Below are 57,171 nucleotides of genomic sequence, written 5' to 3'. Positions count from 1 at the left end.
GTTCGGGGCCTGGCTGAAGATCAGCGCGATCAGGCGATGGCGCAGTGTTTCATCCGCATCGAAGTGCACGCACAGGCGATGCTTGCTGTGCCGCGCCACCCACGCCGGCACCCAGCCGACCTCGGGCACCAGCACACGAATGCGTTCGCCCGGCGCCGGCATCACCGGCCCGCGTCGCAGGGCCGCGCCGCTGAGCGAAATATCGACGAACTGGCCGTCTTCTTCGTGGGCGCCGGCACGCCAGCGCGTCGCGACGCGGAACGGAAAACGCTCCTCGCGCCGCAGTCGTGGCAGGTCCACGCAGGCCATGATCGCGGCAAGGTTCAACAGCAGGGCGATCAGCGTCCACACCAGGTTGAATACGGTGCTCGCATTGACGTCGGCATGCAGCACGCTGTTCACCGCGCCGGCCTGCAGGAAGAGCATCAGCGCGATGAAGAAGCCGGCCAGCCTCCAGTGCACCACCACCTTGCTGCGGTCCAGTCCTTTGGCGGTGACCTTGAACGGACGTCCGAACGGGCGGAAGCAGGCCGAAATGATGGTGGCCGTCACGGCGTAGGCCGCTACCAGCTGGGTCACTTCGGTGAAGATCGGCAGCGTCTTGCGCTCGGTGATCCACGGGCCGTAGAACCAGAAGGCGATCAGCGCCGGCAGGCCGTAGAACAGGAACTGGTCCGGGGTGGTGTAGAAGGCCGCGATGCCGAAGTACCAGTACAGCACCGGCGCCACCAGCATCATCAGCAGGAACGGCTTGCCGAACCAGTGCAGCATGCCGTGCAGATAGTGCAGGCGATCGAGCAGGCTGTAGCCCTCGCCACGCAGTGGACCATCCTTCAGCAACGCCACCTGCAAGGTGCCCAGGCACCAGCGGCCGCGCTGGTTGATGTATTCGACCAGGCCCTCGGCGGACAGGCCCACCGACAGCCGCTCGTTGAGCCAGCGCGTGATGTGGCCGCCGCGGCGCAGCAGGTACGTGGTGTGGATGTCTTCACACACGCTGTCGGTGGGGAAGCCGCCAGCCTCGGTGATCGCCTTGCGCGACACCACGAACGAGGTGCCCACGCAGAAGGCCGAATTCCATGCGTCGCGCGAGGGCTGGAACACATCGAAGAACACGCGCTGTTCGTCGACCCAGCTGTCGCTGGCGCCCAGGTTGTGCTGGATCGGATCGGCGTTGTAGTAGAACTGCGGCGTCTGCACCAGCGCGACCTTGGGCTCCGCGAACAGGCCCAGCACGCGGTACAGGATGTTCTTCTGCGGCGCGAAGTCCGCATCCAGCACCAGGATGTAGGGTGCGTTGGTCTGGCCCGCGGAGAGCTTCAACCCGTTGTTGAGGTTGCCGGCCTTGGCATGGGTATTGTCGGGGCGGCGCGCATACAGCACGCCGAGGTCGGCGCAGCGGTCGCGCAGCCAGTCGCGGCGCGTGTCGTCCAGCACCCAGACGTTGACATGCGGGTAGTCGATCGCCCTGGCGGCGACGATGGTCTTCTCGAGGATCTGCCAGTCTTCGTTATAGGTGGCGATGAAGACGTCCACCGCCGGCACGCGGACGCCGGCGGCGCGCAGTCGCGCCTCGCCGGCGTCCGCCTGTGCGCGATTGTTTCGACGGCGCACCATCACCGCGATCGCGGCCAGGGTGTAGATGATCGAGATCATCTCGAACGTGTAGAACAGATAGGCCCACACGCTGGCCACGCCGTGACTTGGATCGGGCAGCGTGTCGCCTGTACGCCACAGGGCATAGCGCAGCAGCAGTGCGCCGGCGAACAGGCCAAACACCAGGCGGTCGAAAGCGCGGTGAGGATTGGCGAAGCAGGCCATGCCCACGCTCATCAACAAGGTCAGGCCAACCACCTGAAGCATCGTCAGCGAATCAATCGACCAACTCATCGTGCCTCCTTCGCGGCAGTGATGGCGCGGCCGGTAAACGGGTTCCATCCCTTGGCGGCCAGCGCGGCCCACGCAGTCGCACCAAGATGCGGCTGGTGGTAGTAGTAGAAATCGGCGTAGGTCGAGGTCGGTCCGATGGCGAAATCGGTGGTGATGCGCGGTTGCGGCGTCGCATAGAGCATGCCGTCGCTGCTGCGTTGGCTGGCCAGCAATTGCCACAGCGTGTCGGGCACCGGCTTGCCGCTGGCCTGCAAGGCGGCGGCGACCTGCGCGCTGCCTTCCGTCCACACACCGTCAGGCTGTCGACGGTAGCCGTAGCCATCGCCACTGCGATGCTGCGAGTCCACCCATGACCACACCTGGCTCCAATCGTCGGGTCGCGACGGGAAGGCCAGCAGCGGCCAGACCTGCGCATCGAGGCCGGACTTGTCGCGCGAGAGCGTGCGGCCGTCGTCGAGTGTGCCGACCAGGAAGCGGTGTTCGCTGGCGTCCCACATAGCCTTGACGAAGTCGCCCGCTTGCTGCGCCTGTTGCGCGAGGGCGGGGTCGCTGGTGAGGCGGCCGGCCCAGCTGGCGGCGGCGTAGACGTCCAGATTGTGCTCGGTCGCTTTCCAGTGTTGGGCGCGTTGGGCGTTGTCGTAGCCGAACAGGCCGCCTTCGAACGCGGTGGGTGACTGGCCCGCGGAATGCGCCTGGATCCAGTGCAGCTGCGCCACTGCGGCATCCAGGTAACGCTGGTCGTGCGTGTTGTCGTAGACGGTGAGCCACAGCAGGGCGGCCCAGGCCACATTGCCGGTGGCAGTGCCCACCTGGTAAGGATCCTGGCTCCAGTAGTTGCCGTGCGCTTCCCAGTAGCCGGGGAGAGCCACCTTGCCGTCAGTGACGGCGCCGCTGCGATAGGCGTTGCGCAATCGACCGTCGTGGAAGCTGGGGTCGTGCGCCGCCGCCAACAGCAGTGCATCGGCGATGCGGCGGGCCTGCGCGGGTTCGCCGCATGCCGTCAGTGCGATGCCGGCGAGCGCGTTGTCGTAGATAAAGGCGACCTGTTCGAGCGCACGCACCGTGCCCGGTTGCAGCGCCGGATAGCTGGCCAGCAGCATCGGTCCATCGCCGGGGATCGCCGTGGCGGCCGCACGCAGCGCCGTACAGCTGTCGTCGGCCAGTTGCTGGCGCACCGATGCGGTGGCGCGCGCTGCAGCGGGCATCGCCGTGGACAGCAAGAGGAGCAAGCCAATGAAGTAACGCCATCGATGCGACATGCCAGTCTCCATCGTCGATCTCTTAGCGCAGGCTCGCGATCACGCTGCGGCCCGGGGTGCAGGGTGGGATGCCGGCATTGGCCGCGTCCCGGTCGTCCCACTGCGCCAGCGCGTAGACCGAGCCGTCTTCGGCATAGGGAAACGGGGCGCTGTAGCTATTCTGCAGCGACTCCTTGGCGGTGGGCAGCAACTGCGTGATGTGCGCGCTGTGCGCCCGGCCCGCCGACGCGATGCTCACCTTCAGTTCGGTGCCGACGTTGAGGCGCCCCGCCATGCGTGCGGGAAAAACCGCCACCACGCCGGTCTTGCTGCAATCGGTCGCACGCACCAGCGTGGCGCCGGCGCTGACCTGGGTGCCCACCGGAGCGACGATGTCCTGGGTGGTGCCCTGGCCATAGGCTTTGACGACGTAGTCCGACAGCGCGTGCACGCGATCCTGCTCATGCGCGACCAGCGTATTGAGGTTGCCCAGCTGCGTGTTCAGCGCATCGATTTGCGCCTGCTCGCTGGTGATGTTGCTCTGCAGGTCCGTGCGGCGTTGGGCCAGCTGGGTGAGCTGGTCGTTGCTGCTCTGGCCCGAGGCGACGTAGACGCCTCGCTTGGCCGCGGCGAGACTCTGGCCGACGCCCTCGACGTTCTTGTCCAGTGCATCGGCCTCGCTGCGCGCGGTATCGGCCTGCGCCTGCGCTGCCGACACGGTGGCTGCGCTCACCGCGCCGTCGCGCTGGAGCGTCATCGCGCGCGCGACCTTGTTGTCCAGTTCGGTGACCTTCGCCGAGGCGGCGTCCTGCTGCGCCTGCATCGACGCATAGGCGTTCTGCAACTGCGCCACGTTGGCGCTCTGGTACTGCTGGTATTGATCGCTGGCGTACTCGAGCAGGCGTTGATCCGCGGTAATGCGGTGATTGAGATCGTCCAGTCGCCCCTGCAAATCCAGTCGCTGGGTCAACAGCGTGGTCAGCGCGTCGCGGGCCACCGTGTCGTTCTTCACCACGGCAATGGTCTGGCCGGGCTCGAGTGGCTGGCCGTTCTGGGCATGCAGCTCACTGACGGTTCCGCTGATGGGCGTGGTGATCAGCATCGCTGGCGCGTTGAGCACGGCGCGTGTGGCCTTGGTGGAAACCCAGGGTTCGAGCAGGGTCGACAGCAGCAGCCAGGCGATGAAGGCCATCACGCCGTATCCCGCCAGTCGCGGCACGATCGCGAGAGGTGATGGGCGGACCGGAGCAAGCTTGCCGGGCAGTTCCGTCGAGTGCACCAGGCGTTCGGTGGGGAGCAGGTCAGTCTTCAAATCATACGCCTCAGTCAAATGACGTCATGCCGACGCCTTCGCCCATGCGCCGAAGCGGGGCGGGAGGAAGCACATCCCAAGGGAGATGGCGGCCGATGGTTTGGAGTCCGGATTTTTGTGGCTTACGCGCCGCGAAGTCGGGGGACGTTCCTGCCAAGTGCGATGTATTGGTTACCGGACGGGAAAGGAATAGTTCCCCCGCAATGAACCTCGCCTGTCTTTCTTCAGAAAGTATTGCGGGATCAGTCAGACGTCAGTTCGATTGGTGAATATGCGTGCCGATGCAGTACACGCCACTGACATACGCGCGACACACGGCCGCGCGCGATGAGACGACCGCATGACAGCGATCAACGATTTGCGCGGCATTTGTGTGGAGAAGACGACGTCTGATCGACGGTGTCGCACGCGAGTGTGCGAGGCGGCGTCGTGCTCCGGCGCTTCAGGCTCAGGCGATATAAGGATCGTCGATGCCCAGTCCGGCGAGGATGCGCGTTTCCAGCGCCTCCATCTGTTCGGCCTCGGCATCGTCGATATGGTCGTAGCCGAGCAGGTGAAGTACGCCATGCACGGTCAAATGCGCCCAGTGATCGCGCGCCGTCTTGCCTTGCTCGGCGGCTTCGCGCGTCACCACCGGTGCGCAGATGGCGAGATCGCCGATCAGCGGCAGCTTCACGCCGGGCGGCAGCTCGACCGGAAACGACAGCACGTTGGTCGCGTAGTCCTTCCCGCGGTAATCGCGATTGAGCTCGCGCCCCTCTTGCGTGTCCACGATGCGGATGGCCAGTTCGGTGGCCTTGCGATGCTTCGCTCCCCGCAACGCGGCCTCTACCCAGGTACGAAAGCTGGTCGAGGCCGGCACGCCCTTGCGCGGCACGCCGTAGACCACCGACAGCGTCACCGTGGCGCTCACCTGGGTTGCTCCTCGTTGGCCTGCTCGAACGCCTCGTAGGCACGCACGATCTTGGCCACCAGCGGATGGCGCACCACGTCGCGCGAGGTGAAGAAGGTGAAGCTGATGCCGTCCACGCCGCGCAGCACCTCGACGGCGTGACGCAGGCCCGAGCGCACGTTGCGCGGCAGGTCGACCTGGCTGACGTCGCCGGTGATCACCGCGACCGAACCGAAGCCGATGCGCGTGAGGAACATCTTCATCTGCTCGACCGTGGTGTTCTGCGCCTCGTCGAGGATCACGTAGGAATCGTTGAGGGTGCGGCCACGCATGTAGGCGAGCGGCGCGATCTCGATGACGTTGCGCTCGATCAGCTTGGCGACCTTCTCGAAGCCCAGCATCTCGTACAGCGCGTCGTACAGCGGTCGCAGGTAAGGGTCGACTTTCTGGGTGAGGTCGCCGGGGAGGAAGCCGAGCTTCTCGCCTGCTTCCACCGCCGGGCGCACCAGCAGCAGGCGCTGTACGCGGTTGGCTTCCAGCGCCTCGACCGCGCTCGCCACGGCGAGATAGGTCTTGCCGGTGCCAGCCGGGCCCACGCCGAAGCTGATGTCATGCGTGGTGATGGCATGCAGGTAGCGCGCCTGGTTCGGGCCGCGACCCTTGATGACGCCGCGCTTCACCTTGATGACGACTTCCTGCGCGCCTTCGGCGGCATCGTTGACGATGGCGTCGATACCCGAGTCGGCCAGGTGCAGGTTGATCTTGGCGCCGTTGAGCGACTCGTTGACGGTCACGTCGTACAGCGCGCGCAGCACCTTCTCGGCAACGTGCGTGGCGTCTTCCTCGCCGATCACCTGGAACAGGCTGCCGCGATGGTTGATCTCCACGCCCAGGCGCAGTTCGATCTGACGCAGGTGCTCATCGAACGGGCCGCACAAGCTGGAAAGGCGGGCGTTGTCTTCGGGGTCGAGTGCGAAGTCGCGCTGGTAGAGGCCGTTGCCGTTGGTCATGGGCTCGTTTGAGGCGTTCGGGTGGAGAGCCTTCTCCCGTTGGCGACCGAAGGAAGTCCCCGTGGGAGAGAAGGTGCCGGCAGGTGGAAGAGGGTGCGGGCGGAGCGGGAGGCGGAGGGTCTCGCCAGCATGGCAGCCGGGGCAAGCCCCGTACCCTCACCACCGTGAAGGTGGCAATGCCCCCAAGCCCTCTCCCATCGGGAGAAGAGCTTCGTGTCAGGCGGCAACTTCATCGGCAAGCTGCACCCGGCCACGCAGCGAGTTGCTCATCGCCTCGGTGATCACCACGTCGACGAACTGGCCGATCATGCGGGCATGGCCCGGGAAGTTCACGTAGCGCATGTTTTCGGTGCGACCAGTGAACTCGTTGGGATTCTTCTTGCTGGGCTTTTCCACCAGCACGCGCTGCACCGTGCCCACCATCGCCTCGTTGATCTTGCGGGCATTCTCGTTGATCACCGCCTGCAGTCGCGACAGGCGCGCGTGCTTGACCTCCGAGGACGTGTCGTCGGCGAGATTGGCGGCGGGGGTGCCCGGGCGGGAGGAGAAGATGAAGGAGAAGCTCTGGTCGAAGCCGACGTCGTCGATCAGCTTCATGGTCTTGTCGAAGTCCTCATCGGTCTCGCCGGGGAAGCCCACGATGAAGTCCGAGGAGATGCAGATGTCCGGGCGCACCGCGCGCAGCTTGCGGATCTTCTGCTTGAACTCGATCGCCGTGTAGCCGCGCTTCATCGCGGTGAGGATGCGGTCCGAACCGGCCTGCACCGGCAGGTGCAGGAAGTTGGCCAGCTGCGGCACGTTGGCGTAGGCCTCGATCAGCGAGTCGGAGAACTCCAGCGGATGCGAGGTGGTGAAACGGATGCGGCCGATGCCCTCGATCTGCGCGATGGCATGGATCAGCACGGCCAGGTCAGCCGTGCCGCCGTCATGGGTGGGGCCGCGATAGGCGTTGACGTTCTGGCCCAGCAGGTTCACCTCGCGCACGCCCTGCTCGGCGAGCTGCGCCACCTCGACCAGCACGTCGTCGAACGGACGGCTGATCTCCTCGCCGCGGGTGTACGGCACCACGCAGTAGGAGCAGTACTTGGAGCAACCTTCCATGATCGACACGAAGGCGGTCGGGCCTTCGGCGCGCGGTTCGGGCAGGCGGTCGAACTTCTCGATCTCCGGGAAGCTGATGTCCACCTGCGCCTTGCCGGTGGCGCGCTTGGCCTCGATCAGCTCAGGCAGGCGATGCAAGGTCTGCGGACCGAACACCAGGTCCACGTAGGGCGCGCGCTTGATGATGTCCGCGCCTTCCTGCGAGGCCACGCACCCACCCACGCCGATCAGCACCGGCTTGCCGCCCTGCTTGTGCTCCTTCCAGCGGCCGAGCTGGCTGAACACCTTCTCCTGGGCCTTCTCGCGGATCGAACAGGTGTTGATCAGGATGACGTCCGCCTCGGACTCATCCAGGGTCAATTCCAGACCGTGCGAGGCCTTGAGCACGTCGGCCATCTTGGCCGAGTCGTACTCGTTCATCTGGCAGCCGTGGGTCTTGATGAAAAGCTTGCCGGTCATGGGCTTGGGTACCGTCGTTCACTAAGGTGGCGGAGGGGCCGCCGAACCGCACAGTTTACGCGCCTGTGGCGCCGCCTGCCAGTCGAACCGGTGAGCCGGATCAAGCACTTGCGTCCGGGTGGGGCTCGGGCCGGAGCTATTCCTTGTCCTGCCGCACGAAACCGCCGGCCCGCGCTTGGCGCAGGGGGCGGGCAGGGCGCACACTGCCGCCTGACCTGGCGCCTGACCGATTCGGCCCCGGGGGAGTAGAGGAAGGGGGATACATGGTGGTGCTTGGCCGGAAGGGGCGGGACGCCCAGTGGGGAGGCCGTGGCTAGGTCTGCCCCGGCATGGGTGAATCACCCGGCCCTTCGCGGGTCGGCGGCTGCCTGCTTGCTGCTGGCGGGATTGCTGTGGCTTCCCGCTGCTCATGCCGGAGTCCTGTATCGGTGCACCGGGGCATCGGGCGAGGTTGTGTTCAGCAGCAGCATCGCCGGCTATCAGGGTTGCACTCGAATCGCCGGCGCGCCTGATCCGGTGCGCCGCAAGCCATCGGCCAATCCCGCGGCTCCCTCGCTCGCCAAGGTGCAGGGTTCGGCGCAGACCTCTGCCAACCCCGCGGCGCCGGCCGCGCCGCCGCCGCTGGCCTCGCTCGCCTGGGTCGAGGATTCGGTGCAGACCACGGCAAAACCGGTAACTCCGTCGGCGCCTCGTGCCCCGGGCGGAAAGCCGGGGCAATGGACATACAGCGAGACCAGTCCCGCCCGGAGCAGCTCGGCGCCGGACAAGCCCGTGGCGGACGTGTCGGCCGATGGCGACCGGGTGCTGCGCGGCGCCGTCTTCCGCGTGGTGCGCAAGGACGGCAGCGTGGAGTACACCAATCTGCGCCCTTCCGGACAGCAGGGCCACGCGGTGACCATGCTGTTCACCTATATCGCCACCTGCGCGGCCTGCAATCTGCATTCGACCATTCGCTGGGATTCGGTGGCGCTGCATCTGGGCGAATACGGCGACGTCATCCAGCTTGCCGCGCGGGAGTCGGGCGTGGACGAAGCGTTCCTGCGCGCCATCATCCACGCCGAGAGCGCATTCAATCCGCGCGCCATGTCCATCAAGGGCGCCCAGGGCCTGATGCAGCTGATGCCGGGCACCGCGTTGGACATGGGCGTCAGGGATGCCTTTGACACCGTGCAGAACATCCGTGGCGGCGCGCGCTACCTCGGTCTTCTGCTGCGAACCTTCCAGGGCAATGAGCAACTCGCCGCGGCCGCCTATAACGCAGGGCCGGCTGCCGTGCAGAAATACAACGGGATTCCTCCCTTCGACGAAACCCGTGTCTATGTCGAGCGCGTCGGCATGTTGCGCAAGCGCTATGGGCAGGCGATCCGCAGTGGCGGCGTCCGGCCGCCGGTAGTGGCCGGGATGTCAGCCATCCAGTGACGCGGTTGGCGTCATCGGCGGTCGCTGCGCCAGGATCACTTCGGTATGGAATGGGGTGCCGTTGCGAATCCCCGACACTTCCACCTTGCTGCCCGGCTTGAGCGCCGCTTCGTGGCGGCGCAGGTCGGCGGGATCGACGATGTCTTCCGCGCCGATGCGAAGCAGGATGTCGTGCGGCTGGATGCCGGCCTGGGCCGCCGGTCCACCGGGGTAGATCTCGGTGACCTGGGCGCCGCGGGCGGCCGCGGGCAGTCCGCTATCGGCGGCGACCGGGACGAAGGTGTAGTCGGCGCCCATCCAGCCCCGCACCACGTGGCCGGTGTCGATGATCTGGTCCAGCACCCGCTTGGCGCTAGCGACCGGAATGGCGAAGCCGATGCCTTCGGCATTGGCGGCCTTGCCGATCAGCAGCGTATTGATGCCGACCAGTTCGCCCTCGGTGTTGACCAGGGCGCCGCCTGAGTTGCCCAGGTTGATCGCCGCGTCGGTCTGGATGAAGTCCTCGGGGCTGGCGCTGCTGAGCTGCCGGCCGATCGCGCTGACGATGCCCATGGTCACCGTCTGGTTGAGGCCCAGCGGATTGCCGATCGCCAGCACCACGTCGCCGGTACGCACGGGGTCGCGGTCGGCGATGCGGATCACCGGCAGGTTGCTGGCGTCGATCTTCAGCACCGCCAGGTCGGTTTCCACATCGGCGCCCACCACCTTTGCCTTGGCCACGCGCCCGTCGTAAAGCAGCACCTGGATGTCGTCGGCGTTGGCGATCACATGATTATTGGTCAGCACATAGCCTTCGCTGCTGACGATCACGCCCGACCCGAGGCTCTGCTCGCGCCGCTTGTAGGCCGGGCCAGCGGGGCGGCCGCCAAACAGCCGTTGGAGCACGGGGTCGGTGTACATCTGCACCGCCTGCTCGGTGACCATCTTGTTGGCATAGATGTTCACCACCGATGGGGCCGCTCGGGCGACGGCGTCCGCGTAGGACACCGGGCCGCTCCGGCGCGTGGTGGACGCCAAGGCCACCGGCGGCGTGACGCCGGAGTGTCCGAGGCCGAGATGCTGTCGCAATTGATTGCCCACGCCGGGCCACACCAGGCTGATCACGAAGGCAAACGCCAGCCCGAGCACCACGAAGCGGGCAATGAAGGCAAGCGTGCCAGCGGCATGTTTCATGTCGTTATTGCGTTTCGTGGCAAGGCGTTAGGACGGGATGTGCAAAGGTGTCGCAGGCGCGGCGCTTTTATTGTACGAGGCATGCCCTGACGCTACACTAACGTGATGTTGTAGGTGCCAGATCCTGCTGGCGCTTGCGAAGCGGGTCGTCCCGGGAACTTCCCGGTGCGCTGGGTGCCCGGGAAGCGAAAGTCCTGCAGCCTGTGCTGCACTCTGCTCGCTCCGGCTCCATGTGCGCCTGCTGTCCAGGGGAGATCATCCAGGGAATCTGGTGGGCGGTGAAGTCGCTTTCGCCGCCTTACGTGTCGACGCGCTTGGCAAGCACCTGCGGAACTCATTAAGTTCTGCGTCTCAATGGCATGTAAGTACCGGAGAGCCTGATGGCGAACGAAGTCGTCGATCACGGCCGCCGCCGATTCCTCACTGCGACCACCGTTGTGGTCGGAGGCGTGGGAGTCGTTGCAGCGGCCGTGCCCTTCATCAAGTCGTGGGAGCCCAGTGCGCGGGCCAAATCCGCGGGTGCGCCGGTCACGGTCGATATCAGCAAGATCGAATCGGGACAGAAGGTCACCTATCCGTGGCGCGGCCTCCCGGTCTTCGTGGTCTACCGTACCCAGGCCCAGCTCGATGCGCTGCCCAGCCAGGACAGCCGTCTGGTCGACGCCAAGTCCAACCAGGGCTCGGCCGAACAGCAGCCCGCGTACGCACAGAACGCAAACCGTTCCATCAAGCCCCAGTGGCTCGTGCTGGTCGGCCTGTGCACCCACCTCGGCTGCGTGCCTGACTTCGTCCCGGTGATGAAGCCCGAGCCGTTCGATCCGGACTGGAAGGGCGGCTTCTACTGCCCCTGCCACAAGTCGCGTTATGACATGGCCGGTCGCGTTTACGCCGGCGTGCCGGCACCGAAGAACCTGCTGGTGCCTCCGTACCATTTCGTCGACGACACGCACATCCAGATTGGCGTGGATCCGAAGGAGGCAGGCTGATGGCCAACGTATTCACGCGTGTCGGTGATTGGGTCACCGAGCGTGCGCCGGGCCTGATGCCGGCGTACCGCAAGCACATGACCGAGTATTACGCGCCGAAGAACTTCAATCTTTGGTACTACTTCGGTTCGCTCGCCCTGGTGGTTCTGGTCAACCAGATCGTCACCGGCATCTTCCTCACCATGAACTACAAGACGAGTGCGGCGGAAGCCTTCAACTCGGTCGAGTACATCATGCGTGACGTGGAGTGGGGCTGGCTCATCCGCTACATGCACTCCACGGGCGCCTCGCTGTTCTTCGTCGTGGTGTTCCTGCACATGTTCCGCGGCCTGATGTACGGCTCGTACCACAAGCCGCGCGAACTGGTGTGGCTGCTCGGCATGCTGATCTTCCTCGCGCTGATGGCCGAGGCCTTCATGGGCTACGTGCTGCCGTGGGGCAACATGTCGTTCTGGGGCGCCAAGGTGATCATCTCGCTGTTCGGCACCATCCCGGTGATCGGCGGCAGCCTGGTCGAGTGGATCATGGGTGACTACCTGCCCGCCGACGCCACGCTCAACCGCTTCTTCGCGCTGCACGTGATCGCGCTGCCGATCGTGCTGCTGCTGTTGGTCGTGCTGCACCTGGCCGCGCTGCATGAAGTGGGCTCGAACAACCCGGACGGCGTCGACGTCAAGCACGGCCCGAAGGGCAACCGCTGGGATCCGAAGGCCCCGACCGACGGCATTCCCTTCCACCCGTACTACACGGTGAAGGACACCTTCGGTGTCGGCTTCTTCCTGATCATCGCCGCGTTCATCATCTTCTTCGCGCCGACGTTCGGTGGCTGGTTCCTCGAGCACGACAACTTCCTGCCGGCGAACAACCTGGTGACGCCGACGCACATCAAGCCGTCGTGGTACTTCACCCCGTTCTACGCCATCCTGCGCATGATCCCGTCGTTCTTCGGCACCGCCTTCTGGGGTGTGCTGGGCATGTTCGGCGCCATCGCGCTGTTGTTCCTGCTGCCCTGGATCGATGCCGGCAAGGTGCGCTCCATCCGCTATCGCGGCACGGGTTTCCGGGTGGCGCTGCTGACCTTCGCCGGTTCCTTCATCGGACTGGCCCTGGTGGGCGCGGGTGTGGTCGGCGAGAAGCTGGTCGAGTGGGTCCCCTCGGACGCTACCTTCTGGGAAAACACGTTCGGTCGCGTGATGACCGCCCTCTACTTCGGGTACTTCGTGTTCCTCTGGTTCTACACGCGCCTTGGCTGGGAAAAGACCAAGCCGGTGCCGGAGCGGGTGGTGTTTGACCATGACTAAGCGACAGTCCCCGATGAAGAAAGCCATCTACTCGTTTGCACTTGCGATTGGTCTCCTGGTCGGCGTCACCTCGACGGCGTCGGCCCAGGAAGCGCAGCTGCCTGCCGCCGGCACCAACATCCGCGATCAGGCCTCGCTCCAGCGTGGCGCCAAGTTGTTCTTCAACTACTGCGTCGGCTGCCACTCGCTGAAGTACGTGCGTTATTCGCGTCTCGCCGAGGACCTGGGCCTGAGTGAAGACGAGGTCATGAAGAACCTCAACTTCACCGGCGCCAAGTTCGGCGACGCGATCACCTCGCGCATGCCGGAGGACCTCGCCCAGCAGTACTTCGGCAAGGCCCCGCCGGATCTTTCGCTCGAGGTTCGCTCCAAGGAGCAGGGTCCCGACTGGGTCTTCAATTACCTGAACTCCTTCTACCTGGACCCCAGCCGTCCGGTGGGTTGGAACAATGCGGTGTTCCCGAACGCCTCGATGCCCAACCCCTTGTGGGAGCTGCAGGGCCTGCAGACGGCGGTGAAGAAGGACGGCTCGGACGAGGTGGAGAAGCTGGAACTCTCCCAGCCGGGCAAGCTCACCCCGGCCCAGTTCCAGCAGGCCACGCGTGACCTGACGGCCTTCCTGGAGTGGGCCTCCGAGCCGGCCGCCCTGCAACGCCAGCACTACGGCATCTGGGTTCTGCTCTTCCTGGCAGGCTTCACTTTCCTGGCATATCTGCTAAAGAAGGAGTACTGGAGGGACGTCCACTAAGGACGCCCCCCGGGAAGCCTGAGGTACGGCGGCCTAGTGCCGCCGTATTCGCATAAAGTCGATGGGGAGATCGCGCATGGTCCAAAGCGCTCGTTCGCGTACCGCACTCACCCTCTACACCACCGCCGATGGCATCCAGTGCCACCGGGTCCGATTGGTCCTCGCCGCCAAGGGCGTCAGCTACGAGCGGGTCATGGTCGATCCGGTCAAGCCGCCGGAAGATTTGTTGGACCTCAACCCCTACGGCGGCACGCCGACTTTGGTCGACCGTGACCTGACGCTCTACAACACCGCGGTCGTCTGCGAATATCTGGACGAGCGCTATCCGCATCCGCCGTTGATGCCGATTGATCCCTTGTCGCGCGCCCGACTGCGCCTGGCTACCGTCCGCATCGAGCTGGATTGGCTGCCCGAAGTGGACGCCATCCGGGCCGGTGGCCGCCCCGCTGATGCCGCCCGCAAGCGACTGCGCGAACACCTGCTGGCCTCCTTGCCACTGTTCAAGGCGTCACGCTTTTTTCTCAATCCCGAGATGAGCCTCACCGACTGCCTGGTGGCGCCGGTGGTCTGGCGCTTGCCCTGGCTGGGTGTCGACCTGGGGCGGGAGGGCAAGCCAATCCTGGACTACGGTGAGCGCCTGTTCGCCAGCCAGGGGTTTGCGCGGAGCATGACCCCCGAAGAAAAGGCGATGCGCCCCTGAGTGGACGGTGCCGCCGACCCGTGTCTGGCGACGCCGACGCGGGTTCCCGCCGGGCGGGCATTGTTGCGATCCCGCGACATTCCGAGCCGGCTTCGCATTACACTGCGCCGATCGATCCGGCCTGGCCTGTCTGGTTGCCTCGAGGCCGGTCTCCATCAGGTTTCTGAATGACCGACGACAAGCTTCCGCCGATGACCTCCAATCGCCCGTACCTGCTGCGGGCGATCTACGACTGGATTTCCGATAACCAACTGACGCCCTACGTGCTGGTCGACGCCACGCGCGAAGGGGTGCGGGTGCCGCCGCAGGTCGTGAAGAACGGCCAGGTGGTGCTGAACCTGGCCATGCGCGCCGTGGCCAACCTCGACCTGGGCAACGACTGGATCAGTTTCCAGGCCCGTTTCTCCGGCGTCAGCCACAACATCCATATTCCAGTGCTCGCCGTGCTGGCGCTGTACGCCCAGGAGAATGGGCAGGGCATGATGTTTCCGGCCGAAGAGGGCGGCGACCAGCCCCCGCCGTCCTCGCCCGATCCCGACGATACGCCGCCGACGACCGAGGGCGATCAGGCCGGGGACAAGCCCAAGCGCAGCGCCCCGTTCCTGCGAGTGGTGAAGTAAGGCCCGGATTGGTCGCCTCAGTGCAGGCGACTGTCCTTGCGCAGGTGTGGCCTCAGGGGAATCACGTTGTCGGCCGGCGGCGGGGTCATGTGCTCCGCCATCAGGTCGGGCAGGTGGCTCTGGATGGTGGGTAGGCTAAGGCCTGTCAGGCTGCGCTCGATCATCCAGAGGCGGCCCGGTTCGCGATCGTCACCGTCGATGCTCACCTCGAAGGTGTAGCAGCGTTCCAGCGCAACACGACCATGCAGGCGGCGCAGGCGCAGGCTGCGCAGGCCCACGCTCTCATCCAGCAGTTGCAGTCCGTGCTGGCGACACTGTTGCCGCGCTTCCTGCACTGCTTGTTCGCGGCCGCGGCTGAGCTTCAGCCAGGCGCCGATGATGGCCAGCAAGACCAGCAGCAGGATCAGGTCGGGAAGTTCGCTCATGGGCTGAGAGTGGAGGCGATGGTGATGGCCTGCAAGTCATCCTGCCTCGGCGGGCGTCAAGGCGAGGTGGGATCAGCTACGGGCCGCGGTCCCGCCGTGGCCGCCCGCGGGGTCGTAGCTATTGCGCGGGGAGGGATGCGTCAGTCCAGTTGCAGCCGCAGGGACAAATCCACCGCGCGCACGTGTTTGGTCAGGGCGCCCACCGAGATGTAATCCACGCCGGTGTGTGCGTACTCGCCAATGGTGGACAGATCCACGTTGCCGGAAATTTCCAGCTCTGCGCGCCCCTTGGCGATGGACACTGCCTCCCGCATCAGTGGCAGGGTGAAGTTGTCCAGCATGATGCGATCAGCGCCTGCTTCCAGCGCCTGGCTCAGCTCGTCGAGGTTCTCGACCTCGATCTCCAGCAACAGCGACGGGTGCAGGCGTCGCGCGGCCTCGGCAGCGGCGCGGATGCCGCCGGCGGCGATGATGTGGTTTTCCTTGACCAGGATGGCGTCATACAGGCCCACCCGGTGATTGTGGCCACCACCACAGCGCACCGCGTATTTCTGGGCCAGGCGCAGGCCGGGCACGGTCTTGCGTGTATCGAGCACGCGCACGCCGGTGCCGGCCACCGCAGCCACATAGGCGGCCGTGGTCGTCGCGGTGGCGGACAGCAGCTGCAGGAAATTCAGCGCAGTGCGCTCCGCGCTCACCATCGGGCGGGCGCGGCCACGCAGGCGGCAGATCACCGCGCCCGCCTGGACGCGGTCGCCGTCGCGCACCGACCAGTCGATCTGGACGTCCGGGTCGAGTCGGCGAAAACTCGCGTCGAACCAGTCGATGCCGGCCATGACGGCCTCTTCGCGGCAGGTCAGGGTGGCGCTGGCGAGGGCCTCGGCGGGCAGCAGGTCGGCGGTGGCGTCACCGCTGCCGATGTCTTCGGCAAAAGCGCGCTCCACGTCCGCCCGGATCAGGTCGGACGAGGGCGGGGCAAGTCGGTTATTGGTCATTCGGTGGTGTGGCTGGTTGCCGTGGCAGGCTGGCTGAGGCGACCGACGATGGCGTCCAGCGCGCGGTCGAACAGGGCGGTGGAGTCGAGTACGCGGGCTACGCCTGCGGCTAGCGCCCCCGCCAGTTCGTGCGGTGAGTAGTCGGCGACCTTGAGTCCGCGACGGTTCACGAACAGGTAGCGGCCGCTCATCGGGCTGATCCATGAGAGCTTGGCTCGCTCCACCGTTTCCGGCTCGCTCATGAACTCCAGCCACGTGCCCGGCTTGAGCTCGGCGACCAGGCGCGATTCCGGCGTATCCAGCGGCGGCTCGACCTCGGGTTCGGTGCGGGTCAGCTCTTCCTGCGTTTCGGCGATGGGCTGGATGCTCTCCGGGATCGGCAGGCTCCTGGATTCCTCCACCGCCTGCACCTCGGCCTCCGGCACGGCTTCGCCGAGCTGGTGGCGGTAATAGGTGTGCAGCTGGGCCAGCAGACGGTCGATGTCGCTTTCCTGGAACGCCACGTTGGCGAGGCCGCGGCGCAGGGCGCGCTCGATCCCCGGCAACATCTGGCGCAGGGCGCGACGCTCGTCGAGCGTGCGCGCCGGCTTGGTGCTGTCGATGAAATCGCCGGCGAAACGCAGCGCGTCGCGGAACTCGGACGATTCCTCACCCTGGCGCAGGATGGTCAGCACCAGGTAGTTGGCCCACGCGCGCGACAGGATGCCGTGGATCAGCGGCGGCAGATTCTTGCCGTCGATGCGGCTGAGGATCTCGCGTGCGGCACGGCGGCGCGCCTGCTCCAGCTTCTCGCGTCCGCGGGTGGACTCGGCCACGCGCTGTTCGGCCAGTTCGGCGCGGCGGCGGCTGATGTCCTGGAATTCCTGCAGCTCCACGCAAAGCCGCTCGAAGATGCTCAGGTCGTCGTCGAAGTCCTGCAGCAGGCGGTCGACGATGGACTTGATCTTGTCGTGCAGGCGGTGGTCGCGGTCCGATTCGGCCGACCAGCCCTTGGCCGCATCGGCGAGGTTGTCCAGCAGGCGGCGCGCCGGATGCTGGCGGTGGGCGAACAGCTTGCGATCGAGGATGGCCGCCTTGAGATACGGGATCTGCAGGCGAGCCAGCATCACCTGCATCTCGGTGGGCAGGTTGCGGTCTTCGAGGATGAATTCGAACAGCATGCCGACGAGATCGATGGTGTCCTCATCGATGGTCGACACCTGGCTGGGCTTCTCGCCACGCAGCGAGCCGATCTGCGCCAGCAGGTGCTCCTTGAGCTGCTGCACCTCGCCGGCCAGTTCCAGGGCGTTGCTGCTGCCGCTATGGACGGGCAGGTGCTGGTTGATGGCGGCCTGGCTCTGCAGCACGCTCAGCGCGCCGATCAGCTCGTTGGCGCTCGGCAGCTGCACCGCTCCCGCCGGGAGACGCACGGTGGCGCCTTCGGGGCCGGTGCGTCGTGCGCTGAAAAGTGTGCGCAGGGTCTGCAGCAATTCGTTCGAGGCGGCGCCTTCATCGTCCTGCAGGAACGCGCCACCCTCGGCGCCCTCGGCCCCCGCTGCGCCGGCATCTTGGGCGCCGGCGCCGGCGCCGCGTTGAGCCCCGCCCCCGCGCGCGACTTCATGGCGCAGCTGCGGCAGCACGCCGGCGCGCGCCAGTTCGGCGTTGATTTCCTGATACAGCTCATCCAGCGAGGCGAGCACGTAGCGGTCGAACAGCTTGTAGATGATCAGCTTGACGCGCATCTCGGCGTTGAGCTCGCGCATCGCCTGGCGGAACGCCTGCGACAGCGCGGCCGGTCCGACCGGGTTGGTGCTGTCCTCGATCTGCAGGCCACCGTAGATGACCGAGAGGCGCTGGTTCACGGCGAACAGCTCGCGAGTCAGGCGCGTCTCGTTCTTGCCGATCATGCTGGTGATGGCCAGCGACTCTTCCAGTTCGTTGTCGGCCACCAGCGACAGCTCGCCGGTCCCGATAGGCAGCGGGACGCCGCTGGTGGTGGTGCGATATTTGGAGGCGAAGTCGCTCAGCTCGCGCGAAACCAGGCTGAGGAAACCACGCTCGACCATCGGGCGGCGCTTGCGCACTTCGCGCATGCCGTCGAAATAGTGCATCTGCGCCGCGTTGTTCTCGGCCTTCTCGGCCAGGTCGAACAGCGCATCGTCGACATGTTCGAACATGCCGTTGATCAAGATCTGCAGGCGACGGCCCGCGATGTCCCGGACGTTGTTCAAGAGAGCGCCTCCGCGCTCGCTGGACGGGTCCAGGCGCTGGCTCAGGCTGACGATATTGGAAGGTTCACTGGCGTCTTTCATCGCCACACCCCTGAAGTGATGCCGACGTGCGTTCAGCCCATTCCGACATTGACGCCCTTTTACAATAAGGGAAAGCCGGTGACGCTGTCATGCATCGCATCGATATATGTCGACGCGTTCACACTGCGCGTAGGGTCTTACGACAAATGGCCTTGCCCGGCTCAAGCAGCCGCCGGGAAATCCCCCAGCTGGAGGGTGCCGATGCCCTCTTCGGGCAGCATCACCGGGATGCCGTCTTCGACCCGGTAGATGACCTTGCGGTCGGTCGTGATCAGCCCCTCGGACAGGGCGGCGTTGACCGGCGCGCCGGCGACGCTCTGGACCTGGCCGTTGCCGATGGCGGCATTGAGGGCTTCCAGCTCGGGACGGCTGAGCGGGCGGACGGGAACCTTGCTGACCGGGCAGCACAGGATGTCGAGCAGGCGTTTATCCATGGGAGCAGGCGGGATCGTGCCGAAACGCGGAAAGTCCGTACAATAACCCCTTTTGGATGGCTTGGGTCATGACCTCGACTTCCCTCCCGCCGCGCGTGGGTGTTGTGATGGGCTCCCGTTCGGACTGGGAAACCATGGAGCACGCGTCCAGCGTGCTGGCGGAACTGGGCATCGCGCACGAAGTGCAGGTGGTGTCGGCGCACCGTACTCCGGACCTGCTGTTCCAGTATGCCGAGCAGGCAGTGGAGCGCGGCATCCAGGTCATCATCGCCGGCGCCGGCGGCGCCGCTCATCTGCCTGGCATGTTGGCGGCCAAGACCCGTTTGCCGGTGTTCGGCGTGCCGGTGCAGTCCAAGGCGCTCAACGGCATGGATTCCCTGCTGTCGATTGCGCAGATGCCGGCGGGCATCCCGGTGGGCACGCTGGCGATCGGTCGCGCCGGCGCCGTGAACGCCGGTCTGCTGGCCGCCTCAGTGCTGGCCCTGCATGACGCGTCGCTGGCCACGTCGCTGGACGCCTACCGCACGCGCCAGACCCAGAGCGTGCTTGACCACCCGGACCCGCGCGCGTGACCGACCGTCGCCAACCCGTGCTGGGCATCCTGGGGGGCGGCCAGCTCGCTCGCATGCTTGCGCTTGCTGCGGCCCCGCTGGGGGTGAAGAGCCTGGTGGTGGACAGCGCCGCCGATGCCTGCGCCGGCCAGGTCGCCCCACTGGTGGTCGCCGACTGGACCGACTATGAGGCGCTGGAGCACTTCGCCGCCCAGGTCGACGTGGTCACCTTCGATTTCGAGAATGTGCCGGCCGAGACCGCGCATTGGCTGGCCCGACGGGTTTCGGTGTTTCCCGCCCCTCGCGCCCTGGCCGTGGCGCAGGACCGTCTGGCCGAGAAGACCTTGTTCCGCGAGTGCGGGCTGCACACGCCCGACTTCAAGGCGATCGACACCCGCGAGGAGCTGGACCAGGCGCTGGCGGTGATCGGCGCGCCGGCCATCCTCAAGACCCGTCGACTGGGCTACGACGGCAAGGGCCAGTTCCGCCTCAAGTCGGTGGCCGATGCCGATGCGGCGTGGGCCGCGCTTGGCGCGCAGGCCACTGCGCATGGCCTGATCCTCGAAGCCTTCGTGCCGTTCGAGCGCGAACTGTCGGTGATCGCGGTGCGCGCCCGTGACGGCGAGTTCCGCACCTGGCCGCTGACCCAGAACTGGCACACCGACGGCGTGCTGTCGCTGAGCCTCGCGCCGGCGCCGGATATCGCGGCTTTGCAGGAGCGCGCCACCACGCTGGCTCGCACGCTGGCCGAGAAGCTCGAGTACGTGGGCGTGTTTGCACTGGAGTTGTTCGTCAAGGATGGCCAGCTGCTCGGCAACGAGATGGCGCCGCGCGTGCACAACTCCGGCCACTGGACCATCGAAGGGGCGCTCACCAGCCAGTTCGAGAACCATGTGCGCGCGGTGCTCGGCTTGCCGCTCGGCGACACGTCGGCGCGCGGACTGTCGACCATGTTCAACTGGATCGGTGAGCTTCCCGATGCCGCCCCCGTGCTCGAAGCGGTGGATGCGCACTGGCACGACTACGGCAAGCAGCCGCGCCCGGGCCGCAAGGTGGGGCATGCCACCGTGTGTGCTCCCCATGCGGGGCAACTGGTGGAGCGCCTGACCGGCATCGCGCATGCGCTGGGGCGTGACCAGCAGGCAGGCCCTGCGGTTGGCGAGTTGCTGGAACGGCGCTGATAGCGCTCCTGCCTATGAGCTGCAATGAAAAACGGGGCCATTCGGCCCCGTTTTCTTTCATGGCAAGTCGTGGACTCAGGCCAGGTTCTTGGCCGCGAAGTCCCAGTTCACCAGGTTCCAGAACGCCTCGATGTACTTCGGACGGGCGTTGCGGTAGTCGATGTAGTACGCGTGTTCCCACACGTCGCAGGTCAGCAGCGGCTTGTCGCTGCCGGTGATCGGCGTGGCGGCGTTGGAGGTGTTGACGATGCCCAGCGAACCATCCGGGCGCTGCACCAGCCAGGTCCAGCCGGAACCGAAGTTGCCGACGGCCGACTTGGTGAACTCTTCCTTGAACTTCTCCACCGAGCCGAAGGCCTTGGTGATGGCGTCGGCCAGCTTGCCGGTCGGCTCCTTGCCGCCGTTCGGGCTCAGCGAGTGCCAGTAGAAGGTGTGGTTCCAGATCTGGGCGGAATTATTGAACACGCCACCGGAGGACTTCTTGATGATGTCTTCCAGCGCAGCGCTCTCGAACTCGGTGCCCTTGATCAGGTTGTTGAGGTTGGTCACATAGGCCTGGTGGTGCTTGCCGTAGTGATATTCCAGCGTCTCGGCCGAGATATGCGGCTCGAGGGCGTTCTTTTCATAGGGCAGGGGGGGGAGTTCGATCGCCATGATGTGGCTCCTGGGCGTTGGCTGAGGAAAGGAGTCGCGTCGGCTTGGTCGCAGGTGGGCGGCCAGCAATGCACGACTGATACACTATCGAGCTATGCGCATTGTAATGATGAATGGCCCGAATTATGGATGTTAACGAGCGAATCAAGGCCGTGCTGGCCGAACACGCCATCGTGCTCTTCATGAAGGGCACGCCGCAGTTCCCGATGTGCGGCTTCTCCAGTCGTGCGGCGCAGGCGCTGCAGGAGGCGGGCGCCAACTTCCACGCCGTCAACGTGCTGGCGGACCCCGAGGTGCGCGCGGCCTTGCCGCATTACGCCAACTGGCCGACCTTCCCGCAGCTGTTTATCCAGGGCGAGCTGATCGGCGGCTGCGACATCATCGAGGACCTGAAGGCGTCCGGTGAGCTGACGCGCATGGCGGCGGATGTGACGGGGGCTGATTCCTGATGGCCCTTTCGTTCGCGCAACTCCCGGCGGGTTGGTCGCCCGCCGACGATACGCTTGCAGGCCGGGTCATCCTGGTCACCGGCGCCTACGGCGGCCTTGGCGCGGCGGTTGCGCGCGCCGCCACTCGCGCCGGCGCCACGGTGGTTATCACTGGTCGCCGCAAGCGACAGCTCGAGCAGCTCTACGACGCGATGGTGGGCGAGGGCCTGCCCGAGCCGATCATCCATCCGTTGGACATGGAAGCGGCGACGCCCAAGGACTACGAGGCGCTGGCCGATGGCCTGGAGCGTGACTTTGGACGTCTGGACGGCATCGTCCACGCGGCGGCCAGTTTCAATGGACTCACGCCACTGTCGGTGCACAAGCCGGACGACTGGCTGCGCGCGCTGCATGTGAATGTGTCGGCGCCGTTCGCGCTCACCCAGGCGTGCATGCCGTTGATGACGCGTGCGGAGGACAGCGCCGTGGTGTTCGTGCTCGACGATCCCGACCTGGTGCGGCGTGCGCACTGGGGTGGCTACGGGGTGTCCAAGGCGGCGCTGGAGCGTTACGCGGAAATCCTGCACGAAGAGACCGAGCAAACGCCGATGCGCGTCCATGCGCTGTTGCCCGGACCGATGCGCACTACGCTGCGTCGCGCCGCCTATTTTGGCGAGGACACCTCCACGCAGCCCTTGCCCGACGCCGCGGCTTCGGCGTCGATCTACCTGCTGGGCGCACAGGGTGTTGCGGCGCGCGGCGCGGCGCTCGACCTGCGACCGCGGGCATGATGACGCAAGTGGAGCGGCATTGAGATGGAAACGCAGATGACCACGCTGTCGGCGGCGATCCTGCTGTTCCTGATCATGGATCCGCTGGGCAACATCCCGATCTTCCTCAGCCTCTTGAAGGACGTCGCGCCCAAGCGCCGTCGCTTCGTGATGGTGCGCGAGCTGCTCATCGCGCTGGCCGTGCTGCTGGGTTTCCTGATGGGCGGCCAGTGGATCCTCAGGCTGCTGCAATTGCGGCAGGAGTCGATCAGCATCGCCGGCGGCATCGTGCTGTTCCTGATCGGCATCCGCATGGTGTTTCCTCCGGCCGATGGCGGCGGCATCTTCGGCAAGCCTGGCGAAGGCGAGCCGTTCATCGTGCCGATGGCCATCCCGGGCGTAGCCGGCCCCTCGGCGATGGCGGCGCTGCTGCTGCTCACCAACACGCAGCCCGGCCGCACGGCGGACTGGGCGATCGCCTTGCTGGGCGCGTGGCTGGCCACGTCGGTGATCCTGTTGTGTTCCACCTACCTGTTCCGTTGGCTGGGTGAGAGTGTGCTCACTGCCCTGGAGCGCGTGATGGGCATGCTGCTGATCGCGCTGTCGGTGCAGATGTTCCTCGGCGGCGTGGCCGCCTACCTCCATCTGGCCATCTGAGTCGCGTGAATGATTCGGGGGGGGGGCGCCACTTGCTGGTGGCGCTCCCGTGTTTGCGTGCGTGTGCTGTGCATCAATCGTGCCGGTGTAGTCCGATTGCACTTACGTGATCTTCCAGTCCAATCCGCATAACCTTGCTGTCATAATCTGCGACCAGCATTGGGGTCATTCTCAGGAGGCGGTCATGCTCAGCGTTGAACAGACCCTCACCGAACGCCTGCCATGGTTGGCGCAGCATCCCCTGATCCGCCGGCCGGTCGCCGGCATGCTAGGCCGCCTGGCTGACGAGGACGGCTTCAACCGGACGCTTACTGCGATTGGTGAGGCTGAGGGTTTCGATTTCGTCGAGCGCTCACTCGATCTCCTCGGTGTCAGCTACTACGTCAATCCGCGCGAGCGCGAGAACATTCCGGTCGAGGGCGGCCTGCTCATTGTCGCCAATCATCCGCTGGGCATGATGGATGCGCTGACCCTGCTGCAGATGGTCGGTTCCGTGCGCAGCGATGTGCGCATCCTCGCCAACGACTGGCTGATGTCGATCGACCAGCTGCACAAGCTGCTGCTGCCGGTCGACGTGTTCGGCAAGGGTGCAGCTTCCAAGATGCGCGAAATCTATCGTGCGCTGGACAACGGCGAAGCGCTGATTGTGTTTCCGGCTGGCGAAGTGTCACGTGTCCGTCCGTCGGGTCTGAGCGACGGGCGTTGGTCGGATGGTTTCGTGCGCCTGGCGCTGCGCAGTCGCGCGCCGGTGTTGCCGATCCATATTGCAGCCCGCAATTCGGCGTTCTTCTATGGCTTGTCGATGTTGTCCAAGCCGTTGAGCACGGCGATGTTGCCGCGTGAGGCGATTTCGCCGACGAGCCGGCGTGTGGGCTTCAGCGTGGGCCAGTTGGTGTCGGCGGACGAACTCGAGCAGCAGAGTGGCGGCTCGACCAAGCGGGCCGCCAAGCTGATGCGGCGCCATGTGTATCGCGTGGGTCGTCATCGCGGCCTGATCTTCGGCGGCCAGGCGCCTCTGGCGCATCCGGAGCCGACCGAGCGCGTGGTGGCGGAGCTGCAATCGCAGGCGGAGAAGCTGGCCGACCTCAATGACTGCAAGCAGGTGCTGCTGTTCAAGGGCGCGTCGGACAGTGCGGTGTTGCGCGAGATCGGCCGACTTCGTGAGCTGACGTTCCGCAAGGTGGGGGAGGGCACGGGCGCGCGTCGCGATCTCGATGTCTACGACCCGCACTATGAGCACCTCGTGCTGTGGGATCCCAAGGCGCTGCGGATTGTCGGCTCCTATCGCTTCGGCCACGGTGGGCGGCTGATTTCCGAGCGCGGCATGGCGGGGTTGTATACCGCCAGCCTGTTCAACTATTCGCCGGCGCTGGAATCGCGCCTTGCCCAAGGCCTGGAACTGGGGCGCAGCTTCATCGCACCGGCCTACTGGCGTTCGCGCGCGCTCGACCAGCTGTGGCAGGGCATTGGCCTGTACCTGCAGCGCCATCCGGAGCTGCGTTACCTTTTCGGCCCCGTCAGCATGTCGGTGAGCCTGCCCCTCGAGGCGCGTGAATGGATTGCGGCCGCACATCAGCATTACTTCGGCGCGCCGGGCCTGGCGTCGGCGCGGCAGCCGTTCGTGGTATCGCCCGCGGTCATTGATCTGGTGCGCAGCGCACTGGCCGGACTGGATCCAGCTGCCGGCCTGGGCAAGCTCAAGCACCACCTCGATGCCCTGGGTGTCAGTCTGCCGGTGCTGTATCGCCAGTACGTGGACCTGGTCGAGCCGGAAGGTGTGCAGTTCCTGGCCTTTGGCGAGGATCCGGGTTTCTCCGGGTGCGTGGACGGCCTGGTCATGCTCGACCTCGCCTCGCTCAAGCCCGCCAAGCGGGCCCGCTACCTGGGCAAATAATCGCGCGACCTACGGAACGTGCATCCTTGCGCTCAACGCAAGGATGCACCGTCACTCCTGCGCGCCTTCTTCGCCTGAGCGCCGAACTCAGCCGCCGACTGTCTCACGAACGTAGGACATTCGTGATTCATTGGTAAACTTCTTGTAAAATACTTACGCCAACCTTAGTAGCGTTGAGCCCTGCCCAAGAGGCGGACGCTACATGGCTCAACGCTCATCGGCTGTCATCGTAAATTCGCTCGACCCTTGTCGGTCGGGCTTTTTTTACGCCCGGAGGAACCGCTTTAACTTACGTTAAATGGCAAAATGTTGCGTAAAACCCATGAATTTACGCAACATCTTTCGATTTATCGAAAGACCCCTGCCAACGCGGCCCTCCCCGGAATTTGTTGCCCGTTTGCTGGCTGCCTCGCGCAGACGGCGAACCCACCACTTTGTCTCAATCGGAATCGACAATAATGAAACGAAACCACCTTTCCATGGCGATCGCTGTCGTGTTCTGCATGGCCGCCGGTTCGGCAGCAGCGCAGGACGCCACCGCCCAGGCGAACCAGTCGACCACCAACAAGGAAACGGCCGCCCAGCGTTCGAACGCGTCGAGCACGTCCAACACCACCACCTCTAACGACACCAAGCGCGTCCAGCAGCTCAACACGGTGACCGTGCAGGCGGACAGCCTGTCCCTGGGTGGCGGCCTGATGTCGGTGCAGACGGCCGCGAAGTCGGTTTCGACCATCACCCGCGACGCCATCGAGAAGGCTTCGCCGGGCGCGAACTTCACCCAGATGATCGCCACCATCCCGGGCGTGAACGCGGCCACGGATGACGTCACCGGCCTGGCCAACGGCCACTACAGCATCCGCGGCTTCGACTCCTCGGACATCGGCATGACCGTCAACGGCGCCCCGATCACCGATACTGGCAGCTACTCGGTGTACGCCACCGAATACGGTGACTCCGAGAACATGGGTGACATCACTGTGCTGCAGGGCATCCCGGACGTGGACATGCCCGACTCCGGCGCCAGCGGCGGCCACATCGGTTGGGCCACCATCGATCCGACCCACCAGGCTGGCGTGGATTTCACCCAGACCCTGGGCAACAACGACTATCGCCGTACCTTCATCCGCCTCAACACGGGTGATCTGGGCCCGGTGCGTTCCTGGCTGTCGTACTCCAACAACACCGCCGACAAGTGGCGCGGCGAGGGCGACATGACGGTGACCAAGGTCGACGGCAAGTCGATCTGGACCATCAATGACGACAACTCGATCAGCGCTTCGCTGCAGTACAACCGCGAAAACAACATCAACTACCGCTCGCTGACCAAGGCGCAGCTGGCCCAGAACGGCTACAACTACGACTACCTGCCGACCTGGATGCCGGGTTCCTCGACCGCGGCGATCAACAACAACACCTATTTCTACCGTCTGCGTACCAATCCGTTCTCCAGCTACCTGTTCAGCCTGGACGGCGAATTCAAGCTGGCCGACAGCCTGCGCCTGTCAGTGGTGCCGTACTTCTGGTACGGCAACGGTGGCGGTGGCGCCGGCTCCACGGTGACCGAGAGCACCTCGCCGCTGAACCGCTTCGGCTACGCCAACCAGGACGTCAATGGCGATGGTGTGGTCACTAATAACAGCAGGGGCGTGGTCTACTCGTACTCGGCGGCAACGACCTACCGCCCGGGCGTGATCGCCAAGTTCAACCAGGACTTCGGCCTGGACAACAGCCTCGAGTACGGCGTGTGGTACGAGCGCTCGCGCAAGAGCCAGGAGAACGTTCTGGGCGCCGTGGACAGCCAGGGCAACCCGGGCGACGTGTGGGCCAACTCGAACTTCATCTACTACCCGAGCGGCCTGCCGCAGAAGACCTACGACGAGTACACCACCACCGAGATCAAGAAGGGCTTTGTCACCGACAACTGGACCCCGAACGACCAGTGGACCTTCACCGCTGGCCTGAGCTACCTGTGGGAGAACCGCAGCGGCTTCGTGTGGGAGTACCCGGGTTCGACCGCCGGCTCGGCCACCAAGCTGCAGAACTACAGCGACCTGGACAAGGGCTGGAACAAGTTCCTGCCTGCGGCCGGCATCAAGTTCCAGCTGGATGAGCGCAACCAGTTCTTCATCGGTACCGGCAAGACCTTCCGTGCGCCGACGAACACGGTGGCGCTGCTCAACACGCTGGACAACCAGGAGCAGGCCAACGCGCCGGAAACGGCCTGGAACACCGACCTGGGCTACCGCTTCTACGGTGACGTGCTGTCGGCCAGCCTGGACGTCTACCACAGCAACTACAACAACAAGCAGGAAAGCGCCTACGACCAGGCCACCGGCTACACGTACTACACGTCCGTGCACCGCATGCACATGGACGGCTTCAGTGGCGAGGCGAGCTACAAGCTGGCCCAGTACTGGACGGCCTACGCCTCCTATACCTACACCAAGGCCGACATCGTCGGCAGCATCGACGGTGGCAGCGGCGACGGCATCTACCCGACCGACGGCAAGACCATGCCTGACACCGCCAAGCACATCGGCAACCTCAGCATCGGCTACGACGACGGCAGCCACCTGTGGGCGACGCTGTCGGCCCGCGTCACCAGCTCGCTGTACGGCGACTACATGAACACTGAGCGCGTCGGTGGCTTCACCACATTCAACCTGAGTGCCGGCTACAAGTTCGACAGCTGGTCGTGGCTGAAGAACCCGTACATCAAGTTGAACGTGTCCAACCTGACCGACCGCAAGGCTCTTTCGTACGTCAGCTCGGCGCAGTTCCTGGCCACCCCGGCAGGCTCGCTGTACACCAGCTCGCCGACCTACGGCCTGCTGCAGCCGCGCGCTTACATGGTGACCTTCGGCACCTCGCTGTTCTAAAGCATCACCCGCTCCCGCGTGAGCAAGCCGGCCCCGTCAAGGGGCCGGCTTTTTTTTGGCCCGCGAAAAGTCCGCATTCGATATGTCTGCCCTCCATTGACGGATACCTGGAGCGGAGCAGGAGAGAGCCATCCGGCCGCCAAGGCCTCGGAAAGAGCCTCTTGCATTGTCTTGCGATTCGGCCCTCTGAGATCGCAAGAACTGTGAATTAATCGTCAAGAAGTTACGTATTTGTAATATAATACGACTACATTCGTCGTGATGAGTCCGGGCTGGCGGCCACGCCGGCCACCTGAGGGCGCATCAAATATTTTTCTGGGAATCAGTCACTTAAGACGGTTGTGGAGGGGCATGGGATCCCTCTGTGCTGGTCCCGTGCTTTTTTGCGAATCTCTTAGGGGTCGAATCTCGATGAACATCGCTTTGCGCAATAAGTTGCTGCCGGTGGCCATTGCCGCGCTGCTTGCGGCTTCGCCGGTCCTGGCTCAGGACACCTCCTCCACGATCAGCGGCCGCGTGCTGGACGCCAGTGGCCAGCCGGTGGCGGGCGCCACCGTACAGATCGTGCACGAGCCCACAGGCACCACCAAAACCACGGTCACGGACGCCAGCGGCCGCTATACCGCGCAGGGATTGCGCGTGGGCGGTCCGTTCGACGTCAAGGTCTCCAAGGATGGCGCGCAGACCGAGCAGGACAATGTCTTCCTGCAGCTCGCCCAGGACACGGCGATCAACCTGACCATCGGCTCTGCCGCCGCCGGCGCGCAGAACCTCGACGGCGTGAGCGTGTCGGCCAACGTGCTGTCGCAGACCTTCACGCCCGAGAACAAGGGCATCAGCACCAACATCTCGCGTCGCGAACTGGAAGCCGCGCCGACGCCGGGCCGCTCGATCCAGAACATCGTGCGCATGGATCCCCGCGTGGTGATCACCGACCGCGCTCGCGGCGAGATCTCCGCAATCGGCCAGAACAGCCGCTACAACAACATCACCGTCGACTCGGTGAGCGCCAACGATCCGTTCGGCCTCAACGCGAACGGCCTGCCGACGCTGGGTACGCCGATCTCGCAGGACACGATCGAGGAATACAACATCTCGACGGCGAACTATGACACCGCCACCCGTCGCGGCCTGGGCGCCAACATCAACGCGGTGACCAAGAGCGGCACCAACGATTTCCACGGTTCGGTGTACTACGCGTTTCAGAACACCGACATGATCGGCGAGAACGAGCAAGGCAAGGACTACGCGGGCTTCAAGCGTCAGTGGGTGGGCGGCGCCACGGTCGGCGGTCCCATTATCAAGGACAAGCTGTTCTTCTTCGCCTCGCTGGAAAAGAGCGAGCAGGTCGGTTCCGGCAGCCCGTACGGCCCATCCGATTCCGGCGCCGCCACGCCGATCAAGAACCTGACCAACGCGCAGGTGCAGGCAATCCGTGACATTGCCGCCAAGCAGTACGGCATGACCGATATCGGTTCGGTCGGTGGCGGCAACTCCAACCTGGTCGACAAGCGCTACCTGGCCAAGATCGACTGGAATATCGCGGACAATCACCGCGCCAGCTTCACCTATAGCCAGACCAAGGAAAACAAGCCGATCATCACCGGCAGCAGCACCAAGCTGGTGCTGTCCAGCGGCTGGTACAAGACCAATGTCGACAACAAGAGCTACGCGTTCCACTTCTACGACGACTGGTCGGACATCTTCTCCACCGACACCACGCTGTCGTACGCCGACTTCAACCAGAACCGCGGCCCGTACAACGGCGTGGCGATGCCGGACATCACCATCTACCCGGCCCAGTACAGCGGCGGCTCGGCGGTGGAGTTCGGTACCGAGTACTCCAGCCAGGCGAACGTGCTGCAGGTGAAGACGCTGAACCTGGCGTGGGCGGGCACGCTGTATCTCGGCGAGCACACCCTCAAGGGTGGCTTCGATTTCGAGCGCGACAAGAACTACAACCTGTTCCTGCAGAACTATTACGGCAGCTACGTGTTCGAGGACCTCACCGGCGGTCCGGGCAATGGCCTGGATGCGTTCGCCCAGGGTAAGTACTACCAGTACCGCTACAACCGTCCTGCAGACGGGCTTTCGCTGGCTGACACGGCGGCGCGCTACACGCTCAACCAGTGGGGCCTCTTCCTGCAGGACACCTGGCAGGTCACCAATAACCTGTCTGTGCAGTACGGCGTGCGTGTCGACATCCCGCTGATGGACGACAAGCCGCTCTACAACGCCAAGTTCGCGCAGAACTTCAGCAACACCGATGGCACGCCTCGCAACAACCAGGTCACCATCAACGGCAATCGCGTGGTGCAGCCGCGCCTGTCGTTCAACTACGCCTTCAACACCGAACTGCTGACCCAGTTGCGCGGCGGCGCGGGCCTGTTCGTGACCAACCCGCCGGGCGTGTGGATCGGCAATATCTTCTCCAACTCCGGCGTGACCCAGGTGCAGTACAACTGCGGTCCGACCCAGAAGGGTTGCAGCACCAACCTGCCGCCGTTCAGCCCCGATCCGTTCAACCAGCCTAACGGCACGGCCGGCACGGGCCAGATGACGGTCAACACGATCGAGCCGGGCTTCCGCATTCCGAGCGCATGGAAGCTCAGCCTGGGCTTCGACAAGGAACTGCCCTGGTACGGCCTGATCGGCACGATCGACTACCAGCACATCAAGCAGCGTGATGCGATTTGGTACCAGAACCTCAACCTGGGCGCGCCGACCAATCAGCTGCCGGACGGTCGCTACACCTACTACAAGCTCCCCTATGCCGACCCCAAGGCGACCGGGCAGACGTCGCGCGCCAACGCCAACCCGGCGTTCTCCGACGCGGTGATCAACCTCGCCAATACCAGCAAGGGATCGGCGGACAGCCTCACGCTGGCGCTGAAGAAGCCGTTCGCGGATGACTGGCAGGGCATGGTCGGCTTCACCCTGAGTCGCGCGACCGAGGTGACTCCGGGCACCTCGAGCGTGGCCCGCTCGAACTGGGCCAACAACTATGTGATGAACCCGAATGAGAACGTGGCCAGCAACTCGAACTATTCGGTGCCGCGTCGCGTGATCGCCTCGCTGACCTGGCAGCACCGCTTCTGGGGCGACTACGTCACCAGCGCCGGCATGTTCTACGACGGCCACTCGGCCGCGCCGTACAGCTGGACGTTCGGCAACGACGCCAACGGCGACGGCTTCGTCAACGACCTCGCCTACATTCCGCGTCAGGGCGACGTGCTGTTCGGCTATCGCGACGCCAAGGGCAACCTGGTCACCACCGATCCGAAGCTGGTGCAGCAGTTCTACGACTACGTCCAGGGCAATGATTACCTGAAGAACCATCAGGGCAGCGTCGCCCGCCGCAACGGCGATCGTGCTGGCTGGATCAACCAGATCGACCTGAGCTTCAGTCAGGAGATTCCGGGCATCTTCAAGGGCAACAAGGGCGAGATCCGTTTCGATGTCTACAACTTCACGAACCTGCTGAACAAGCACTGGGGTATCGAGAAGCGCGTGAACTTCCCGGGCGGTCGCCCGCTGGCGGACTTCGCCGGCGTGGATCCGACCACCGGCAAGTACATCTACGACATCACCTGCGGCGGCAAGCTGACCTCCTGCACCAACTACATCTCCGGTGGCAGCTACAGCCCGCAGCCGATCCCGACCTATATCAACAACAACGACGACCTGGCCCAGCGCTGGTCGGTCCTGCTGACCCTGAAGTACAAGTTCTAATCACCGCACGCCCGGCGCGACAGACTGGAGGCCGGCGCCCGCGAGGGCGCCGGCTTTCTCTTTGCGGTGACGTCGCGTCCGTTCATGAAATTGGCTTGACCCTGCCCCGACGGGCGCGGGAAGCTAAACGGTCCGCCGCGTTTTGCCCGGACGTACGAGCCGCGAGGATGCGGCGAGGAGACTGTTTCAATGAATGACACCCACGCCGGCAAGACCGGCCGAGCCGCCACCGTCAGCGCCCGGATTTCTCCTGCAGGCGGCCTGGATATCCTGTCCCGCAACGAGGTGGCGCGCCTGCGCGACGCCAGTGGGTCGGGGCTGCACGCCTTGCTGCGCCGCTGCGCGCTGGCGGTGCTGACATCCGGCAGCATGAGCGACGATCCACGTTCGATCCTCGAGCAGTTTCCCGATTTCGACATCCAGGTGCTGCAGCAGGACCGCGGCATCAAGATCGAGCTGGTGCATGCCCCCGCGCAAGCCTTCGTGGACGGCCAGATCATCCGCGGCATCAATGAGCTGCTGGTGGCCGTAGTGCGCGACATTGTGTATGTGTCGACGCAGATGGAGCAGGGCAGCTTCAACCTGGATGACAGCGTAGGGCTGACCCACGCGGTGTTCGAGGTTCTGCGCAATGCGCGCATCCTCAAGCCGCAGATCGATCCCAACCTGGTGGTGTGCTGGGGTGGCCACTCGATCTCGCGCGAGGAATACGACTACACCAAACAGGTGGGGTATCAGCTTGGCCTTCGTGGCATGGATATCTGCACGGGTTGCGGACCGGGCGCGATGAAGGGCCCGATGAAGGGCGCGACCATCGCCCATGCCAAGCAGCGTCGTCGCAACAACCGCTATATCGGCATCACCGAGCCGGGGATCATCGCGGCCGAGTCGCCGAATCCGATCGTCAACCACCTGGTGATCATGCCGGACATCGAGAAGCGTCTCGAGGCGTTCGTGCGCATGGGGCACGGCATCATCGTATTCCCCGGCGGCGTCGGCACGGCCGAGGAAATTCTCTACATGCTGGGCATCCTGCTGCATCCGGACAACGCCGGCGTGCCGTTCCCGCTGATCTTCACTGGCCCGAAGCAGTCGGCGGCCTACTTCGAGCAGATCGATCGCTTCCTGCGCCTGACCCTGGGCGACAGCGTGGCGCAGCACTATCAGATCATCGTGGACGATCCGGCCGCGGTGGCGCGGGCGATGGTGCGTGGTGTCGACAAGGTGCGCAACTACCGCCTCGACAACAAGGACGCGTTCTTCTTCAACTGGGCGCTCAATATTCCGTATGCGTTCCAGCTGCCATTCCGTCCCACCCATGCAGCCATGCGTGCGCTGGCGATCCATCGCAATCGCCCGCGCCACGAATTGGCGGCGGACCTGCGACGCGCGTTCTCCGGCATCGTGGCCGGTAACGTGAAGGAAGAAGGCATGCACGCGATCGAGAAGGAAGGCCCGTTCGAAATCGATGGCGACGCCGACGTCATGCAGTCGCTGGACGAACTGCTGAAGGCCTTCGTGGCGCAGGACCGCATGAAACTCCCCGGCGGAGCCGCCTACGTGCCGTGCTATCGGGTGCTCACCGGCGAGCCGGCGCACTGAGGTTTGGTCGCGGGAACGTCTTGACAGACCGGGGTTGGGTATTCAAACTATCCAACTCACCCCGCCCGAATAGCTCAGCCGGTTAGAGCACTTGACTGTTAATCAGGGGGTCGTTGGTTCGAGTCCAACTTCGGGCGCCATATTCGGAAAAGGCCTCACCGCAAGGTGGGGCCTTTTCTTTTGCCCGATCACATGAGGCGTGATCGCGCCCGCTACACTCGCGCCGGGCGAGGCGAGGGTGGACCCATGCGTGCCAAATGCACTGTCTGGCTGGTGATTCTCATCGCTGGTTGCAGCAGCACCGGTGGCATCACCACGCGCAAGCCAACCTTCCAGGCGACTACATCGAAGCTGGATGAGACTTACGCATCCTGCGTGCTGGTTCATTGGAAAAAACTATCGCCAGACGCGCATATGCTCGAATTTGCCAATGGCTTTGAGGTGGTCGTGCCGCGCGGCGCCACCGGCACGGAAGAGTTGCTGATGGTGCGTAGCCGGGCGAACGGGGCGGACGTGACCCTGTACGAGTGGATTGAAGTGCTGGCGTTGCGCGGCTATCGCGAAAGCGCCCACGACTGCCTGTGAGCCGGAGCTTCAGCCCTCTTGCGCACAACGGCGGGCCTGGTCTGGCGTTGCGCGGGAGCCCAGGATGCGGCCGGAGTTGGCTACGGTGATGGCCAGGGCGCCTTCTATGTCGCCACGGCGGCATAGCGTGAAGCTGACATTGCTGCCGCCAGCGCTGCCGTCCGCCTGGAAGCGGATGCGGCGACGTCCGGTGCTGCTCAGAATGGTGAGCTGGTCGTGAGCTTCCCCGGAGAGTGACGGCGGTCCGGTCAGCTGGTCGGCGTGATCGCTGCGGTAGTGGCCCACCAGCCAGCCGCCCTCCCAATGCAGTTCATCACTGCAGTGCTGGCCGTCGCGCGTGGGGCATAGCATGGCTCGCTGACGGGTATGGATGGCCACGCCACGCGTCTGTTGCAGGGCGGCCAGCAGGGCCGATTGGGCGGTCTGCAGCCGGCTTCGGGCTGCGAGCTTGCCCAGTGCGGGCGCCGCCAGGCACGCCAGCGTGGCGGCCATGACCATCACCACAACCTGCTCCATCAGCGTGAAGCCGCGCCCGCCGTGACGTCGGTCCCGTTGCTGTACGCCTCTCATGCGCCGCTCCTTGCGTCATGCAGGAGCGCAGCCTAAAGGCGCCACCGGCTGCGGGCAGTCGTCGGGCGGGCTGGCGAGTCGTCGTAACCTGCTGACAGGTCTTGTCAGCAGGGCGATTTAAAATACCGCGACGCGACCGCATATGACCGCCATGACAGACCGCTTCGAACTCGTATCTCCCTACAAGCCATCGGGTGACCAGCCCGAGGCGATCCGCAGTCTCAGTGAAGGCTTCGAAGCCGGCCTGGCGGCGCAGACGCTGCTGGGCGTGACCGGTTCGGGCAAGACCTTCACCATCGCCAACGTGATCGAAAAAGTGCAGCGGCCGACCATCGTGCTGGCGCCGAACAAGACGCTGGCGGCGCAGCTTTACGGCGAGTTCAAGGAGTTCTTCCCGCACAACGCGGTGGAGTACTTCGTCAGCTACTACGACTACTACCAGCCCGAAGCCTATGTGGTGGCGTCGGATACCTTCATCGAGAAGGACGCCTCGATCAACGACCACATCGAGCAGATGCGACTGGCCGCGACCAAGGCGCTGCTGTCGCGCAAGGACTCGCTGATCGTCGCGACGGTGTCCGCGATCTACGGCCTGGGCGATCCCGAGGATTATTTGTCGCTGCGACTGATCCTGGCCAAGGGCGAGCGCATCGACCAGCGTGCGCTGATCCGCCAGCTCACCGAGCTGCAGTACACGCGCAACGAGATGGAGCTGCGCCGCGGCACCTATCGCGTGCGCGGCGAGGTGATCGACGTATTCCCGGCCGAGTCGGAAACCGAGGCGCTGCGCATCGAGCTCTTTGACGGCGAGGTCGAGAACATGGCGCTGTTCGACCCGCTTACCGGCGAGACCATCCGCAAGGTGCCGCGCTACACCGTCTATCCGCGTACGCACTACGCCAGCACGCGAGAGAGCGTGCTCAATGCGATCGAGACCATCAAGGTCGAGCTGAAGGAGCGGCTGGAGCAGCTGTACAAGGACAACAAGCTGGTCGAGGCGCAGCGCCTGGACCAGCGCACGCGCTTCGACATCGAGATGATGGCCGAGGTCGGCTACTGCCAGGGCATCGAGAACTACTCGCGCCATCTCACTCGTCGCGGACCCGGCGAGCCGCCGCCGACCTTGTTCGACTACCTGCCGCCGGACGCATTGTTGGTCGTGGACGAGTCGCACGTGACCATTCCGCAGCTGGGCGCCATGTACAAGGGCGACCGCTCGCGCAAGGAGACGCTGGTGGAGTTCGGCTTCCGCCTGCCGTCGGCGATGGACAACCGGCCGCTGCGCTTCGAGGAATGGGAGCTGCGCGCGCCGCGTTCGATCTACGTATCAGCTACGCCGCGTGACTATGAGCTGCAGAAATCCGGCGACGCCATCGTCGAGCTGGTGGTGCGCCCCACCGGCCTGGTTGATCCGGAAGTGGAAGTGCGCCCGGTGCGCACCCAGGTCGACGATCTGCTCGGCGAAGTGCACAAGCGCGTGGCGATGGGTGACCGCGTGCTGGTCACCACGCTCACCAAACGCATGGCCGAGAACCTCACCGAATACCTGGGAGAGCACGGCGTAAAGGTGCGCTACCTGCATTCCGATATCGAGACGGTCGAGCGCGTGGAGATCATTCGCGACCTGCGCCTGGGCGAATTCGACGTGCTGGTGGGCATCAACCTGCTGCGCGAGGGCCTGGACATGCCCGAGGTGTCGCTGGTGGCCATCCTCGATGCGGACAAGGAAGGATTCCTGCGCTCGACCGGCTCGCTGATCCAGACCATCGGTCGCGCCGCGCGCAACTTGCGTGGCAAAGCGATCCTGTATGCCGACAACGTGACCCGCTCGATGCAGGCGGCGATGGACGAGACCGCCCGCCGCCGCGAGAAGCAGGAGGCTTACAACGAGGCCAACGGCATCACGCCCCAGTCGGTGGTGCGCCGCATCGCCGACATCATGGAAGGCGCCCGCAGCGAGGCGCCGGGCCGTGGCCGTGGTGGCCGTGGGGAGCGCCGCGCCGCCGCCGTGGCCGAAAAGGGCGCCGACTACGCCGCGCTGAGCGCCGACCAGGCCTCGGCGATGATCAAGAAGCTCGAGGCGCAGATGTACAAGCACGCCGAGAACCTGGAGTTCGAGGAGGCCGCCCGGATCCGCGACCAGATCCACCAGTTGCGGGAAAAAGCGCTGCGCTGACCGGGTTTGGTCCAAATGGTTGTCGTCGACGCCCGGAGCACGTATACTGCGCGGCTCGCACGGTACGCCGGGCGAGCTCCGGGCGGTTAGCTCAGCGGTAGAGCACTACCTTGACATGGTAGGGGTCACAAGTTCGATCCTTGTACCGCCCACCAATACCGACGAAACGGCGCGGCCCTCGGGTTCGCGCCGTTTCTTTTTGCGCCCAAGGAGCCAGTTGATGACGTACCTGTGGATCAAGAGCTTCCATCTGCTGTTCGTCATGGCCTGGATGGCCACCGTGTTTTACCTGCCGCGTATCCTGGTGAATATCGCCGAGGCGGCGGACGAGCCGGCCGTTCGCGATCGGCTGGTCCTGATGGGACGCCGGCTCTATCGCTTCGGGCACAACATGTTCGGCATGGCCTTCCTGTTCGGCCTGGCGCTTTGGCAGGGGTGGCGGGTCTTTCCCCAGGCGCTGCCGAACGTCACCGCCTCGCTGCACTGGATCGACGCGAAGCTGACCCTCGTCGTGGTGCTGCTGGCCTACTTCAGCTGGACCGGACGCCTGCTCAAGCGCTGTGAGCGGGGCGGGGCGCTGCCTTCATCCCGGACGCTGCGCATTGCGAACGAACTGCCGGTGCTGGTGCTGCTGGGCGTGATTTTCCTGGTGATCGCCAAGCCGTTCTAAGGCAGGAAATAGTGGAGAGGATTGAGAAGTGAGAGAAGGGCTCTCTCTCGTTTCTCACTCCTCTTCACTCACTTCTCGAAGTACTCGCGGTACCAGGCCACGAAGCGCGCGACGCCATCCTCGATGGATGTATTTGGCGCGTAGCCGACGTCGCGACGCAGCGCCGACACGTCGGCCCAGGTGTCGGGCACGTCGCCCGGTTGCATCGGCAGCAGGCGTTTTTCGACGGTGCGGCCAAGGTGCTTTTCCATCAGCGCGATGAAGTGCATCAGCTGCACGGGCTGGTCGTTGCCGATGTTGTAGACGCGGTAGGGCGCGCTGGACGTGCCGGGGCTGGGATGCAGCGCGTCGTAAGCGGGGTCGGGCAGGGCGATGTGGTCGAGCGTGCGGATCACCCCTTCGACGATGTCGTCGACATAGGTGAAGTCGCGGCTGTGGTTGCCGTAGTTGTACACGTCGATCGCCTCGCCGCGGCTGATGCGGTCGGCAAACAACATCGGAGACATGTCCGGGCGACCCCAGGGGCCATACACGGTGAAGAAGCGCAGGCCGGTTGTCGGCAGGTCATACAGATGGCTGTACGTATGGGCCATCAGCTCGTTGGCTTTCTTGCTGGCGGCGTACAGGCTGACCGGGTGGTCGACCGCATCCTCGATCGCGAACGGCATCTTGCGGTTCGCCCCGTAGACCGAGCTGGACGAGGCGTACACCAAGTGCTCGACCTTGCCGTACCGGCAGGCCTCGAGGATGTTCACGAAGCCGACCAGGTTGCTTTGCACGTAGGCCTGCGGGCTCTTCAGCGAATAGCGCACGCCAGCCTGGGCGGCGAGGTTGACCACGCGCTGCGGCTCGAAGGCAGCGAAGGCCCGGTTCACCGCGTCCGCATCGGCGAGGTCGGCTCTCAGATGCGTGTAGTTCGGATGCTGGGCGAAGCGGGCGAGGCGAGATTCCTTCAACGACGGGTCGTAGTAGTCGTTGTGGTTGTCGATGCCGTAGACCTCGTCGCCGCGAGCCAGCAGGCGCTCGGCCAGGGCTGAGCCAATGAAGCCGGCGGAGCCGGTGACGAGAACACGCATGGGGATGCCCTTGATGGTTGAGCCGCAGATTCTATCTCGGCTGGGCCGAGACGCGCCGCCGATGCTGAATTGACAGCGCAACGTGGGCTAAACTAGCTTTCCCCTGCGAACAGATCGGAGACAAGGTGGCCCGCGTCCAAAGCGCCGGCCGAGTGTGCGACATGGCAACTACGAGCTTCCAACGCTGACCCACGCCACGCCTTGTTTGCAGGAAGGGCGCTTGGCGCTCTTTTTTTATGGGTTTTATTTGTGCTCGCCGTCCAGGCGAGCAAAGACAAAACCGGCCGTCCATGGCCGGACTCTTCACGAAAAGCGCGCTCCGTTGACCTTCTGTTGAGCGTCTTCTTTTAGGTGCAAAAATGATCGAAATTACGCTACCCGACGGCAGCAAACGTCCCTTTGAACATCCGGTGACGGTGCAGGATGTCGCTGCCTCCATTGGCGCGGGCCTGGCCAAGGCCACCCTGGCCGGCAAGGTGGACGGCAAGCTGGTGGACGCCAGCTTCCCGATCGACCACAACGCCAGCCTCGAGATCGTCACCGAGAAGAGCCCGGAGGCGCTTGAGATCCTGCGCCACTCCACGGCGCATCTGCTGGCGCAGGCCGTGCAGCGCCTGTATCCGGGCGCTCAGGTCACCATCGGCCCGGTGATCGACAACGGCTTCTATTACGACTTCGCCTATGAGCGCCCGTTCACGCCGGACGATCTGGTGAAGATCGAGGCGGAGATGGAAGCGATCGTCAAGGAAGGCCTGCCGGTGACGCGCAGCGTGAAGACGCGCGACGACGCGGTGAGCTTCTTCCGCGGCCTGGGCGAGGAGTACAAGGCCGAGATCATCGAGAGCATTCCCGCCAATGAGGAACTCTCGCTGTATTCGCAGGGCGAATTCACCGACCTCTGCCGTGGCCCGCACGTGCCCAACACCGGCAAGCTGCGTGCGTTCAAGCTGATGAAGGTGGCTGGCGCGTATTGGCGCGGCGACTCCAACAACGCGATGCTCACGCGCATCTACGGCACGTCCTGGCTCAACGACAAGGACCTGAAGGCCTACCTGCACCAGCTGGAAGAGGCGGAGAAGCGCGACCATCGCAAGATCGGCAAGGCGCTCGACCTGTTCCACCAGCAGGAGGAAGGCCCGGGCATGGTGTTCTGGCACCCCAAGGGCTGGGCCATCTGGCAGCAGGTGGAGCAGCACATGCGCCGCGTCTACCGCAACAGCGGCTACCAGGAAGTGCGCTGCCCGCAGGTGCTGGACGTGTCGCTGTGGAAGAAGTCGGGCCACTGGGACAACTACCAGGAAAACATGTTCTTCACCGAGTCGGAGAAGCACACGTATGCCCTGAAGCCGATGAACTGCCCCGGCCACGTGCAGATCTTCAACACCGACCTGCATAGCTACCGCGAGCTCCCGATCCGCTACGGCGAATTCGGCGCCTGCCATCGCAACGAGCCCTCGGGCGCGCTGCACGGCATCATGCGCGTGCGCGCCTTCACGCAGGACGATGGCCACATCTTCTGCATGGAAGAGCAGATCGAGTCCGAGGTGACGGCGTTCCACCAGCAGGCGATGAAGGTGTATGGCGACTTCGGCTTCGAGGACATCGCGCTGAAGATCGCGCTGCGCCCGGACAAGCGCATCGGCAGTGACGATGTGTGGGATCGAGCCGAGGACGCACTGCGCGCCGCGCTGGGTTCGGCCGGCGTGACCTGGGAGGAGCTGCCGGGCGAGGGCGCTTTCTACGGTCCCAAGATCGAGTACCACATGAAGGACTCCATCGGCCGCGCCTGGCAGGTGGGCACCATGCAGGTGGACTTCATGATGCCCGAGCGCCTCGGCGCCGAGTACGTGGACGAGCATTCACAGCGCCGTCACCCGGTGATGCTGCATCGTGCGATCGTGGGTTCGATGGAGCGCTTCATCGGCATTTTGATCGAGCATCATGCCGGTCTGCTGCCGACCTGGCTGGCGCCGGTGCAGGCCGCCGTGTTCAGTATCACGGACGCGCAGGCCGATTATGTTCGCGAAGTGACGCAAACCCTTGTCGATAAAGGTTTCCGCGTACAGGCCGATTTGCGGAATGAAAAGGTCGGCTATAAAATTCGCGAACATACGCTACAGAAAGTCCCCTACCTGCTGGTCGTTGGAGATCGCGAGAAGGAATCGGGGGCCGTTTCTGTACGTACTCGTTCTGGCGAGGACCTGGGCAGCATCCCGCTGGCCGCCTTCGTGGAACGCCTGGAAGCCGAGACCCGCCGCTGATGGCGCGGTCCGGCATAAACAAGAACTCTTCTGGAGGATAGTGGTATCGCTACCACCGACACTAAGGGCAATCGCCGTAACCACGAAATCCGCGTGCCGCGCGTTCGTGTCATCGGTCCCGATTCGGAACAGCTGGGCATCCTGAGCCGCGACGAAGCGCTGAGCATGGCCATGGAAGCAGGCCTGGACCTGGTTGAGATCCAGCCCAACGGCGACCCGCCGGTTTGCCGAATCATGGACTACGGCAAGTTCAAGTTCGAAGCCCAGAAGAAGGCCCAGGCGGCCAAGAAGAAGCAAAAGCAGGTCGAGATCAAGGAAGTGAAGTTCCGTCCGGTCACGGACGTGGGCGACTACCAGATCAAGCTGCGCAACATGCTTCGCTTCCTCGAGGAAGGCGACAAGGTCAAGGTCACCATCCGCTTCCGCGGTCGCGAAATGTCCCACCAGGACCTGGGCCAGAACCTGGCCAAGAAGATCCAGGAAGACGTCGGCGAGAACGGCGTGGTGGAGTCCTTCCCCCGCCTGGAAGGCCGCCAGATGGTCATGATGATCGGGCCCAAGAAGAAGTAAGTTTTTGGAAGTTAAGGAAAAAGCGGCCTGCGGGTCGCTTTTTTCTTTTGAGGCGACGGCATCGCATCTCAGCGGCTTCCTCTCCTCCCGCCGGCTGGCGGGGGAAGGGCAGGGCAAGCCCCGAGAAGCTGTTAAAGCACGGGCGCCCGCGATGGCGCTTCCTCTTCGCCCGTCATTCCTGCGAAAGCAGGAATCCAGGGCCTTTCCCTGGAGTTCCGGGCGCGCGAAAGTCGCTGGATTCCTGCTTTCGCAGGAATGACGGTGAGGGTAGGTGCGGCCATCCGATGAGTCCGACCCCTGAGCATCGGCATTCAGCCAGGCCGACGCTGGCAAAACCCTGATTTCGTCCGTATAATCGCCGGTTCGACCCACCAGGACGGGTCGTGCACCGATGCTGGCAGGACGGAAAGCGTGGTCGCCAGGCCACCGCCAGATCAGTCAGAAACCGGGGTTCAGCCCCATCAGGGAGCATTTTCATGCCCAAGATCAAGACCAACCGGGCGGCTGCGAAGCGTTTTCGCAAGACCGCATCGGGCAAGTTCAAGGCCGGTCACGCCTTCAAGTCGCACATCCTGACCAAGAAGTCGACCAAGCGTAAGCGCGGTCTGCGTGCGACCAACCACGTCAAGGCATGCGACACCAAGGGTGTGGCACGCATGTTGCCGTATCTCTAAGGCGGAGGACTGAACCATGGCTCGTGTTAAGCGTGGCGTTACCGCCCGTCGTCGTCACAAGAAGATCATTGGCCGCGCGAAGGGCTACTACAACGCCCGTCGCAAGGTCTTCCGCGTAGCTAACCAGGCCGTCATCAAGGCTGGTCAGTACGCCTACATCGGCCGCAAGCAGCGCAAGCGTCAGTTCCGCGCCCTGTGGATCGTGCGTATCAACGCTGCCGCCCGTCAGTTCGGCCTGTCGTACAGCCGCCTGATCAATGGCCTGGCCAAGGCCGGCATCACCGTCGACCGCAAGGTCCTGGCGGACATCGCCGTGCACGACATCAAGGCGTTTGGTGCGATCGCAGAGAAGGCGAAGGCCAGTCTGGCGGCGTAATTTGTGCGCTCATCCTTGATCGCGAAGATCAAGAAGCGGCCATCCATGGCCGCACTCTTCAAAGGATGCGTGTAACGCCCGCGGGGAGGAGGCCTAAAGCCTCCTCCCCGTTTTTGTTTGGATAATGCTTGCGGTGTTCGCTTCCTCTCCCCTCTGGGGAGAGGATAGAGGTGAGGGGCGCGTCTGGCCCCGGTCTTCAGTCGAAGCACGCTTCGATGCGCGATGCCGCAAGATCCCGCCTGTCACCCTGGCCCTCTCCCGGAACGAGAGAGGGAATAAAGAGAGTCGCATCGATGGACGATCTGGATAGCCGCGCAACTCAAGCGCTGGTCGATATCGACAAGGCCGACACGCTGGAAGCGCTCGATGCGCTGCGCGTGGGTCTCCTCGGCAAGAGCGGCATCGTCACTGCCGCGCTAAAGGCGCTGGGCGCACTGTCGCCCGACGAGCGCAAGGCGCGCGGCGCCGAGGTCAATCGGGTGAAGGATCGCCTCGCCGACGCGCTGGCCGCGCGCAAGCAGGCGCTGGAACAGGCCGAGCTGGATCGCCGCCTCGCGTCGGAAACCATCGACATCACGCTGCCCGGTCGCGATGGCGAGCGCGGCGGCATCCATCCGATCACCCGCGCGCTGGAGCGCATCTCCGCGATCTTCTCGCGCCTGGGCTACCAGCGCGCCGACGGTCCGGAGATCGAGGATGACTGGCACAACTTCGAGGCGCTGAATTTCCCGCCGCACCATCCGGCGCGCGCCATGCACGACACCTTCTACTTCGGTGACGGCCGCCTGCTGCGCACGCACACCTCGCCCGTGCAGGTGCGCTCGATGCAGGGGCGCCAGCCGCCGATCCGCATCATCGCGCCGGGCAAGGTCTACCGCAGCGACTCGGACCAGACCCACTCGCCGATGTTCCACCAGATCGAAGGCCTGCTGGTCGACGAGACCTCCAGTTTCGCCGACCTCAAGGGCACGCTGGCCGAGTTCATTCGCGCCTTCTTCGAGCGTGACTTCGAGATGCGCTTCCGTCCGAGCTACTTCCCCTTCACCGAGCCCTCGGCCGAGGTCGATATCCGCTGGGACGCCGAAGACGGCAGCACGCGATGGCTGGAGGTGCTGGGCTGCGGCATGGTGCATCCCAACGTGCTGAAGAACTGCGGCATCGATCCGGAGCGCTACACCGGCTTCGCGTTCGGCCTGGGCGTGGAGCGCTTCGCGATGCTTCGCTATGGCGTCTCCGACCTGCGCGCGTTCTTCGAGAACGATCTGCGCTTCCTCAAGCAGTTCGCATAAATCGCCGCGGGAACCGATACACATGAAATTCTCTGAGAACTGGCTGCGCCACCATGTGCCGATCAGCGCGTCGCGCGACGAACTTGCAGCAACACTGACCGCGATCGGCCTTGAAGTCGAAGAGGTGACCGCGCTCGGCGCTTTGCCCGACGGCGTGATCGTGGCGCGCATCGTCAGCGCGCAGAAGCATCCCGAGGCTGACCGCCTGCAGGTGTGCGAAGTGGATACGGGCAAGGGCATGGTGCAGATCGTCTGCGGCGCACCCAATGCTCGCCCGGGTCTGGTGGCGCCGTTGGCGACCGTTGGCGCCACGTTGCCCGGCGGTATCTCGATCAAGGCAGCGAAGCTGCGTGGCGTCGAGTCGTTCGGCATGCTTTGCTCGGCCAAGGAACTGGGCGTTGATCCGGATGCCTCGGGCCTGCTCGAACTCCCGGCCGATGCCCCGGTGGGTACGCCGCTGGCGTCGTACCTCGGACTGCCGGACGCAAGTATCGAGATCAAGCTCACGCCCAATCGCGCCGACTGCTTCAGCGTGCGTGGCATCGCGTTCGATGTCGCCGCGGCGCTGGGTGGCGAGGTCATTCCTCTCGACACCACGCCGGCGCCGGCGCAGAGCGATGCCACGATGAAGGTCGTGCTCGATGCGGGCGCGCGCGTGCCGCGTTTTGCCGGTCGCGTCATCGACCGTGTCGACGCCAAGGCGCCAACGCCGGTCTGGATGGCTGAGCGGCTGCGTCGCAGCGGCCTGCGTCCCATCAGCTTCCTGGTCGACGTCACGCAGTACGTCATGCTGGAACTCGGGCAACCGATGCACGCGTTCGACAAGGACACGCTGGAAGGCGAGATTGTCGTGCGTCCGGCGCGCGCAGGCGAGCCGCTGGCCCTGCTCGATGGTCGCACGGTCGAGCTGGACGAAGATTTTCTCGTGGTCTCCGACAGTCGCGGCGGCAAGGGCGCCCGCGCGGTAGGGCTGGGTGGCATCATGGGCGGCTCGGAGACGCGAGTCACCGACGCCACGCGCAACGTGTTTCTTGAGGCAGCGCACTGGGTCCCTTCGGCCATCATCGGCCGCAGCCGCAAGCTGGGCATGCACACGGACGCCGGGCATCGTTTCGAACGTGGCGTGGACCCGCAATTGCCGGCGATCGCCGTGGAATACGCCACCCGCCTGATCCTCGACATCGCCGGTGGCGTCCCCGGTCCGCTGGTGGATGTCACGCTGCCCGCGCATCTGCGCTCGCCGGAGCCGATCCTGTTGCGTCGTGCACGGCTGGCGCGCGTGCTTGGCCTGACCGTCGCCGACGAGGAAGTGGTGCGCATCTTCACGGCGCTCGGCATGGCAGTCGAGCCGGCAAGTGACGGCTGGCGGGTCACCGCACCCAGCCGCCGCTTCGACATCGAGCGCGAGGAAGACCTGATCGAGGAGGTCGCGCGCATCCATGGCTACGAGAACATCCCGACCCATACCCCGGCCGGCGCCCTGACGCTGGCGGCTGAGCCGGAAGCCCGCCTCAATGAGCTGGCCGTGCGCGAACAACTGGCGGCCCGCGGCTACTACGAGGCGGTCAACCTCGCCTTCGTCGGCCAGGAAGTGCTGGAGCGCTGGGGCCTGACCAAGGAGCTGGTGGCGCTGGCCAACCCGTTGTCGGCCGACCTGGCGGTGATGCGTCCCTCGCTGCTGCCGGGCCTGATCGCCGCGCTGTCGCACAACCGCGCGCGCCAGCAGGAGCGGGTGCGCCTGTTCGAGCTGGGTCGCACCTTCCGCATCAGCACGGAAGCTGCGGCAAGCAAAGACGCTCCCATCGAGACCCCGAGCCTGGCCATCGTGGCCTGCGGCTCGGCCCATGCCGAGCAGTGGGGCGACGCGGCGCGCACGCTGGACTTCCATGACCTCAAGGGCGACCTGGATGCGCTGATCACCTGGGGCGGTGAGCCGGACCGCTGGGCGGTCCATGCCGACGGCCTTCCGGGCTGGCTGCACCCGGGCCGTGGCGCCCGTGTCACCCGCGACGGCGTCACCGTCGGCTATCTGGGCGCCTTGCATCCCCAGCTGGCCAAGGTCCTGGACCTGGGCACCGACGTCCATGTGCTCGAACTGGAGCTGGAGCCGGTGCTGGCCCGCCGCCTGCCCAGGGCGCAGCCGGTGCCGCGATTCCCGTCGGTCCGCCGTGACATTGCCGTGGACGTGCCCGAAGCCGTCACCTGGTCAGAGATTGAGCAGGTGGTCAGGGGTACCCTCGGTGGCCAACTCAAGGAGCTGCGCCTGTTCGACCGGTACAGCGGCAAGGGGGTCGAAGTGGGCCGAAAGAGTCTCGCTATGGGCTTGATTTTACAGGACGCTTCACGCACCCTTACCGACGACGACGCCGACCGTAACATACGTGAAGCAGTCGCAGCGTTGGAGCAGGCATGCAAGGCAAAGTTGCGAGGATAAGATGGCGCTAACCAAAGCGGAGATGGCTGAGCGCCTATTTCTCGAGGTGGGCCTCAACAAGCGTGAGGCAAAAGAATTCGTGGACGCCTATTTCGAGGTCGTCCGTGAAGCGTTGGAAAAAGGTGAACAGGTGAAGCTGTCGGGCTTCGGCAACTTCGATCTGCGGCAGAAAAACCAGCGTCCGGGTCGCAACCCCAAGACGGGCGAGGAAATTCCCATTTCCGCTCGTCGCGTGGTGACGTTCCGTCCGGGTCAGAAACTCAAGGTGAGAGTCGAGGGCTATGCTGGATCAAGGGAATAACACCGAGCTCCCCGCCATTCCGGCGAAGCGCTACTTCACGATTGGTGAAGTCAGCGAACTGTGTGGCGTCAAGCCGCACGTGCTGCGGTACTGGGAACAGGAATTTCCCGCTCTTAACCCCGTCAAGCGTCGCGGCAATCGCCGCTACTACCAGCGTCACGACGTGCTGATGATTCGTCAGATCCGTGGCTTGCTGTACGACGAAGGCTTCACCATCACCGGCGCACGCGCGCGGCTGGAAGGCCCGCAGGCGCGCATGGAGTCGAGCATTTCGCATCAGATCGTGCGCCAGGTGCGCATGGAACTGGAAGAAGTGCTGGCGCTGCTGCGTCGCTGAGCGATTTCAAAAGGCTTCCGGTGCTACCGGCTCAGCTGGTAGACTTGATGACTTGCCGCATCGTCGGGGCGTAGCGCAGCCTGGTAGCGCATCTGCCTGGGGGGCAGAGGGTCGTGGGTTCGAATCCCGCCGTCCCGACCAATTCGGCAACTGACAGCAGAACGGCGCCCTTGGGCGCCGTTTTTGTTTGGTGCGTCAGGTGTGGCCTTCAGGCGGCGGGCGTGGCGCGGAGGCGCTCGAAATAGCTGGCCAGGGTGGCGGCCACGATGCCCATCACGGCGGTTGGGTCGAGCGACGGATCGTCGAACAGCATTTCCAGGGCGGCGAAGGCCATGCCGTCGGCGACGCGGCTGATCAGCTCCAGTTGCGCAGGGTCGATCTGCGGAAATACGCGGCTCAGGCGCAGCGTGGCCTGGTTCGAGACCTCGCGCGCCGAGGCGAGCCGCACGTCCTGCAGGGCCGGCACGGCGCGCAGCGCGCGCAGGATCCACATGCCGCCATCGGCCTGCTGGGTGATGCGATAGGTTTCCAGCAGCAGGCCGGTGAGCGCACGCTCCAAGGTCCGGGTGTCGCCGGTGAAGACCTCGGGCGTGAGCCACTGCGCGATCAGCGCATTCTGCTGCTCCATCAGGCGCCGCCCCAGCTCGTGGAGCAGGGCGTACTTGTTCGGGAAATAGCGGTACAGCGCCGGCGGCGACAGCCCGGCCCGCTCGCACACCATGTTGGTCGACAGGCGCTCGAAGCCCACCTCGGTAAGGATCTGTGCGGTGACCTCGAGCAACTGCTCGTAGGTCTCGGTCGCGCGCGACTGTGCGGGCCGGAGCTTGGGGGTCAATTCAGGCGGAACGGGCTTGCTGCGGCGAGTGCGAGGTGGGGCGGACGGCGCCATGGACATCCTCGGGGAAGGGGATTGTGGAAATTGTAGTGCCAACTATACGATAGTGATCACTACTTTCTTTGAGCCGGTTCCAGATGCCCGTTGCTGTGCAGGCTGCATCCACCCCCACCTCCGAACCGTTGGTGCTGGCCATCGACCTGGGCACGTCGGGCTGCAAATGCGCGTTGGTGGGGCTGGACGGGACGGTGCACGCCTGGTCGTTCCGCGCCGTGCCGCTGCACCTGGTCGGTGACGCCGGAGTGGAGCAGGACCCGCAGGACTGGTGGCGCGCCTTCCTTGATGCCGCGCAGGAACTGCTGGCGCCCGACGCAGCGCGTCGCCGCCAGGTCGTCGCGGTGTGTTGCTCCTCGTTCGGCGAATGCACCGTGCCGGTGGACGCCGAGGGCAATGCGCTGTCACGGGCCATCCTGTGGCTGGACATGCGTGGCGCTCCGGCGATACGCCGCCGCGCACGTAGTGGGCTGTTCAATATCCAGGGCTACGGTCCGCTCAAGCTCGCGCGCTGGCTGCGCCTCACTGGCGGCGCGCCCTCGCTGTCGGGCAAGGATCCGGCGGGCCACATGGGTTGGCTGTACGACCACCATCCTTCGCTGGTGGCGCGCACGCACAAATTCCTCAACGCGCTGGATTTCATGAACCTGCGCCTGACCGGGCGCTTTTGCTCCACGCATGATTCGGCGCTGACCACCTGGGCGACCGACAACCGGGATCTCAGTCGCGTGCGCTACGACGCCGGGCTGCTGAAGGTGCTCGGGCTGGAGCGCGACAAACTGCCTGACATCGTGCATTCCACCGAAGTGATCGGCAGCCTGCTGCCGGCGGTGGCCGATGCGCTGGGATTGCCGCGCGAGACCCGCGTGGTCGCCGGCGCCGTCGACAACTCGGCGGCGGCGGTCGGCGCCGGGACGGTGCGCGATGGCGAGATGCACCTGTACCTGGGCACCTCGTCCTGGCTGGGCGCACATGTGCCGACCAAGCGCACCGACCTCGGTTCGTTCGTCGCGTCGGTGCCGTGCGCGCTGAAGGACCGTTACCTGGCGATGGCGATGCAGTCGGCCGCCTGCAGCAACCTGGCGTTCCTGCGCGATCGCATCCTGTTCCATCCGGATGAACTGTTGCGCGACGAGATGCGCCCTGATGTGTACCAGGTGCTCGATCGCATCGCCGAGCGCGTGCCGGCCGGCGCCCGCGGCCTGATCTACACGCCGTGGCTGTTCGGTGAGCGCACGCCGGTGGACGACAAGACCCTGCGCGCCGGCGTGTTCAACCTGTCGGCGGAACACACGCGCGAGGATCTGATCCGCGCCTTCCTCGAGGGCGTGGCGCTCAACACGCGCTGGATGCTCGAGCCGATGCTGCGCTTCGTGCGCGGACACCGGGCCGATGCCTTCACCGTGGTGGGCGGCGGCGGCCAATCGGACGTGTGGTGCCAGATGCTGGCCGACGTCACCGGCATGGCTGTGCGCCAGCCGCAGGCGCCGATCCAGGCCAATGCGCTGGGCGCCGCCTTCATCGCCGGCGTGGGGCTGGGTGAACTCGATTATGCCGACGTGCCGGCGCGCTGCCGGCACCGCAAGCTGTTCGAGCCTCGCACGGCGATGCGTGGTCTGTACGACGAACGCTTCGACACTTTCCGGGAACTGCATCGACGCCTCGCGCCGATGTACCGACGCCTCAACCGCCCACAGGAAGCGACGACATGAGATTCGCGACCGCACGACAACGCGTGGTCGAGGTCAGCCGAGCGCTGGCCGATCGCGGCTATTTCGCCGCCACGGGCGGCAACCTGGCCTTGCGGGTCGATGACGAGCACATCGTGGTGACGCCGTCGGCCACCGATTACCAGCGCATGGAGGCGGCCGATGTCTGCGTGTTGCGCCTTGCCGACCTCGTCAAGGTCGACGGCGAGCGCAAGCCGTCGGTGGAGTCGGGCATGCATGCGCAGGTGCTGCGCGCGCGCCGCGACTGCCGCGCCAGCGTGCACACCCACCAACCCGCGGCGAGCGCCTGCACCCTGCTGGGAAGCGGGCTGCCGGTTGACGGACCCGTGCGGCGCCGCCTGCTTGGGCCGGAAGTGCCGCTGGTGGGCTATGCGCCCTCGGGCACGAGCTGGCTGTCGGGCAAGCTCGCGCGCGCGCTGCGCCCTGACATCAACGCTTATCTGCTGCGCACGCACGGAGCGATCTGCTGCGGCGACACGCTCGAGACCACGCTGCAGGCGCTGGTCGCGCTCGAGTCCCAGGCGCTGCAATGCCTGCGCGGGCGTATCGCCGAGCGCTTGGCTACCCAGCGCACGCCTGACAAGGCCTTGCAGCGCCTGCTCGCCACGATCGAAGCCCATCCTGTCCAGGACGTCACCGCATGAACCACCCACGAGCCTCCATCGAAACGCCTGCCGGCAGCGCCATCTCGCAGTGGCCGGACATCGACGCGCTGTACCGTCGCTTCCACGCGCTGGTCAACCAGCCGATGCGTCCGGTTCGCCGCGACGCCATGGCCAAGGTGATGGATTACTTCGAGCAGCGCTGTCAGGGCAGCAAGCGGATGGCCGAGCAGGCGCGTCAGGTGATCCCGGGCGGCGTTCAGCACAACCTGGCCTTCAACCTGCCATTCCCGCTGGCCATCGCCGAGGCCAACGGCGCGCACATGACCGATGTGGACGGCAATCGCTATATCGACTTCCTGCAGGCCGGCGGGCCGACCTTGCTCGGTTCGAACCATCCGGCGGTGCGCAGCAAGGTGCTGGAGCTGCTCGAGCATTGCGGCCCGACTACCGGCCTGCTGCACGAGTACGAGGTGAAGCTCGCCGAGCTGGTGTGCGAGCTGATGCCCGGCGTGGACATGCTGCGCATGGCCGGCTCGGGCACCGAGGCGGTGATGGGCGCGATCCGTCTGGCCCGCGCCTATACCGGGCGCCGGCGCGTGATCAAGATCGGCGGCGGCTACCACGGCTGGAGCGATTCGATGGTCTATGGCATGCGCCTGCCCAAGACCGGGCGCATGGAAGCCGTGGGCATTCCGCGCGGCGCCACCGCCAACACGCAGGAGAGCCTGCCCAACGACCTCGAGGCGATCCGCCGGAGGCTGCGCTGGAATCGCTTGCGCGGCGGAACGGCGGCGGTGATCGTGGAGCCGTTCGGACCGGAGAGTGGCACCCGGCCGGTGACCCACGACTTCAATGCGCAGCTGCGCAAGCTGTGCGACGAGTTCGGCGCCTTGCTGATCTTCGACGAAGTGGTGACCGGCTTCAGAGCCGGCCTCGGCGGCGCCCAGGCGTACTTTGGCGTGAAGCCCGACCTCACCGTGCTGGGCAAGTGCCTGACCGGCGGCTATCCGATGGCCGGCGCAATCGGTGGGCGCCGCGACATCATGATGATGCTGGTCGGCGGCATCGGCACCACCGCCAAGCGCGCCTTCGTCGGCGGCACCCTGACCGCCAATCCGTTGTCCTGCGCGGCCGGCTATTACGCGCTGAAGGAAATCCAGCGCACCGATGCCGCGGTGAAGGCGGGGCAGGCGGGTGATCGCCTGCGTCGGGGCCTGGACCAGATCATCGAACGGCTGGGCCTGCCCTATGTCGCCTACAACATGGGCTCGATCGTGCACCTGCAGACGTCCGGCGTGATGCTGCTGGACACCAGCAGCCTGCTGAAGCTGGCGCGCCTGAAGAACGAAGCCAAGCAGCGCAAGCACATGATGGAGGAGATGGGCGCGGCGTACACCGCCCACGGCATTATTACGCTGGCGGGTAGCCGCATCTATACCAGCCTGGCCGATACCGACGAGATCGTCGACGAGGCGCTCAACCGCTTCGAAGACGTGCTGAAACTGGTGTGACGACCATGGATCTCGCCCCTTTGCTCAGTGAAGCGCGCCAACGCCTGCACGATCACAGCCTGCTGGGTGGCGAGGGGAGCGTCTCCCTGCGCCTGCCCGGCCAGGCGGCGATGGTGTGGCTCCCCGCGGGCGGCGGCGAACCGCAGTCGATGTCGCTGCAAGACGCTCAGGGCGACGCGGTTCTGCATGCCGCGGTTTATCTTGGCCGCGACGACATCGGTGCGGTGTTGCTCGGCGGCGGCGCCTTCACGCGCCTGCTGGGTGGATTCGGTGGGCAGCTGCCGCAAGTGTTCGACGAGCAGGCGCGGCATCTGGGCCGCACGGCGTCGCCGCTGGCTTCGAGCCAAGGCAATCTGGTGGCTGAGGCTAGGCGTTGCCTGGCCAGCGGCGGCAACCTGTGGATCTGCCGGCAGCGCGCGCTGGTGCTGGGGACCACCGCGCAGCGTCTGGTGCTCAACGCCGAACTGGCCGAGAAGTGCGCCAAGGCCTACGTGCTGGCCGCCGGCACGGGGGCGAAAGTGGACCGTTTGCCCTGGTGGGTGTGCCACATCGCCAACGGTCGCCTGCGCAAGGATCAGCGGCGCGCCGCGGAGCGCTTCGCGGCTGGGGAACTACCCGAAGAATCGACTGGCTATTGAGGGGACGGCATGCACGATTCCAGCGGTGATGCGTCAGCGGCGACCGCCTTCAGTCGCACTGAGATCTTCGCGGCCCTGCTGCTCGGCTGCGTCGCACTGATGATGCTGGGCCTGCAGCCTGTGCTGCTGGGTGAACTGGTCAACCGCCAACGCATTTCGCTGGAGGGCGTGGGCGTGGTGGCGATGGGCGAGATCTTCGCGCTGGGGTTGGGCGTGATTCTCGCCGAGAAGGTGCTGCCGCTGGGGCGCCTGCGCGAGACCGCCGCCGGCGCGAGCCTGCTGCTCGCCGGCGTCAATCTGCTGACCCTCCTGGCCAAGGGTGACCTGGCCTGCACCCTGGTGCGACTGCTGGCAGGCCTGCTCGCCGCCGCGCTGTTCTGGATCACCACCATGGTGATCGTGCGCTCGGCCAAGCCGGACCGCCTGGCCGGCGTGTTCCTGACCTTGCAGACGGCCGTGCAGGCGGTGGTGGCCTTGTGCCTCGCGCGCTGGGTGATGCCGGCGTTTGGCTGGCAGGCCGGTTTTGTCGCAGTGGCGGCGCTCTCGCTGTTGCCGCTGACCGTGTTGCGCTGGATCCCGCTGCGGCTGGGACTCCATGCCGAGGCGGTCAAGCCTTCGCTGGTGTCGATGCGCGGCTTGTTCGCCCTGCTGGTCCCGTTCGCGCAGATGTGCGCGGTGGGCACGCTGTGGGCCTACCTCGATCCGCTGGGGCAGGCGGCTGGCTTCACGGCGAGCAATGCACAGGCGCTGGTGTCACTGGTGCTGTTCATGCAACTGGTGGGCGGCAGCGTGGCGTCGATGGCCGTGCGCTGGTGGCGTGCGCCGGCGACGCTGGCGGTGGGCGTAGTGCTGTTCGTGGCGGTTACCCTCGGCATGCATGGCCTGCCGGCGGGGCGTCTGGTTGCTTTCGCAGTGCTATGCGGCGTGTTCGGGTTTGGATGGCTATTTCTGATGCCTTTCCATATCCGTCTCGCCTTCGACGTGGATCCGCAGGGAAGGGTGGCCCTGCTGGTGCCGGCGGCCCAGCTGCTCGGCAGCGCGTTCGGGCCGCTCACGGCCTCCTTCAGCGTCAACGGCGACCAGGTGGGCCATGTGCCGCTGGTGGCCAGCGGGTTTGCGCTGCTGGTGGGGCTGTCGTTGCTGGCGCTGCGCCTGCGTGTTCCGGCATCGACGTTGCGACCGAGTGGCGCGGGTCAGGAGTGATGGGGCCAGCGGCTGCCGAAAGAGGGCTGCGCCATCGGAGGTGTTGAGGAGCTACCCACGGTGCGTCATCCCCTCGGAAGCGGGGATCCAGCGTCTTAGTCCTTCACGAGCCGAAAGGCACTGGGTTCCTGCCTTCGCAGGAACGCCGGACGGTGGCAGGCGCCGGTCAGCATGAGCTGCCGACGCCCGGGCCAACCGTCCCTCAATACAGCACGCGGCTTCGCAGCGTGCCCGGGATGGCGGAGAGCTGATCCTTGAGCTGGGCCGACTGTTTTTCGTCCGCCGCCACATCGATCACCACGTAGCCCACCTCGCTGTCAGTCTGCAGGAACTGCGCGTCGATGTTGATGTTGCCGGCGGAGAACAGCTCGTTGATGCGCGAGAGCACGCCGGGCACGTTGCGGTGGATGTGCAGCAGGCGACGGCTGCGCGGGTGCTCGGGCAACGACACTTCGGGGAAATTCACCGCCGACAGCGTGGAGCCGTTGTCGCTGTAGCGCACCAGCTTGCTCGCCACCTCGACGCCGATGTTGTCCTGCGCCTCCAGCGTGCTGCCGCCGATGTGCGGGGTGAGGATCACGTTGTCCATGCCCACCAGCGGCGAGACGAAGGCGTCGTCGTTGCCCTTGGGCTCGACCGGAAACACATCCACCGCGGCGCCGGCCAGGTGCTCCGCACGCAACGAGGCGGCCAGCGCGTCGATGTCGACCACGGTGCCGCGAGAGGCATTGATCAGCATCGAGCCCTTGCGCATGCGCGACAGCTCGCGCTCGCCGATCATCAGCCTGGTCGAAGGCGTTTCGGGCACGTGCAGGGTGACGACGTCGGCGCGTTCCAGCAGGTCGTCCAGGCTGTCGGCGGCGCGGGCGTTACCCAGCGACAGCTTCGACTCAATGTCGTGGAAGATCACGCGCATGCCGAGCGACTCGGCCAGCACGCCGACCTGGGTGCCGATATGCCCGTAGCCGACGATGCCCAGCACCTTGTCGCGCGTCTCGAAGCTGCCGAGAGCGGACTTGGTCCAGCCGCCGCGATGGCACAGCGCGTTCTTCTGCGGGATGCCGCGCAGCAACATAATAGTTTCAGCGATAACCAATTCGGCGACGCTGCGGGTGTTGGAGTAGGGCGCGTTGAACACCGGAACGCCGAGCAGGCGGGCCGCGGACAGGTCCACCTGGTTGGTGCCGATGCAGAAACAGCCGACTGCAATCAGACGTTTAGCCTGCTGAAGCACATTCTCGGTGAGTTGCGTGCGGGAGCGCAGGCCCACAATGTGGGCGTCGGCGATACGGGCCTTCAGCTGGTCTTCCGGCAGGGCCTTCTCGTGGTATTCGATCTGGCTGTAACCGGCGCGGTGAAAGGCTTCCACGGCGCTCCGGCTGACGCCTTCGAGCAGGAGAACCTTGATGTCTTGTTTCGGGAACGAGGTCTTCATGGGCCATGGCGCGAGAGATAACCCCTCCACTATGCCAGACCTTGAAGCAAAATTGCGGCATCGCAACACTGGACGTGCGAGATGGCTGCTGGCACGCTGGCAGATCTTCGTGGGGATGCTTACATGACCGATGCCCGTCTGGCTGATCTGGCCGACCGCCTGCCCAATCTTCGATTGCTGACCGACCCGGCCGACCTGGAACACTACGGCCGCGACTGGACCCGCCGATGGACGGCTAAACCGCTAGCCATCGCGCTGCCGTCGGAGGTGGCCGAGGTGCAGGCCATCGTGCGCTGGGCCAACGAGCACGATGTGGCGATCGTCCCGTCGGGCGGGCGCACCGGCCTGTCGGGTGGCGCGGTGGCCGCGCATGGCGAGCTGGTGCTGAGTCTGGAGCGCATGAACCGCGTGCTGGGTTTCGACGTGGTGGATCGCACGCTGAGCGTGCAGGCCGGCATGACCTTGCATGCCGTGCACGAGGCGGCGAAGGAACATGGTCTGCTCTATCCGGTGGACTTCGCCGCTCGCGGCTCCTGCTCCATCGGCGGCAACATCGCCACCAATGCCGGCGGCATTCGCGTGATCCGTTATGGCAATACGCGCGAGTGGATCGCGGGGCTCACCGTGGTGGCCGGCAATGGCGAGTTGCTGCACTTCAACCGTGGCCTGGTCAAGAACTCCAGCGGTTACGACTTCCGTCACCTGCTGATCGGTTCGGAAGGAACGCTGGGCGTGGTGGTGGAGGCGACGTTGCGGCTGACCAATCCGCCGCCGCCGTCGCAGGTGATGTTGCTGGCGTTGCCGAGCATGGACGCCGTGCTGGAGGTGTTCGCGCTGTTTCGCGCGCGCCTGTCTTTGCAGGCCTTCGAGTTCTTCACGGACGTGGCGCTGCGGCACGTGCTGGCGCATGGCGCACAGCGCGCCATCGAGGGCGACCATCCCTACTACGTGGTCACCGAGTTCGATGCCGATGAAGCGGCCCAGGAGGCGGCGCTGGCCACGTTCGAGCTGGGCGCAGAGCGCGGCTGGATCAGCGATGGCGTGATCGCGCAGAGCGAGGCGCAGGCCGCTGCGCTGTGGCGCCTGCGCGAAGGCATCACCGAGAGCCTCGCGCCGCATCGCCCTTACAAGAACGACATCTCGCTGCGCATCAGCGCGCTGCCGGCGTTCCTGCACGAGATCCAGGCGTTACTGGAACGCGAGTACCCGCACTTCGAAGTGGTGTGGTTCGGCCATATCGGCGACGGCAACCTGCACATCAACGTGCTGCGCCCGACCGAACTCTCCGACGCCGATTTCATCGCGCAGTGCGAGCACGTCACCAAGCTGTTGGCGGACACGCTGCAGCGTCATGGCGGGAGCATTTCGGCGGAGCATGGGATTGGCCTGGTCAAGCGTCCCTACCTGGGGTGCACTCGCAGTGAGGCGGAAATTGCGCTGATGCGTGGGGTAAGGCAGGTGTTTGATCCGAAGGGCTTGCTCAATCCGGGCAAGCTGTTTGAGTGAGGTGATTTGAGCGGCGTTGGCGTTCGATACGCCGCTTTGGGCCACGCCGCTTTATTTGCGCGAAGGTTGTGTCCGGTAACCACGGTCGTACGTGGTTGGACCTGAGCGATTTCCTAGGCGGGGAAAGTCGCTGGATCCCGGCTTTCGCCGGGATGACGAGCAGAAGCGAGGCAACGTTCTCGCCCCATCTCCGTCACGTCATTCCGGCGAAAGCCGGAATCCAGTGACTTTCATCATTGGCGAAGGCATCGGGGCCAGCCGGACCGCCCCTGCGGCGATTATCGGGCGTATGTTGCGAGGAGACAGGTCAAAGGAATTCAACCTTTGGCGTGCCCCTAAGCCAACCCTAAGTCCCGTGGTCGCATGCTTTAGGGACCTCACCACCGACGAGTCCGTCCATGCAACGACATCTCCTCAGCGCCCTGGCCCTTGCCCTGGTCGCGGCCGGTTCCCTCCATGCGGCGGATGCGCCGGCGGCGAACGATTTCCGTGTGCTGTCGCAGTTGAAGATGGGCGGCCCCGGTGGCTGGGACTACCTGAATTTCGACGCCCAGCGCCGCCACCTGTTCGTCACCCGCGGCGACCGAGTGGAAGTGGTGGATGTGGATCAGAACAAGGCGATCGGCACGATCACGGGCACGGCGGGCGTGCACGGTGTGGCGATCAACCAGGCCATGCACCGCGGCTACACCAGCAATGGCCAGAACGCGTCGGTCACCGTGTTTGACCTCGATACGCTGAAGACAGTGGCCACTGTCACCGGCACGGGCGAAAAGCCCGACGCCATCCTGTACGACCCGGCGTCGAAGCACGTGTTCACCTTCAACGGCAAGGGCCACTCCTTCAGCGTGATCGATCCGGCCACCAACCAGGTGGTCACCACGGTGGCGCTGGCCGGCAAGCCGGAGTTCGCAGCGACCGACGAGGCGGGCCACGTCTACGTCAACATCGAGGATCGCGCCGAACTGGTGAAGATCGACACGCAGGCCA

At 65.2% G+C, this 57,171-nt stretch carries 50 protein-coding genes and 3 tRNA genes (2 of these 53 only partly in view); 37 read left to right on the top strand and 16 right to left on the bottom strand.

The genetic code is table 11. The features are described from left to right. The 6 genes from DVT68_RS04970 to miaB form a co-directional block, all read right to left on the bottom strand. Window positions 1-1,890 carry the 5' portion of a glycosyltransferase gene (locus DVT68_RS04970; RefSeq protein WP_114823892.1) on the bottom strand. 84 nt of this gene lie to the left of the window's left edge, so only the first 1,890 of its 1,974 coding nucleotides appear in the window; it begins with the start codon at window positions 1,888-1,890; the stop codon falls past the left edge of the window. Then, window positions 1,887-3,149, bottom strand: a complete 1,263-nt coding sequence (locus DVT68_RS04965; protein WP_199535956.1) for a hypothetical protein — start codon at window positions 3,147-3,149, stop codon at window positions 1,887-1,889. The genes DVT68_RS04970 and DVT68_RS04965 overlap by 4 nt, the downstream gene beginning before the upstream one ends. 22 nt (window positions 3,150-3,171) lie before the next feature. Further along, on the bottom strand, window positions 3,172-4,440 hold the full coding sequence (locus DVT68_RS04960) for an HlyD family secretion protein (protein ID WP_114823891.1): 1,269 nt from the start codon (window positions 4,438-4,440) through the stop codon (window positions 3,172-3,174). Between the two features lie 448 nt (window positions 4,441-4,888). Continuing rightward, window positions 4,889-5,353 (bottom strand): rRNA maturation RNase YbeY, encoded by a 465-nt coding sequence (gene ybeY / locus DVT68_RS04955; RefSeq protein WP_114823890.1) that lies wholly within the window; start codon window positions 5,351-5,353, stop codon window positions 4,889-4,891. Beyond that, complete coding sequence (locus DVT68_RS04950) at window positions 5,350-6,342, bottom strand: PhoH family protein (protein ID WP_114823889.1); 993 nt, start codon at window positions 6,340-6,342, stop codon at window positions 5,350-5,352. The genes ybeY and DVT68_RS04950 overlap by 4 nt, the downstream gene beginning before the upstream one ends. Window positions 6,343-6,558: 216 nt before the next feature. Then, the gene (gene miaB / locus DVT68_RS04945; protein ID WP_114823888.1) at window positions 6,559-7,902 is read right to left on the bottom strand and encodes a tRNA (N6-isopentenyl adenosine(37)-C2)-methylthiotransferase MiaB; all 1,344 of its coding nucleotides are present in this window, start codon (window positions 7,900-7,902) and stop codon (window positions 6,559-6,561) included. Window positions 7,903-8,355: 453 nt separating this feature from the next. On the opposite strand from miaB, the gene DVT68_RS04940 reads away from it, so the two are divergent. After that, a complete protein-coding gene (locus DVT68_RS04940; RefSeq protein WP_233523348.1) occupies window positions 8,356-9,321 on the top strand; it encodes a lytic transglycosylase domain-containing protein in 966 nt (321 codons plus the stop codon). Here DVT68_RS04940 and DVT68_RS04935 read toward each other — a convergent pair. Next, window positions 9,307-10,494, bottom strand: a complete 1,188-nt coding sequence (locus DVT68_RS04935; RefSeq protein WP_114823887.1) for a S1C family serine protease — start codon at window positions 10,492-10,494, stop codon at window positions 9,307-9,309. The genes DVT68_RS04940 and DVT68_RS04935 overlap by 15 nt on opposite strands. 380 nt (window positions 10,495-10,874) lie before the next feature. Here DVT68_RS04935 and petA point away from each other — a divergent pair, with 380 nt between their 5' ends. The 5 genes from petA to DVT68_RS04910 all read left to right on the top strand — a co-directional run bounded on the left by petA (window position 10,875) and on the right by DVT68_RS04910 (window position 14,849). Continuing rightward, a complete protein-coding gene (gene petA, locus DVT68_RS04930) occupies window positions 10,875-11,480 on the top strand; it encodes a ubiquinol-cytochrome c reductase iron-sulfur subunit (RefSeq protein WP_114823886.1) in 606 nt (201 codons plus the stop codon). After that, on the top strand, window positions 11,480-12,781 hold the full coding sequence (locus DVT68_RS04925) for a cytochrome b (protein WP_114823885.1): 1,302 nt from the start codon (window positions 11,480-11,482) through the stop codon (window positions 12,779-12,781). The genes petA and DVT68_RS04925 overlap by 1 nt, the downstream gene beginning before the upstream one ends. A 13-nt stretch (window positions 12,782-12,794) precedes the next feature. Beyond that, window positions 12,795-13,529, top strand: a complete 735-nt coding sequence (locus DVT68_RS04920; protein ID WP_114823884.1) for a cytochrome c1 — start codon at window positions 12,795-12,797, stop codon at window positions 13,527-13,529. Window positions 13,530-13,605: 76 nt separating this feature from the next. Further along, entirely contained in the window at window positions 13,606-14,229 is a 624-nt protein-coding gene (locus tag DVT68_RS04915; RefSeq protein ID WP_114823883.1) for a glutathione S-transferase N-terminal domain-containing protein, read from the top strand. A 167-nt stretch (window positions 14,230-14,396) separates the two neighbouring features. Next, the gene (locus DVT68_RS04910) at window positions 14,397-14,849 is read left to right on the top strand and encodes a ClpXP protease specificity-enhancing factor (protein WP_233523347.1); all 453 of its coding nucleotides are present in this window, start codon (window positions 14,397-14,399) and stop codon (window positions 14,847-14,849) included. Between the two features lie 17 nt (window positions 14,850-14,866). Here DVT68_RS04910 and DVT68_RS04905 read toward each other — a convergent pair whose 3' ends face one another. The 4 genes from DVT68_RS04905 to DVT68_RS04890 all read right to left on the bottom strand — a co-directional run bounded on the left by DVT68_RS04905 (window position 14,867) and on the right by DVT68_RS04890 (window position 18,994). Beyond that, complete coding sequence (locus DVT68_RS04905) at window positions 14,867-15,274, bottom strand: DUF3301 domain-containing protein (protein ID WP_114823882.1); 408 nt, start codon at window positions 15,272-15,274, stop codon at window positions 14,867-14,869. Between the two features lie 140 nt (window positions 15,275-15,414). Then, on the bottom strand, window positions 15,415-16,269 hold the full coding sequence (gene nadC, locus DVT68_RS04900) for a carboxylating nicotinate-nucleotide diphosphorylase (RefSeq protein ID WP_114823881.1): 855 nt from the start codon (window positions 16,267-16,269) through the stop codon (window positions 15,415-15,417). Further along, a complete protein-coding gene (locus DVT68_RS04895; RefSeq protein WP_114823880.1) occupies window positions 16,266-18,560 on the bottom strand; it encodes a DUF1631 domain-containing protein in 2,295 nt (764 codons plus the stop codon). The genes nadC and DVT68_RS04895 overlap by 4 nt, the downstream gene beginning before the upstream one ends. Before the next feature lie 161 nt (window positions 18,561-18,721). Continuing rightward, window positions 18,722-18,994 (bottom strand): Trm112 family protein, encoded by a 273-nt coding sequence (locus DVT68_RS04890; protein ID WP_114823879.1) that lies wholly within the window; start codon window positions 18,992-18,994, stop codon window positions 18,722-18,724. Window positions 18,995-19,062: 68 nt separating this feature from the next. Here DVT68_RS04890 and purE point away from each other — a divergent pair, with 68 nt between their 5' ends. After that, window positions 19,063-19,566, top strand: coding sequence for a 5-(carboxyamino)imidazole ribonucleotide mutase (gene purE, locus DVT68_RS04885; protein ID WP_114824395.1), 504 nt, complete (start codon window positions 19,063-19,065; stop codon window positions 19,564-19,566). Further along, on the top strand, window positions 19,563-20,726 hold the full coding sequence (locus tag DVT68_RS04880; protein ID WP_114823878.1) for a 5-(carboxyamino)imidazole ribonucleotide synthase: 1,164 nt from the start codon (window positions 19,563-19,565) through the stop codon (window positions 20,724-20,726). Before purE ends, DVT68_RS04880 begins: the two co-directional genes overlap by 4 nt. Window positions 20,727-20,801: 75 nt before the next feature. Here the strand turns inward: DVT68_RS04880 and sodB are convergent, their stop codons facing one another. After that, window positions 20,802-21,380, bottom strand: coding sequence for a superoxide dismutase [Fe] (sodB, locus tag DVT68_RS04875; protein WP_114823877.1), 579 nt, complete (start codon window positions 21,378-21,380; stop codon window positions 20,802-20,804). A 125-nt stretch (window positions 21,381-21,505) separates the two neighbouring features. Here sodB and grxD point away from each other — a divergent pair, with 125 nt between their 5' ends. The 9 genes from grxD to DVT68_RS04830 all read left to right on the top strand — a co-directional run bounded on the left by grxD (window position 21,506) and on the right by DVT68_RS04830 (window position 33,930). Then, window positions 21,506-21,829, top strand: coding sequence for a Grx4 family monothiol glutaredoxin (gene grxD / locus DVT68_RS04870; RefSeq protein ID WP_114823876.1), 324 nt, complete (start codon window positions 21,506-21,508; stop codon window positions 21,827-21,829). Continuing rightward, complete coding sequence (locus DVT68_RS04865; RefSeq protein WP_114823875.1) at window positions 21,829-22,599, top strand: SDR family NAD(P)-dependent oxidoreductase; 771 nt, start codon at window positions 21,829-21,831, stop codon at window positions 22,597-22,599. The genes grxD and DVT68_RS04865 overlap by 1 nt, the downstream gene beginning before the upstream one ends. 36 nt (window positions 22,600-22,635) lie before the next feature. Continuing rightward, entirely contained in the window at window positions 22,636-23,235 is a 600-nt protein-coding gene (locus DVT68_RS04860) for a YhgN family NAAT transporter (protein ID WP_114824394.1), read from the top strand. Between the two features lie 184 nt (window positions 23,236-23,419). Continuing rightward, entirely contained in the window at window positions 23,420-25,129 is a 1,710-nt protein-coding gene (olsF, locus tag DVT68_RS04855) for a bifunctional ornithine lipid synthase OlsF (RefSeq protein WP_114823874.1), read from the top strand. Window positions 25,130-25,587: 458 nt separating this feature from the next. After that, a complete protein-coding gene (locus DVT68_RS04850; RefSeq protein WP_114823873.1) occupies window positions 25,588-28,011 on the top strand; it encodes a TonB-dependent receptor in 2,424 nt (807 codons plus the stop codon). A gap of 411 nt (window positions 28,012-28,422) precedes the next feature. Beyond that, window positions 28,423-31,743 (top strand): TonB-dependent receptor, encoded by a 3,321-nt coding sequence (locus DVT68_RS04845; protein ID WP_114823872.1) that lies wholly within the window; start codon window positions 28,423-28,425, stop codon window positions 31,741-31,743. A 189-nt stretch (window positions 31,744-31,932) separates the two neighbouring features. Next, entirely contained in the window at window positions 31,933-33,345 is a 1,413-nt protein-coding gene (gene ppnN, locus DVT68_RS04840) for a nucleotide 5'-monophosphate nucleosidase PpnN (RefSeq protein ID WP_114823871.1), read from the top strand. Between the two features lie 63 nt (window positions 33,346-33,408). Next, window positions 33,409-33,485 (top strand) — tRNA-Asn (locus tag DVT68_RS04835). A gap of 106 nt (window positions 33,486-33,591) precedes the next feature. Then, window positions 33,592-33,930, top strand: a complete 339-nt coding sequence (locus DVT68_RS04830; protein WP_114823870.1) for a hypothetical protein — start codon at window positions 33,592-33,594, stop codon at window positions 33,928-33,930. Between the two features lie 9 nt (window positions 33,931-33,939). Here DVT68_RS04830 and DVT68_RS04825 read toward each other — a convergent pair whose 3' ends face one another. Then, a complete protein-coding gene (locus tag DVT68_RS04825) occupies window positions 33,940-34,500 on the bottom strand; it encodes a GspH/FimT family pseudopilin (RefSeq protein WP_114824393.1) in 561 nt (186 codons plus the stop codon). Window positions 34,501-34,651: 151 nt separating this feature from the next. On the opposite strand from DVT68_RS04825, the gene uvrB reads away from it, so the two are divergent. From uvrB to DVT68_RS04810, 3 genes are all read left to right on the top strand, one after another. Then, window positions 34,652-36,676 carry an excinuclease ABC subunit UvrB gene (gene uvrB, locus DVT68_RS04820; protein WP_114824392.1) on the top strand — a complete coding sequence of 675 codons (2,025 nt, stop codon included), beginning with the start codon at window positions 34,652-34,654 and terminating at the stop codon, window positions 36,674-36,676. A gap of 80 nt (window positions 36,677-36,756) precedes the next feature. Continuing rightward, window positions 36,757-36,831 (top strand) — tRNA-Val (locus DVT68_RS04815). A 62-nt stretch (window positions 36,832-36,893) separates the two neighbouring features. Beyond that, a complete protein-coding gene (locus DVT68_RS04810; protein ID WP_199535955.1) occupies window positions 36,894-37,346 on the top strand; it encodes a CopD family protein in 453 nt (150 codons plus the stop codon). A 68-nt stretch (window positions 37,347-37,414) separates the two neighbouring features. Here the strand turns inward: DVT68_RS04810 and DVT68_RS04805 are convergent, their stop codons facing one another. Beyond that, the gene (locus DVT68_RS04805) at window positions 37,415-38,422 is read right to left on the bottom strand and encodes an NAD-dependent epimerase (protein WP_114823868.1); all 1,008 of its coding nucleotides are present in this window, start codon (window positions 38,420-38,422) and stop codon (window positions 37,415-37,417) included. A 359-nt stretch (window positions 38,423-38,781) separates the two neighbouring features. Here DVT68_RS04805 and thrS point away from each other — a divergent pair, with 359 nt between their 5' ends. The 10 genes from thrS (at window position 38,782) to DVT68_RS04760 (ending at window position 46,805) form a co-directional block, all read left to right on the top strand. Further along, the gene (gene thrS, locus DVT68_RS04800) at window positions 38,782-40,683 is read left to right on the top strand and encodes a threonine--tRNA ligase (protein WP_114823867.1); all 1,902 of its coding nucleotides are present in this window, start codon (window positions 38,782-38,784) and stop codon (window positions 40,681-40,683) included. A gap of 45 nt (window positions 40,684-40,728) precedes the next feature. After that, window positions 40,729-41,253 (top strand): translation initiation factor IF-3, encoded by a 525-nt coding sequence (gene infC, locus DVT68_RS04795; RefSeq protein ID WP_304487916.1) that lies wholly within the window; start codon window positions 40,729-40,731, stop codon window positions 41,251-41,253. A gap of 4 nt (window positions 41,254-41,257) precedes the next feature. Beyond that, entirely contained in the window at window positions 41,258-41,512 is a 255-nt protein-coding gene (locus DVT68_RS20245) for a hypothetical protein (RefSeq protein WP_147281664.1), read from the top strand. A 217-nt stretch (window positions 41,513-41,729) separates the two neighbouring features. After that, window positions 41,730-41,927 carry a 50S ribosomal protein L35 gene (gene rpmI, locus DVT68_RS04790; RefSeq protein ID WP_038615747.1) on the top strand — a complete coding sequence of 66 codons (198 nt, stop codon included), beginning with the start codon at window positions 41,730-41,732 and terminating at the stop codon, window positions 41,925-41,927. A 16-nt stretch (window positions 41,928-41,943) separates the two neighbouring features. Continuing rightward, the gene (gene rplT, locus DVT68_RS04785; RefSeq protein ID WP_017463630.1) at window positions 41,944-42,303 is read left to right on the top strand and encodes a 50S ribosomal protein L20; all 360 of its coding nucleotides are present in this window, start codon (window positions 41,944-41,946) and stop codon (window positions 42,301-42,303) included. Between the two features lie 293 nt (window positions 42,304-42,596). After that, window positions 42,597-43,592, top strand: a complete 996-nt coding sequence (gene pheS, locus DVT68_RS04780; protein ID WP_114823865.1) for a phenylalanine--tRNA ligase subunit alpha — start codon at window positions 42,597-42,599, stop codon at window positions 43,590-43,592. 22 nt (window positions 43,593-43,614) lie between these two features. After that, window positions 43,615-46,026 (top strand): phenylalanine--tRNA ligase subunit beta, encoded by a 2,412-nt coding sequence (pheT, locus tag DVT68_RS04775; protein WP_114823864.1) that lies wholly within the window; start codon window positions 43,615-43,617, stop codon window positions 46,024-46,026. 1 nt (window position 46,027) lies between these two features. Next, window positions 46,028-46,327 (top strand): integration host factor subunit alpha, encoded by a 300-nt coding sequence (ihfA, locus tag DVT68_RS04770; protein ID WP_114823863.1) that lies wholly within the window; start codon window positions 46,028-46,030, stop codon window positions 46,325-46,327. Then, the gene (locus DVT68_RS04765; RefSeq protein ID WP_019467383.1) at window positions 46,308-46,664 is read left to right on the top strand and encodes a MerR family transcriptional regulator; all 357 of its coding nucleotides are present in this window, start codon (window positions 46,308-46,310) and stop codon (window positions 46,662-46,664) included. Before ihfA ends, DVT68_RS04765 begins: the two co-directional genes overlap by 20 nt. Window positions 46,665-46,728: 64 nt before the next feature. Next, a tRNA-Pro gene (locus DVT68_RS04760) sits at window positions 46,729-46,805 on the top strand. Between the two features lie 67 nt (window positions 46,806-46,872). Here DVT68_RS04760 and DVT68_RS04755 read toward each other — a convergent pair. Then, window positions 46,873-47,553, bottom strand: coding sequence for a TetR/AcrR family transcriptional regulator (locus DVT68_RS04755; protein ID WP_114823862.1), 681 nt, complete (start codon window positions 47,551-47,553; stop codon window positions 46,873-46,875). A gap of 83 nt (window positions 47,554-47,636) precedes the next feature. On the opposite strand from DVT68_RS04755, the gene DVT68_RS04750 reads away from it, so the two are divergent. Genes DVT68_RS04750 through DVT68_RS04730 form a run of 5 tightly spaced genes read left to right on the top strand, consistent with a single transcriptional unit; the run spans window position 47,637 to window position 53,240 of the window. Further along, complete coding sequence (locus DVT68_RS04750) at window positions 47,637-49,265, top strand: xylulokinase (protein WP_114823861.1); 1,629 nt, start codon at window positions 47,637-47,639, stop codon at window positions 49,263-49,265. Then, window positions 49,262-49,927 carry a class II aldolase/adducin family protein gene (locus tag DVT68_RS04745; RefSeq protein ID WP_114823860.1) on the top strand — a complete coding sequence of 222 codons (666 nt, stop codon included), beginning with the start codon at window positions 49,262-49,264 and terminating at the stop codon, window positions 49,925-49,927. The genes DVT68_RS04750 and DVT68_RS04745 overlap by 4 nt, the downstream gene beginning before the upstream one ends. Next, complete coding sequence (locus DVT68_RS04740; protein WP_114823859.1) at window positions 49,924-51,399, top strand: aspartate aminotransferase family protein; 1,476 nt, start codon at window positions 49,924-49,926, stop codon at window positions 51,397-51,399. The genes DVT68_RS04745 and DVT68_RS04740 overlap by 4 nt, the downstream gene beginning before the upstream one ends. 5 nt (window positions 51,400-51,404) lie before the next feature. Beyond that, complete coding sequence (locus DVT68_RS04735) at window positions 51,405-52,037, top strand: hypothetical protein (RefSeq protein ID WP_114824391.1); 633 nt, start codon at window positions 51,405-51,407, stop codon at window positions 52,035-52,037. Between the two features lie 9 nt (window positions 52,038-52,046). Continuing rightward, on the top strand, window positions 52,047-53,240 hold the full coding sequence (locus tag DVT68_RS04730) for an MFS transporter (RefSeq protein WP_114823858.1): 1,194 nt from the start codon (window positions 52,047-52,049) through the stop codon (window positions 53,238-53,240). A gap of 202 nt (window positions 53,241-53,442) precedes the next feature. Here the strand turns inward: DVT68_RS04730 and serA are convergent, their stop codons facing one another. After that, window positions 53,443-54,675: a phosphoglycerate dehydrogenase gene (serA, locus tag DVT68_RS04725; protein WP_114823857.1), complete on the bottom strand. Its 1,233-nt coding sequence runs from the start codon at window positions 54,673-54,675 to the stop codon at window positions 53,443-53,445. 123 nt (window positions 54,676-54,798) lie between these two features. Here serA and DVT68_RS04720 point away from each other — a divergent pair, with 123 nt between their 5' ends. Further along, window positions 54,799-56,181 carry an FAD-binding oxidoreductase gene (locus DVT68_RS04720; protein WP_114823856.1) on the top strand — a complete coding sequence of 461 codons (1,383 nt, stop codon included), beginning with the start codon at window positions 54,799-54,801 and terminating at the stop codon, window positions 56,179-56,181. A 398-nt stretch (window positions 56,182-56,579) separates the two neighbouring features. Beyond that, window positions 56,580-57,171, top strand: partial view of a YncE family protein gene (locus tag DVT68_RS04715; RefSeq protein ID WP_114823855.1) — the 5' portion only. 437 nt of this gene lie beyond the right edge of the window; only the first 592 of its 1,029 coding nucleotides appear in the window; its start codon is at window positions 56,580-56,582; the stop codon falls past the right edge of the window.

The sequence above is a fragment of the Dyella solisilvae genome (assembly GCF_003351225.1).
Taxonomy (GTDB): Bacteria; Pseudomonadota; Gammaproteobacteria; order Xanthomonadales; family Rhodanobacteraceae; genus Dyella; species Dyella solisilvae.
This window is presented reverse-complemented; position numbering and strand designations above follow the sequence as displayed.

Bases quoted from the DNA above. Each gene is read 5' to 3' on its own strand.
- DVT68_RS04915 (WP_114823883.1), top strand. From the start codon at position 13,606: ATGGTCCAAAGCGCTCGTTCGCGTACCGCACTCACCCTCTACACCACC.
- thrS (WP_114823867.1), top strand. From the start codon at position 38,782: ATGATCGAAATTACGCTACCCGACGGCAGCAAACGTCCCTTTGAACAT.
- DVT68_RS04850 (WP_114823873.1), top strand. From the start codon at position 25,588: ATGAAACGAAACCACCTTTCCATGGCGATCGCTGTCGTGTTCTGCATG.
- pheT (WP_114823864.1), top strand. From the start codon at position 43,615: ATGAAATTCTCTGAGAACTGGCTGCGCCACCATGTGCCGATCAGCGCG.
- ppnN (WP_114823871.1), top strand. From the start codon at position 31,933: ATGAATGACACCCACGCCGGCAAGACCGGCCGAGCCGCCACCGTCAGC.
- DVT68_RS04805 (WP_114823868.1), bottom strand. From the start codon at position 38,422: ATGCGTGTTCTCGTCACCGGCTCCGCCGGCTTCATTGGCTCAGCCCTG.
- DVT68_RS04765 (WP_019467383.1), top strand. From the start codon at position 46,308: ATGCTGGATCAAGGGAATAACACCGAGCTCCCCGCCATTCCGGCGAAG.
- DVT68_RS04925 (WP_114823885.1), top strand. From the start codon at position 11,480: ATGGCCAACGTATTCACGCGTGTCGGTGATTGGGTCACCGAGCGTGCG.
- DVT68_RS04890 (WP_114823879.1), bottom strand. From the start codon at position 18,994: ATGGATAAACGCCTGCTCGACATCCTGTGCTGCCCGGTCAGCAAGGTT.
- rpmI (WP_038615747.1), top strand. From the start codon at position 41,730: ATGCCCAAGATCAAGACCAACCGGGCGGCTGCGAAGCGTTTTCGCAAG.
- DVT68_RS04905 (WP_114823882.1), bottom strand. From the start codon at position 15,274: ATGAGCGAACTTCCCGACCTGATCCTGCTGCTGGTCTTGCTGGCCATC.
- DVT68_RS04865 (WP_114823875.1), top strand. From the start codon at position 21,829: ATGGCCCTTTCGTTCGCGCAACTCCCGGCGGGTTGGTCGCCCGCCGAC.
- DVT68_RS04740 (WP_114823859.1), top strand. From the start codon at position 49,924: ATGAACCACCCACGAGCCTCCATCGAAACGCCTGCCGGCAGCGCCATC.
- purE (WP_114824395.1), top strand. From the start codon at position 19,063: ATGACCTCGACTTCCCTCCCGCCGCGCGTGGGTGTTGTGATGGGCTCC.
- DVT68_RS04755 (WP_114823862.1), bottom strand. From the start codon at position 47,553: ATGGCGCCGTCCGCCCCACCTCGCACTCGCCGCAGCAAGCCCGTTCCG.
- DVT68_RS04860 (WP_114824394.1), top strand. From the start codon at position 22,636: ATGACCACGCTGTCGGCGGCGATCCTGCTGTTCCTGATCATGGATCCG.
- uvrB (WP_114824392.1), top strand. From the start codon at position 34,652: ATGACAGACCGCTTCGAACTCGTATCTCCCTACAAGCCATCGGGTGAC.
- DVT68_RS04935 (WP_114823887.1), bottom strand. From the start codon at position 10,494: ATGAAACATGCCGCTGGCACGCTTGCCTTCATTGCCCGCTTCGTGGTG.
- DVT68_RS04965 (WP_199535956.1), bottom strand. From the start codon at position 3,149: ATGTCGCATCGATGGCGTTACTTCATTGGCTTGCTCCTCTTGCTGTCC.
- nadC (WP_114823881.1), bottom strand. From the start codon at position 16,269: ATGACCAATAACCGACTTGCCCCGCCCTCGTCCGACCTGATCCGGGCG.
- sodB (WP_114823877.1), bottom strand. From the start codon at position 21,380: ATGGCGATCGAACTCCCCCCCCTGCCCTATGAAAAGAACGCCCTCGAG.
- DVT68_RS04950 (WP_114823889.1), bottom strand. From the start codon at position 6,342: ATGACCAACGGCAACGGCCTCTACCAGCGCGACTTCGCACTCGACCCC.
- DVT68_RS04910 (WP_233523347.1), top strand. From the start codon at position 14,397: ATGACCGACGACAAGCTTCCGCCGATGACCTCCAATCGCCCGTACCTG.
- DVT68_RS04845 (WP_114823872.1), top strand. From the start codon at position 28,423: ATGAACATCGCTTTGCGCAATAAGTTGCTGCCGGTGGCCATTGCCGCG.
- petA (WP_114823886.1), top strand. From the start codon at position 10,875: ATGGCGAACGAAGTCGTCGATCACGGCCGCCGCCGATTCCTCACTGCG.
- olsF (WP_114823874.1), top strand. From the start codon at position 23,420: ATGCTCAGCGTTGAACAGACCCTCACCGAACGCCTGCCATGGTTGGCG.
- DVT68_RS04895 (WP_114823880.1), bottom strand. From the start codon at position 18,560: ATGAAAGACGCCAGTGAACCTTCCAATATCGTCAGCCTGAGCCAGCGC.
- DVT68_RS04730 (WP_114823858.1), top strand. From the start codon at position 52,047: ATGCACGATTCCAGCGGTGATGCGTCAGCGGCGACCGCCTTCAGTCGC.
- DVT68_RS04825 (WP_114824393.1), bottom strand. From the start codon at position 34,500: ATGAGAGGCGTACAGCAACGGGACCGACGTCACGGCGGGCGCGGCTTC.
- DVT68_RS04920 (WP_114823884.1), top strand. From the start codon at position 12,795: ATGAAGAAAGCCATCTACTCGTTTGCACTTGCGATTGGTCTCCTGGTC.
- miaB (WP_114823888.1), bottom strand. From the start codon at position 7,902: ATGACCGGCAAGCTTTTCATCAAGACCCACGGCTGCCAGATGAACGAG.
- pheS (WP_114823865.1), top strand. From the start codon at position 42,597: ATGGACGATCTGGATAGCCGCGCAACTCAAGCGCTGGTCGATATCGAC.
- DVT68_RS04735 (WP_114824391.1), top strand. From the start codon at position 51,405: ATGGATCTCGCCCCTTTGCTCAGTGAAGCGCGCCAACGCCTGCACGAT.
- DVT68_RS04830 (WP_114823870.1), top strand. From the start codon at position 33,592: ATGCGTGCCAAATGCACTGTCTGGCTGGTGATTCTCATCGCTGGTTGC.
- DVT68_RS04745 (WP_114823860.1), top strand. From the start codon at position 49,262: ATGAGATTCGCGACCGCACGACAACGCGTGGTCGAGGTCAGCCGAGCG.
- rplT (WP_017463630.1), top strand. From the start codon at position 41,944: ATGGCTCGTGTTAAGCGTGGCGTTACCGCCCGTCGTCGTCACAAGAAG.
- grxD (WP_114823876.1), top strand. From the start codon at position 21,506: ATGGATGTTAACGAGCGAATCAAGGCCGTGCTGGCCGAACACGCCATC.
- DVT68_RS04720 (WP_114823856.1), top strand. From the start codon at position 54,799: ATGACCGATGCCCGTCTGGCTGATCTGGCCGACCGCCTGCCCAATCTT.
- DVT68_RS04750 (WP_114823861.1), top strand. From the start codon at position 47,637: ATGCCCGTTGCTGTGCAGGCTGCATCCACCCCCACCTCCGAACCGTTG.
- serA (WP_114823857.1), bottom strand. From the start codon at position 54,675: ATGAAGACCTCGTTCCCGAAACAAGACATCAAGGTTCTCCTGCTCGAA.
- ihfA (WP_114823863.1), top strand. From the start codon at position 46,028: ATGGCGCTAACCAAAGCGGAGATGGCTGAGCGCCTATTTCTCGAGGTG.